This window comes from Flavobacterium arabinosi (genome assembly GCF_048158725.1).
Classification (GTDB): domain Bacteria; phylum Bacteroidota; class Bacteroidia; order Flavobacteriales; family Flavobacteriaceae; genus Flavobacterium; species Flavobacterium arabinosi.
In genome coordinates, this window is sequence record NZ_JBLNKX010000003.1 from 1 (window position 1) to 57,671 (window position 57,671).

Below are 57,671 nucleotides of genomic sequence, written 5' to 3' on the forward strand. Positions count from 1 at the left end.
AACAAATTAAAATGAGAACCTATAAAATAAAAAACAGTAGTAAACTGTTGCTTACTACTGTTTAAAAATTGTATTTTTATTTTTATTAATCCTGTATCACTATTTCAGGACTAGACATGTTTTAATAAAAAATCCCATCTCGTTTAAATGAGATGGGATTTTTATTTTTACTTAAACAGCGGTTGCAGCTATAGTTAATGGGATTTGATTTTTCAATAAATCTTCAAAGGTTTCATGTGCACGTATTAAATGCCCTTCACCTTTTAACCACAATACCTCTGCGGGCTTGTATCTTGAATTGTAATTTGATGCCATAGAGAAACAATAGGCTCCCGCATTTCTAAAACATAAAATATCGCCTTCTTTTATTTCGGTGATTCTTCTATTATTAGCGAAAGTATCTGTTTCACAGATATATCCAACTACAGAATAAAAACGTTCTTTCCCTTTTGGGTGTGATATGTTTTCAATATGATGCTGAGAACCATAAAACATAGGTCTTATTAAGTGATTAAAACCACTGTCTATTCCTGCAAAAACAGTTGATGTCGTTTGTTTTACCACATTAACTTTGGCTAAAAAGAAACCAGCTTCACTTACTAAAAATTTTCCTGGTTCAAATATTAATGTCAGTTCCTTACCGTATTCCGCACAAAAAGCATTGAATCTTTTTGAAAGTTTCTTTCCTAATTCTTCAATGTCGGTTTCGATATCATCCTTTTTGTAGGGTACTTTAAATCCGCTTCCAAAGTCTAAAAATTCAAGATTTTTGAAGTTTTTTGCCGCATCAAATAAGATCTCTGCTGCATATAAAAACACTTCGATATCAAGAATATCGGAGCCAGTATGCATGTGAATACCTACAATATTCATTTTGGTATTTTCAACAATACGAACCAAATGTGGTAACTGGTGAACAGAAATACCAAATTTACTATCAATATGTCCAACAGATATATTAGCATTTCCACCCGCCATTACGTGAGGATTGATGCGAATACATACAGGAACATTAGGGTATTTTGTACCGAATTGTTCCAGTATAGATAAGTTATCTATGTTGATTTGTACTCCCATAGCAGAAACTTCTTCAATTTCTTCAAGGGATACTCCATTGGGTGTATAAAATATTTTTTCAGGGTCATATCCTGCATGAAGTCCTAACAATACTTCTTGAATAGATACAGTGTCTAAACCAGATCCCATTTCTCTAAGTAATTGAAGTATGGCCACATTTGAAAGGGCCTTCATTGCATAATTAATGCGCAACTTATCTACTTTTGAAAAAGCTTTTGTTAATCTGTTGTATTGAGATTGTATTTTTTCAGCGTCATAAACATATATCGGACTACCGAATTGTTCTGCTAATTGTAATAAGTCTTTTCCTTGCATTTTGATTCTATTTTTAGGCAAATTTATTATTCTTTATCAATACAAACAAATAAAAATAAAGGTTTTAACAAAATATAACAAAATGTTATTTTTGTAACATTTAATGTCATTTATTTGTTTTTTATAACTTTTATAAACTAAAAATCCCTTGATAAAAATATTTATCAAGGGATTTTGTAAAATTACTTTTTATTATAAATTAGGTAAATCTCCGTTACCTTTCGTTGGTAAATTGGTGAAACCCATTAAATAATTATCTACTTCTCTAGCAGCTTCACGACCTTCAGATATTGCCCAAACAATTAGGGATTGTCCTCTTCTCATGTCACCAGCAGTAAATATATGAGGAACATTTGTTTGATAATTATTTGCTTTGTAGTTACTTCTAAAATCTACTTCCAATCCTAATTGATCACTTAATGTTTTTTCAGGACCTGTAAATCCAAGTGCTAATAAAGCTAAATCACATGGCCAGATTTTTTCAGATCCTTCTTTTTCTATCAATTCTGGTCTTTGTCCAGGTGTCATTTTCCAAGCTACTTCAACGGTTTTCAATCCAGTTAATTCACCTTTTTCATTAGAAATGAATTCTTTGGTATTGATTAACCAGTTTCTGTCACAACCTTCTTCATGAGAAGATGAAGTTTTTAATTGTAACGGCCAAAATGGCCAAGGAGTGGTTTCACTTCTTCCAACTGGTGGTTTTGGTAAAATCTCAAAATTAGTAACCGATTTTGCACCATGTCTATTTGAAGTTCCAACACAATCCGATCCAGTATCTCCACCACCAATAACGATAACATCTTTACCAGTAGCTTTGATTTGATCCGGAATTGATTCTCCGTATAACACTTTAGTTTGTTGTGTTAAAAAGTCCATAGCTTGAATAACTCCTTTACTTTCAATTCCTTTTGTAGGTAAGCTTCTTCTTTCAGTTGCACCACCACATAATACGATTGAATCAAAAGAATTTAATTCTTCAATACTGAAATTTACACCAACGTTTACATTGATTTTAAATACAATTCCTTCAGCTTCAAGAATAGCCACACGTCTGTCGATAATTCCTTTTTCTAATTTGAAATTTGGAATTCCGTAACGTAATAAACCACCAATTGCATTGTCTCTTTCAAAAACGGTAACGGTATGTCCAGCACGATTTAATTGTTGTGCAGCCGCTAAACCAGCAGGACCAGAGCCTATTACAGCTGCCGTTTTGCCTGTTCTTGTCGCTGGAATTTGTGGTTTTATCCATCCTTCTGCGAAACCTCTTTCGACAATATTTTTTTCAATATTTTCAATAGCTACCGGTTCACTGATTATACCCAAAACACATGATTTTTCACATGGAGCAGGACATAATCTTCCTGTGAATTCAGGAAAATTGTTTGTTGATTGCAAAATCTCCAATGCACTTTCCCATTCCTCTTGATGCACCATGTCATTGAAATCAGGAATCAAATTTCCTAACGGACAAGCACTATGGCAAAAAGGAATTCCACAATCCATACATCTTGAACCTTGCTCTTTTATTTTATCTTTTTCTAACGGAATTGTAAACTCATTATAGTTTGATACACGTTCTACAACAGCTATATTATTTTCGTCAGTTCTATTATATTCTTTAAATCCACCTATCTTACCCATGACTATGCTATTAGTTCTTCTATTTGCTTTTCTTCTGCTAATCTTTTCAATGCTTTCTTGTAATCTGTTGGCATCACTTTAATAAAGTGTTTTTGTTGATTTTTCCAATCTTCCAAAATTCTTTTTGCCAAAGGACTATTGGTGTACATAGAATGATTTTTAATTAAACGTCTCAGTTTTGTTATGTCCTCTTCTTCTAATGTTTCAAAAGCAACCATTTCCATATTACATAAAGTAGCATCGAATTTTTTATTTGGATCAAAAACATAAGCAATACCACCACTCATACCTGCAGCAAAATTTCTTCCAGTTTTTCCTAGAACTACTACAGTTCCACCAGTCATATATTCGCATCCATGATCTCCAATTCCTTCAACAACTGCTGTTGCTCCAGAATTTCTAACACAAAAACGTTCTCCAGCCATACCGTTGATATAGGCTTCCCCAGTAATTGCTCCGTAAAGTGCAACGTTACCAATGATGATATTTTCTTCGGGCTTGAATGTTGCAGTAGGAGGGACTTTGATAATTAATTTACCACCGGAAAGTCCTTTTCCTAAATAATCATTACAGTTTCCATGAATTTTGAATGACAAACCATTTGTTGCAAAAGCACCAAAACTTTGTCCGGCAGAACCTTCAAAATCAACTAATATAGTGTCTTCAGGTAAACCTTGTTCTCCATATATTTTTGAAATCTCATTACTTAATATTGCACCTACAGAACGATCTGTATTTTTGATATCAAAAGTAACTCTTGTTTTTTCTTTTCTATAAATAGAAGGAATAGCAGCTTTTATAATTTGAAAATCAAGTACATTATCTAAAGCATGATCTTGTGTAGTCGTATTGTGATTTGGAACTACTTTAGCTTTTTCTGGTTTATATAAAATAGTAGATAAATCTAATCCACTAGCTTTGTAATGTTTGATGGCTTTGTTGACATTCAATTTTTGAGATTGTCCCACCATTTCTTTAAGTGTTCTAAAACCTAATTGTGCCATGATTTCTCTCAACTCCTCAGCAATAAAATACATGAAGTTAATGATATGTTCCGGAGTTCCTTTGAAATTTTTTCTCAATTCAGGATCTTGCGTTGCGATACCAACGGGACAAGTATTCAAGTGACAAGCTCTCATCATGATACAACCAGACGCTACTAACGGTGCTGTTGCAAAACCAAATTCTTCAGCTCCAAGTAAAGCAGCAATAGCTACATCACGTCCTGTTTTTAATTGTCCGTCACATTCTAAAACTACACGACTTCTTAAATCATTTAAGATTAAAGTTTGTTGTGCTTCGGCAAGTCCAAGTTCCCAAGGAATACCTGTATGTTGTAGTGAAGTTAATGGTGCAGCACCGGTTCCTCCATCGTATCCTGAAATCAAAATCACATCGGCTTTTGCTTTAGCAACACCTGCGGCAATTGTTCCAACACCAACTTCAGAAACTAACTTAACGTTAATACGTGCTTCACGATTGGCATTTTTTAAATCAAAAATCAATTGAGATAAATCTTCAATAGAGTAAATATCGTGATGTGGCGGAGGTGAAATTAGTCCAACATAAGGCGTTGAATTTCTCACAGCGGCAATCCAAGGCACTACTTTTTCTCCAGGTAATTGTCCACCTTCTCCAGGTTTTGCACCTTGAGCCATTTTTATTTGAATCTCTTTGGCACTTGTCAAATAGTTAATAGATACACCAAATCTTCCTGAAGCGACTTGTTTAATAGCGCTATTTCTAGAATCACCATTTAAGTCTTTTTGGAAACGTTTTGAATCTTCTCCACCTTCTCCAGAATTACTTTTTCCTCCAATTCTATTCATGGCAATTGCCAAGTTTTCATGAGCTTCCTGACTGATTGATCCATAAGACATGGCACCAGTTTTGAATTTTTTTACAATTTCGGTCCAAGGCTCTACTTCGTCAATAGAAATTGGGTCCAAATTATTAAATTCAAATAAACCTCTAATAGTCATTAGGTTTTTACTTTGGTCATTCACCATATTGGAATATTCCTTATAACTTTCTGGGCTATTTAATCGTACAGCCTGTTGTAATTTAGAAATTGTTGTTGGGTTGAACATGTGTTTTTCACCAGTTCTTCTCCATCTGTAGACACCTCCAATTTCAAGCGGCAATAAATTGGCTACTTTTGAATTTGGGAAAGCTTTTTGATATCTTTTTTTGATTTCTTTTTCTACTTCATTTAATCCAATTCCTTCAATTCTAGAAGGTGTGTAAGGGAAATATTTAGAAGTGAATGTTTTATTTAATCCTAAAATTTCAAAAATTTGGGCCGCTCTATATGAATGTAAAGTAGAGATACCAATTTTGTTCATGATTTTAAGAATTCCTTTTGCTATCGCTTTGTTATAATTTTTGATAGCATAATCCGCTTTTATACCAGTAATAAAACCTTGGTTAACTTGATCATGAATGATTTCATTTACCATATAAGGATTTATTGCACTTGCACCATAACCAAATAATAATGCAAAATGATGCGGTTCGCGTGGTTCAGCAGATTCAATTATGATTCCAAATTTTGAACGAACTTGTAGAATATTTAGTGAATGATGAATGTATGAACAAGCCAATAACATTGGTATTGGAGCCATTTTTTCGCTTACACCCCTGTCAGAAATGATCACGATATTACATCCTTCTGAAACAGCTTTAAATGTAGCTTTAACTGCTCTCTCCAAAGCGCGTTCCAATCCATTTACTCCTTTTTCGATATCGTACAAAGTAGAAATAGTAACCGATTTGAAATCATCATGATCGATATTTCTTATTTTATCTAAATCCTCATTTGAAATAACTGGATTTTGGATTTTTAGTTTCTTGCAATGTTTTGGAACAATATCAAAGATATTATAATCTCCACCAATTGCTAAACTGATATCAGTAATGATTTCTTCACGAATACCATCCAATGGTGGGTTGGTAACCTGAGCAAATAATTGTTTGAAATAGTTGTATAATAATTGTGGTTGATCTGATAAAACCGCTAATGGGGTATCATTACCCATAGAACTTAAGGCTTCGTTACCTTGAGCTCCCATTGGGTTTATGATTGTTTTTAAATCCTCAATTGTGTAACCAAATAAACGTTGTCTTGTTTCAAAGTCTATTTTTTCGGTTGGGATTGGATTATTAGTATAAGGAATTTGAGCTAATTGCAATAAATTCTCATCTAACCATTTTTTGTATGGACGCTTGGTAACTACTGAATTTTTTATCTCATCATCTTCGATGATTCTACCCTCGTTCATGTCAACCAAAAACATTTTTCCTGGCTCTAAACGACCATGTTGCACTACATCTTCCGGTTTGATATCAAGAACACCAATTTCTGAAGACATAATTACGAAACCACTTTTTGTAAGTGTATAACGAGAAGGTCTCAAACCATTTCTATCCAATAAGGCACCGATAACGTTACCATCTGTAAAAGGTATAGAAGCTGGACCATCCCAAGGTTCCATGATACAAGCATTATATTCGTAAAATGCTTTTTTGTCTTCCGACATGGTTTGGTGTTTTTCCCAAGCTTCAGGAACCACCATCATCATTGCTTCAGGTAAAGAGCGTCCAGTCATCAATAACAATTCGACAACCATATCCATAGAAGCTGAATCCGATTTTCCTTCTAATATAATAGGGAATAATTTTTTTAAATCATCACCAAATACATCACTTTGCATCAATTCTTCACGAGCACGCATTCTGCTAATGTTACCACGAAGGGTATTGATTTCTCCATTATGACACATGTATCTAAATGGTTGTGCTAATTCCCATGAAGGAAACGTATTTGTTGAAAAGCGTTGGTGAACCAAAGCTAATCTGGTAACTAAATCAGTATCAGATAAATCAGTATAATAACGGCTAATGTCTTCTGGCATCAACAACCCTTTATATATAATGGTAGTTGTTGAAAAACTAGAGAAATAGAACATATGACTTTCTGAAGTTCTTGAATTTCTTATAGTATGTTCTGCAATTTTTCTTGCAGCAAACATTTTGGCGTTAAATTGTTGTTCTGTAAGGTCCAATCCATTTTTACTAACAAATACTTGTTTTACAGTTGGTTCTTTTTCAGCCGCAATTTGTCCTAAATTAGAAATATCTACAGGAACATCTCTCCACCCTAGAATTTCTAAATTTTGATTGCGTATAGAATCCTCAAAAGTTGTTTTACAAAAAGCTACTTGGTTTATACTTTTAGGCATAAAAACCATTCCTACTGCATATTGTCTCGCTTCAGGGATTTCAAAATCACATACTTTCTTGAAAAATATATGAGGGATGTCAAATAAAATTCCTGCTCCATCTCCGGTTCTTCCATCCGCACTAACAGCTCCACGATGCTCTAACTTTATTAAGATATCTAGTGCTTTATGGATAATATCATTAGACTTAATTCCATTCAAATTACAAATAAATCCTGCGCCACAATTATCATGTTCAAATTCGGGCAAATAAAGGCCTTGTTCTTTAACTTTCATGCTTAATATTTTTTTTACAAAATTAAAGATTTAGTAACATATAATGAGTGTAAAAGCCAAATTGAATGTATTTTTACAGTAATAGTAGAAAAAGGTACGATAAATCACAATAATTGTATTTAAATACAGTTCAATTGATTTTTCTATAAAAAGAAAACCGATTAAAAGGACTTATGTCAATTATTTTGAAAGAATTATTTTACTGAAGATTTTTGTTTTAGAATTATAACAAAATGTTTGTTATTTTTTATATTTTTTGCGTCGACCAATGATTAGCTAGAAATATACAAATTTAGGCGCTACATTTAATAAAAAAAAATAGCAGTTAAGTTTAATTTTGCTATTTTTGTGCCACTTTTATTCTGAAATAAATTCAGAATCCAGACAAATTCTATATTATGAACATACACGAATATCAAGGAAAAGAGATTTTAGCTAGCTACGGAGTTCGCATTCAACGCGGAATCGTTGCTAATAGTCCAGTAGAAGCCGTTGCTGCTGCAAAACAATTAACTACCGAAACCGGTACAAGTTGGTACGTAGTAAAAGCCCAAGTTCATGCAGGTGGACGTGGTAAAGGTGGTGGAGTTAAGCTTGCCAAAAACTTACAACAAGTAGAAGAAATTGCAACACAAATCATTGGAATGCAATTGGTAACACCTCAAACTTCTGCTGAAGGTAAAAAAGTACATAAAGTTTTAATCGCTGAAGATGTTTATTATCCTGGTGAAAGTGAAACTTCTGAGTTTTATGTTTCTGTTTTATTGAATAGAGCTACAGGTCGTAACATGATTATGTATTCTACAGAAGGTGGAATGGATATTGAAGAAGTTGCGGAACACACACCACATTTAATTTTTACCGAAGAAATTGATCCTTCTGTTGGATTACAAGGTTTTCAAGCAAGAAGAATTGCTTTTAACTTAGGTCTTTCTGGAAATGCGTTCAAAGAAATGGTGAAATTCATCGATTCTTTATACAATGCTTATATTGGATCTGATGCTTCGATGTTTGAAATCAACCCGGTTTTAAAAACATCTGATAATAAAATCATGGCTGTTGACGCTAAAGTAAATATCGATGATAATGCTTTATACAGACAAAAGAAATATGCTGATATGCGTGACGTTCGTGAGGAAAACCCAATCGAAGTTGAAGCAAAAGAAGTAGGTTTAAACTATGTAGATCTTGACGGTACAGTAGGATGTATGGTGAACGGAGCTGGTTTAGCTATGGCAACTATGGATTTAATCAAGTATGCTGGTTTTGAGCCTGCTAACTTCCTTGACGTAGGTGGAACTGCTGATGCAAAACGTGTTGAAACGGCTTTCCGTATTATCTTAAAAGATCAAAACGTAAAAGCAATTTTAATTAATATTTTTGGTGGAATTGTTCGTTGTGACCGTGTGGCACAAGGAGTTGTTGATGCTTACAAAAATATGGGAGATGCAATTAAAGTACCAATCATTGTTCGTTTACAAGGTACAAATGCAGCTATTGCAAAAGAATTAATCGATAATTCAGGAATGCCAATTTTATCTGCTGTTGAATTTCAAGAAGCAGCTGACCAAGTAAAAGCGGCTCTTTCTTAATTTAGAAAATAATTATATATTAAAAAAATCCTGAGTGAAAGCTCAGGATTTTTTTATGCAGTATACTTTACGGATAATACTATAAATGGAATTTTTTATGTTATAAGCGAAACGATTTTAGTTATAAATTAAAATTATCAAAAGAGTTCAATTATGTGTGTAGTATCGAATATCTTTACATTGTACTAGTTTAATTATTCCTAGTTTATATTAATCTGTTAAGAAATGAAACTTCATATACAAAATAATTTTATAAGCGAGTTGCCTGCTGACCCAAGTGAAATCAATGCGCCAAGACAGGTAGAGCAAGCTTTTTATTCGTATGTATTGCCCAAAATACCTTCAAATCCTTCACTAATTCATGCTTCAAATGAGGTGGCAAATGCTATTGGTCTTTCTCCTGAAGATATACTTTCTCCTGATTTTCTAAATACTTTTTCAGGAAGCACCGTTTATCCAGAAACAAAACCATTTGCATTGTGTTATGCTGGGCATCAATTTGGGAATTGGGCTGGGCAATTAGGAGACGGTCGTGCCATCAATTTAACCGAAGTTGTTCATGGCAACGAAACGTATACTTTGCAGTTAAAAGGCGCAGGGCCTACACCATATTCCCGAACAGCGGATGGTTTTGCAGTTTTACGATCTTCCATTCGAGAGTATTTGTGCGCAGAGGCAATGCATTATTTGGGTGTTCCAACAACACGTTCGCTTTCGCTAATGCTTTCTGGCGATCAAGTATTGCGTGATGTTTTGTATAATGGAAATCCTGCCTTCGAAAAAGGTGCAATCGTTTGTAGAGTGGCTCCTTCTTTTATTCGTTTTGGTAGCTTCGAATTATTTTCTTCTCGTAAAGACTATATTAATCTCAAATTATTAGCTGATTTTACTATCAAACATCATTTCCCTCATATTCAGGGAGAAGGTGTCGGGAAATATCTAGACTTTTTTCATGAAGTTACCCAAACTACATTGAACATGATTGTGCATTGGCAACGCGTTGGTTTTGTTCATGGAGTTATGAATACCGATAATATGTCTATTCACGGCATCACTATTGATTACGGCCCTTACGGTTGGTTGGAAGATTACAACTCTAACTGGACTCCCAATACAACTGATAGACAGCATAAAAGATACCGTTTTGGCAATCAACCTGAAATTGCGCTGTGGAATTTGTATCAATTGGCTAACGCTTTGTATCCTTTGATTCAGGATGCTAAACCTCTTGAAACTATTTTGGATGCTTTTAGTCTTGATTACGAAAAAGAGTATTTGAATATGATGCAAAATAAACTCGGTTTCCAAATCAAAAAAGAAACTGACGCAATTTTAATTGAAAGTTTAACTCAACTGCTTCAATTGGTAGAAACCGATATGACTATTTTCTTTAGAAATCTAGGTAATGTTACTAAAGATGATACAGCAACAACAGCTTTCAATACAATAAAAGATGCTTTCTACAACGAAAAGGATTTGAATGAAACTATCTTGAAAGATTGGCACGAATGGTTTGAGAATTACAAAACTCGAATCAATGAAGAAATACTCTCGGATTCTGAAAGAAAAGAGCAAATGAATAGCATAAATCCAAAATATGTATTGCGAAATTATATGGCGCAATTGTGTATTGAAGATGCAGATAAGGGAAATTATTCTTTGCTAAATGAACTATTTGAAATGCTTAAAAAACCCTATGATGAACAGTCTAATTTTCAAAAATGGTTTACCAAAAGACCGGATTGGGCTAGAGATAAAGTGGGGTGTTCTATGTTAAGCTGTAGTTCTTAAAGTTTTTTTTGATGAGACACTTTTAAAGATACAAAAAAAATCCTGAACTCTCGTTCAGGATTTTTTAGTATAATTTAGTAGAAGCAAACAAATCTGCACTACTTATGATTTTTTATTCTTTCCGAAATTAAATTTCACTTTCTCCACTATTTGAACTTTTGGAGCTCCTTTTGAAAATTGTTTTTTGAACGGTTTCTTAGCTGCAGGCTTCGATTTTGAAGGACTTTCATCACCTCTTGATTTATCTTCGTCTCGTGGCTTTGCTTTAAATTCAGGTCTTTCTAAAGCTCCTTCTTTTACAGGAATTTGAGCTTTGTGTTTAGCTAAAACATCGTTTGGGTTTTTTGGATTTTCTTTCGTTCCACGCAAGTGAATTACTAAAGCATTTAAGAAATTACGCAGCACTTGGTCGCCACATTCCATATAATTCTCATGTTTTTCATCACGGAAAAAAGCACCCAATTCTGATTTAGTGATTCTAAAATCTACTAATTCTAATATTTCAACTATTTGATCGTCACGCAACATTAAAGCTACGCGAAGTTTTTTAAAGATATCGTTGTTTGTCATCATATTCTAATTTTTTACAAAGGTACGGTTAAAAAGCAATTGCACCACAATTTTAGATTTAGAATTGGTTTTGGTTCAGAATGTGAATTATTTTATCCAAATCTTCTTTTTTGTGATTGGCAGTAATTACAATTCGATTTAAATCCTTGGTGTCCGTTGGGTATTTAAAATTGGTTACTATGATTTTGTTCGCAGTGAAAATTTCATTTATTCCTTCGATTTCAGGATAAATTAAGGGATAATCTGGATCAAAATGAACTGCTCTATTTTTAATCAAATGAGCTTCTATGTATTTTAAATTGTCATTTAATTTTTGATGCTGTTGCAAATAGATTGATGACGCATCAGCCATAGTTTGTACAAATGCCGCATTCATTCCGGCACTGGAAACAAAAGTATCGTGAACTGCCATCTGATTAATAAATTCAGAATCACTAGCAATTACGCCTCCTGTTAATCCGAAAGCTTTACCTAAAGAGGACAGCATGATTTTTCTTTTAATATTGGGAAGATCAATATTCGAAAAAATCCCGCAACCATTAGTACCCAAAATCCCAAGCGAATGCGATTCGTCTACAGCCAAAGTAATTTCTTTATTAGACGGAATTAAATTTAGAATAGAAAGATCGATTGGTTCTACATGAAAAGAAGGGACAGCATCAGTTAGAATCGTAATTTTTTCAGTTGCGTTATCCAGCAAACGAGGATTTAATCCCTTTCCAATAAAAAAAGGAAGACTATTTACCGCTTTGATGGCAGTATGCGTATCCGGAAAATGAAAAAAGCAATCGGTTTCAGGAGTTAATACCTCTATGACTAATTTCCCCGCCAACATGCCGGATGAAACGGTAAGAGTTGCATCTGCTTTGATGTAATTGGCTAAAAAACGCTCTCCATTTTCATAAGCTGTCAGTTGAATGTTGGCGCTTCTGGAACTTCCGTAAGCCGTTCCCCATTGTAAAATATTTTTGATGAGCAGCTTTTGGAATTCAGGATGCATTGGTAAACCCAAATAGGCTGTTCCGCCAAAATACAAATAATCTTCATTGTCGATTTCTATTATTCGATCTGGAAATTGGTTGACCGTCATTTAAAATTAAATTAAAGTTACACCCGTACCATTTAAGTCTGAATAGCTTATTTTTCCAAAATCTATGGTTACACCAGTTGCAATATCTTCTGCCAAAAGCAATGCGCCGTCCATATCTACATAATCCAATTGTGGCAATAAATGTGCAATCGCAGATATTCCTACAGTTGATTCTGTCATGCAACCCACCATCGTTTTTAAACCTAATTTCTTGGCTTCCTCTATCATCCGTCTTCCGGGAGTTAATCCGCCACATTTTACTAATTTGACATTTACGCCATGAAAATGATGGTGACATTTGGCCACATCTTCTTCGATAATACAACTTTCGTCAGCAATTATTGGTAAAACAGAATATTTGAAAACTTCCTTGTGTCCTTCCCAATTGTCTGCTTTCATGGGTTGTTCCAAAAATTCTACCCCCAGTTTTTTTAACTCGACTGCATTGTTGATAGTTTCTTCCACTCCCCAACCACAATTGGCATCGATTCTAAAGATTGCATCGGTGTGTTTTCGTAGCTCTTTTACAATGGCAATATCTTCTTTGGTTCCCAATTTTATTTTATAAATTGGCCAAGGCAATTCTTTCATTTTAGCAACCATTTTTTCTATGGAAGCAATGCCAATAGTATAATCGGTCAATGGATTTTTATCGATGTTGTAATTCCATAACTCGTACAATTTCTTTCCTTTTTTACGAGTATACAAATCAGTATATGCCATATCCAAAGCGCACAAAGCAAACATATCGTCTTTTAAATATGGATGGATTTTTGCCCAAAATTCTTCCGGTGTTTCATTTGTTGTAGTTTCAATTAATGAGCTAATTTTTTCTAAATCCTGCATCATCATTGGAACAGTTGTCTTGTAATATGGATTAGATGTCGCTTCGCCAAAACCTGAAAATCCTTCACTTTTTAATGCTACAATCAATGAAGGCTGAAAGTCAATCGATTCTCTTGAAATCGTAAAGGTGTGTTTTAATTTAAGGTTGTATTCTCTTAAGATTAGTTCCATTTGAATCTGATTTAGTACTTAAAATTAATGTATTTATCTTTTAAATTAATAACCGAGCCATAAAACTGCTGTCACAAAACCATCGCGCCATAACTTTTCATTGTGTTGTCCTCCTTTTACGATTTTCTTTTCATTCAAATTTAAGCAATAACATCTTTTAGTATTTATTAGATATTCCATTTTATTGAGGTCGCTAACCATAGAATCATCATCACCTTCTTTATCTCCACAAAGAAAATAATATTTCGTTTTTTGCTTTTTATTTTTTTCTTCTAATTCAAAAATTTCTTTGCGGTTAATCCAAAAAGCGGGCGAAAAAACGCCTGCTTTACCAAATACTTCAGGATATTTTAAAGTTGCGTAAAAGGAAGTCAAACCACCCAAAGAGCTTCCCATGATAGTGGTGTGTTTTTTCTCCCGTTTTGTTCTGTAGGTTTTATCAATTTGTGGCTTCAACGTTTTTACGATGAATTCTAAATAATCAGTTGCTTTTCCGCCACCATATTTTTCGTTTTTAAAAGGAGTTAATTCGTCTAAACGTTTGTCATTTCCATGTTCGATTCCTATAACTATAACTTGTGCATTGAGACTGTCCAGCTTTTCATCGACATTCCATTCTCCGCTAAAGGAAGTTTTAGCATCAAATAGATTTTGTGCATCGTGCATGTATATCACGGAATATTTCTTTTTTGAAGCTAAGTAATTTTTAGGTAGATATACCCAGATTTTCTTTGCCGTTTTAAGTTGTGGTGCCTCTATAGTAAACGTAGAAACTTGTTTTGATGCGGTGCTTTGTTGAGCGAAATTTTTTACTGTCGTGAAAAGTATTATAATAAGAATTAACTTAAACTGTTGAATCATTACTGGTGTTTTGTGTTTTTATTTAAAAAAATCAATATTTTAGCTAAAAATAATAATTTCATGGATACTTACGAGGAAAAAAGAAGCTTACTTTTAGAGATGATTGCTTTTTCTACTGTTGACGGACAATTGCATAAGAGAGAATACGATTTTTTGTTTATTGTTGCCAATGAATTAAACATAGTAAAAGGAGGATTCAATGATTTGTTTCATCAAGAATTACCACAACTGCCTATTAAATCGGATTTTCAACGCATTCAACAATTTTATAGACTGGCTTTGTTAATGCACAGCGATGGAGTTTTGCATAAAAAAGAAACTATCGCTATTCAACAAATAGCAATTGAGATGGGACTTAATCCAGAGGCAACAAAACGTATTCTTAAATTAATGAAGGAAGCACCTAATGTAATTATTGATGGTGAAGTTTTATTGAATATTTTTCAGGAACAACAGAATTAAGTTAATTGTCCTTGCAACGCTTTTATTTCATCGCGTAATTTTGCGGCCTGCATAAAGTCCAATTCCTTTGCCGCTTTTTCCATTGATTTGCGTTTTTCGCGTATGCGTTTTTCTATTTCTGTTTTTGATAAATATTCTGTAATTGGTTCGGCTGCAGTTGAAAGAGTATAACCTAATTCATAATCTGCTAAAGGATTTTTGGTAAAGGCGCTCTCGATTTTTTTATTTAAAGCTTGAGGAACCAAATTATTTACAGTATTGTAATTAATTTGTTTTGTTCTGCGATAATTGGTTTCGTCAATGGTTTTTTGCATGCTTGCTGTAATTTTATCAGCGTACATAATTGCTTTTCCGTTCAGGTTTCTTGCTGCACGACCTATTGTTTGCGTAAGCGAACGATGGCTTCGTAAAAAGCCTTCTTTGTCTGCATCTAAAATTGCCACTAGAGAAACTTCTGGTAAATCCAAACCTTCACGAAGTAAATTCACACCAATTAATACATCAAAAATTCCTTTGCGTAAATCTTGCATGATTTCTATTCGTTCCAATGTATCTACTTCTGAGTGAATATAACGACAACGAATATTGACTTTGGTTAAGTACTTGGCCAATTCTTCCGCCATTCTTTTAGTTAAAGTAGTCACTAAAACACGTTCGTCAATTTCGGCTCGAACCTGAATTTCTTCAATTAAATCATCAATTTGGTTTAAACTTGGTCGGATTTCAATAATTGGATCCAATAATCCTGTCGGACGAATTACCTGTTCCACAACGACACCTTCAGTTTTTTGCAATTCATAATCGGCTGGTGTTGCCGAAACATAAATCACCTGGTTTTGCATCGCTTCGAATTCTTCAAACTTCAAAGGACGATTGTCCATCGCTGCTGGAAGTCGGAAACCATATTCCACTAAATTTTCTTTTCGGCTTCTGTCTCCGCCATACATGGCACTCACTTGAGAAAGTGTCACGTGACTTTCGTCCACCACCATCAAATAATCTTTAGGGAAATAATCCAATAAACAAAAAGGTCTTGTTCCTGGTAAACGACCATCCAGATAACGAGAATAATTTTCAATTCCGGAGCAATAACCGAGTTCGCGAATCATCTCCAAATCAAAATTGGTACGTTCTTCCAATCGTTTTGCTTCGAGAGGTTTTCCTATTTCCTTGAAATAATCGACTTGTTTAACCAAATCCTGTTGGATTTCCCAAATTGCGCCTTGCAAAACATCTGGCGAAGTCACAAACATATTGGCTGGATAAATAGTCAGTTTATCAAATTTTTCAATGACTTTAGAATTCTTTGTGTCGAAACTTTCAATTTCTTCGATTTCATCACCAAAGAAATGAACTCGATATGCCTCATCTGCATAACTTGGATAAACATCTACTGTATCTCCTTTTATTCTGAAACTCCCGGGATTAAAATCGGCTTCAGTTCTGGAATATAAACTTTGCACCAGTTGATGCAGTAATTTGGTTCGAGAGATTATTTGTCCTTTCTCAATTGGAATCAAATTTTTCTGAAATTCTATCGGATTTCCGATACCGTACAAACAAGAAACCGATGCAACTACCAAAATATCTCTTCGTCCGGAAAGCAACGAAGCAGTGGTTGACATTCGCATTTTTTCCAGTTCTTCATTGATAGATAAATCTTTTTCGATGAAAACGCCGGTTACGGGCATAAACGCTTCGGGCTGGTAATAATCGTAATAAGAAACGAAATATTCCACGGCATTATTCGGGAAGAATTGTTTGAATTCCGAATACAATTGTGCTGCCAAAGTTTTATTATGTGCCAAAACTAATGTTGGTCTTTGCACTTCCTGAATCACATTGGCCACGGTAAATGTTTTTCCAGATCCGGTAACTCCTAATAAAGTTTGGAATTTATCACCATCAATAATCCCTTGAGTCAATTTTTCAATCGCTTGAGGTTGGTCGCCCTTAGGCTGGTAATCAGATACTACTTGGAAATTCATTTAAAACAAGGACAAAGGTTAAGTGAAACAAAGGTACAAAGTTTGAATTCTTTTTTTACCTAAGTTTAAGCCAAAAAAAAGCCATCAACAAAAAGTTGATGGCTTTCCATAATATAAAATGTTTTTCTAGAAGCTGAAGCTTAATCTGGCAAAAACAAAACGACCGTTTTGACCAAATTGAGATGTGTTTCTTGAATATACAAATTGATTTGCATTAGACAAATCGATTGAATTGTTTGAAGATGTGGTTGTTGAATAAATAACAGCTCCATTAGCATCAACTCCGGATGCTCTTTTTGCAATTGTTTGAGGTCCTAAATTGAAAGTTGGATAAATATCAAAAATGTTATTTGCTCCTACAACAATTTTTGTTGCATTAGTAATTTTAAATCCTACAGACAAATCAGTAATGATTTTCGCTGCCCATTCCGGATGTTCGTTTTCAACTGCTTGATTATTTACAACAATAGCATTGATAGTTCCATCATTATTTGCATCAGCAATGTTCGGGTCTGTTACTTTACCAAAATAAACGTTTCTCAAGAAGAAATCGAATTTTTTGTAAGAAAGTGAATTCGTTAAATTAGCTTTAACTCTTGGCACTGCTTCTTGAAGATAAATTCTGGAGGATTCAGAATAGTATTTGTTTATCTGTCCTGCTGCTTCTAGTATTGGAGATGCATGTATGTCACCTACTTTTTTGGTATTAGAAATGGTACCGGATAAATCAGTTTTTAAAGATAGCCCTTCACCAAAACTTGTTTTATGACTAATTACTACATCAATTCCTTTTGATTCCGTGTCAATTGCATTCGCAAAGAAAGTTGCTGCAGTTGCTCCTGCAGCATCAAAGTAAGGTTTTGTAACAGCATTAGAAGTAAATTGATCGGTAAGTACTACTCTGTCATCAATTTTCACAACATAGGCATCAGCAGTTAAAGTAATATTAGCAGCTGGTATTTTTGCTGTAAATCCAATACTGGCACTTTTAGATTCTTCTTGTTTTAATGTTGGAATTCCCAAAGCCTTTGCCACTGGAGAGTCATTACTGAACGTTCCAACTTCAAATGGCACACCACCTACGAATTGTGTAGCAGTTGAATTAAAGTAGATTTGGTGTAACGATGGTGCTCTAAATCCAGTTGAAACGGCGCCACGCAAATTGATGTTATCTGTTAGTTTATAACGAGATGCAATTTTGAAATTAGTTGTATTTCCAAAATCAGAATAATTCTCAAAGCGAACTGCTCCGTTAACTAACCATTTGTCCGTAAGATCTAATTCTAAATCAGTATAAACGGCCACACTGTTACGGTCTTTGTCAATTGCATTTGCCGGTCTAAAACCTGGAAATACTTGCGAACCATTTGGTCTTGCTGAACCAAAAAAGTCAGTAACTTTAATGTTTGCAGGAGTTGTTGCCGTAACTACACCTCCGTTGATATCATATAAATTATATGATTCTGGCTGACCTGCTGTGATAGCAAAGTTTTCATGACGATACTCAGCACCAAAAGCAACGTTCAGCCCTTTAAGGACATCAAATTTTCTGTTTATGTCAAAATTTGTTGTGTTTTGTGCGAAAGCCAAACCACCAGCATCAAATTCAGTTGGAGAAATTTCCCTTAAAGAGGCATTTACTGTATTTTCAACACCATAATCAAAAGCATTTCTTCCAAAAGTGTTACTTAAGTCAAAATTCCAATTTTCGAATATAAGACCTCTAAGACCTGCGGCAACTGAGACGTCGTTGATGGTAGAATGTATTTCCGGTAAAAATCCGTTTGGATACAATCCGGTGTATGATCTGGCTTGATTAGGTCTTCTGTAGAAACCTGCAGCTTCACCATCTCTATAACTCGTTCCACCAAAAGCATACGCTTCCAATTTATCATTGATTGGATAAGCAGCGTTCAAAAAGAATTGTGCGCTTTTCAAAGAAGATTGTCCCACTCTCATATTGAAATCTTTTCTTTCAAGACTTCTATACGCTAATTCTCCTGCTGTAGCATCAAAGTTTAATGCGGTTTGCATTTGAGAAATATTTAGGGCACCTGTTATAGCAGTTTGTTGGGCCGTTGTAAAATAACCTACTTGTGGAGCATACTGTTTTATTGTGGTAAGTATTTGTGTAGTATTTGGAGTATTATTTATGTTTCCAAAAAGGGCATTAATGTTTGTTCCAGCTTCAGCTGCTCTTTGTTCAACCGCATTATAGGCATTGAATAAAGTTCCTGTAACATCCTTTGCTCTGCTCGTGGCATCTCTAAGTTGAAAACTCGCGGTTGCATTAATAAAGCTTTTCTCTTTACCAAGACCAGTTCCGTAGTTTAAGTCTAATTGGTAATTACCACCATCAATACCACCATCATGATCATTAGCACCTTTTGAAAGATTTCCTCCTCCAAAAAGGGCAACATCTAATTTATTGGTATTTTTCTTTACATTAATATTGATTACACCTGCAATAGCATCAGAACCATATTGTGCGGAAGCTCCATCTCTTAATACTTCGATTTTTTCGATGGCAAAAGCTGGAATTGCATTTAAATCTGTCCCTACAGATCCTCTTCCCGGTGATCCATTAATATTTACTAAAGAGGAAGTATGTCTTCTTTTTCCGTTAACCAATACCAATACTTGATCTGGTCCTAAACCTCTTAATTGTGCAGGGTCAATGTGATCCGTTCCATCAGCTACTGTTGTAGTGTTTGATGTAAACGATGGAGCAACCATGTTTAAAATTTGGTTTAAGTTAACTTGTGGACCTTGTGAAGCAATGTCTTTCATAGAAATCACATCAATAGGCACTGCAGATTCTGTTACCGTTCTGGTAGGATTACGAGAACCTATCACAACAACATCTTGAAGTGTTTCTCCACTTCCAGTTAAAGTAACGTTTAATGTAGTTCCTGTTACAGTTACGGATTTAGTTTCCAATCCAACATAAGAAAATTGCAAAACGTCTCCAATTTCAGCACTAATAGTATAGTTTCCATCGATATCAGTTGTTGTACCTTTTGTAGTTCCTTTTACAAGAATAGTTACGCCAGGTAAAGATTCTCCTTTTTCATCAACTACACGGCCTTTAATGATTTCGGCAATTGTATTTTGATTTAAAGTTGAGAAAACTTCTCCATTCATACCCACTTTTTGGATTTCTTCCTTTTGTAAAACAATTTGGTTGCTTACTTCAGTATAATTAATTTTAAGTGGTTTCAAAATACGGGTAAGTACACTTGATAATGCCTCATTATTAGCATAAACACTCACTTTTTGATTCAATTGTGTCATTCTCGAATTGTACGAAAATTTCACATGTGCCAATTTCTCAAGTTTAGTCAGCGCAGTATCTAAGTTCAAATCGGTCACGGTAATAGTTACCTTTGTGTCCAGCTTTTTTTGACCTCTGATATTATTCGCTATTGTTACACTTGAAAAGACAAGGGCTAAAACAAATTGAAATAAGGTTATTTTCATAATTCGAATTAGTAGTCGTTGTTTAAAGACGGTTTTTTTCATAGTTTTGGTCTGTTTTTATTAATATTCGTTAGTTAGGGTATTGGTAGAATACAGCAATTACTCTTTACAGAGAGCTAATTGATTTTGTTCAAGGCGTCGAGAATGTTACAGCATTTTCGGCGCTTTTTTTATTGTATACTTTAATTCATAGGCAAGATAATGTTAGTTACATCCATCTGATATAATTATAATTTGGTTACCATTCATTTCATAACTTGTATTGTTTCCAAGGCTTTTACAAATAATTTTAAGCTTTTCAGGCAAAGGCTGATCCGTTAAAGATGTTGTTAGATAGCAATCTTTTAATTTAGTTTGAGGAAAATCAATTTTTACCAAATAAGCTTGCTCAATAGTTTTGAAAATTTGTGCAACCGGAATATCTGTAAATTCAAATCCCAATTGTTCGATACTACTCGTGGAATGACTTAAAGATTCATCTTGGGTTATATCGGTAATTTTATTAAAAATTAAATTTTTACGCACGAATCGTAAGGCTTGATTGGGTAATAATACAATCAATTCGTCTTTTGCGGTTGTAATTATCTTATTTGATCTTACCTTAACTTTACCGGTACGAACGACCACCTCTATATTTGGTTGATTAGCGTATGCTTTTATTTTAAAACTGGTTCCAACTACTTTAGTTACAATTTCATTAGCAAAGACAAAAAATGGTTTCTGAGGATTTTTACTGATTTCAAAAAAACCTTCTCCAGATAAGTAAACCTTTCTCTCATTACCCACAAATATTTTTGGATAACTCAACTTGCTATTGGGTTGTAATAATACGGAACTACCATCTGATAATGTTATTATTTGAGGTTTATCGGAATTATTCGTTTGCTCAACCAAACCTTCATCATTTTCATTAATCAGTTCATTGTAGGTAAGTGTCAAATTTTTAGTGCCGAAATGTTGATTATAAAACCAGCCGGATAAAAGACCTATAACTAAAATAGCTGCTACTCTTTTAAACCATTGGTTTTTCCAAAGTTTTAGAACTGGTTGGGCTATTGCGTTTTTATTTTCTTCTTTTGTTTCAATTTTCATCCAAGTAGCTTCTAATGCGTTTTGAACGGCCTCAGAAGATAATCCACTATCAGGAGCTTTCATTGCTAACAGCCATAAACGGGCCTCTTCTACCAATTTGGCACGACTGGAGTTTTCTAAAGTCCAGTCTTCCCATTCTTGTTGGTCGTCTTTGAAACACACCCATAAATGGAATGATTCATCGGCTAAAAAGTCTTCTATTTCAGTATAATTGTTACGGTGCTGCATCACAAAAAGGTTACAATTATATAGAGGACAGTTTTTTTACTGGATACTCATTAAATTCTAATTTTTTTTGATTTTATTTTTTGAAACTTAAAAGACAGTTGAAAATAGTAATAAAATAAGGGAAATACTTCCTTTCCAATCTTTGCGCAAGCACAATAAAGCACGATGTAAAAGATTGTTTGCTGATTGATAATTGATATCAAGCGTATGTGCTATTTGGTCTACAGTAAGTTCCTGGTTGTAGCGAAGATACAAGGCTTCTTTTTGACGAGAAGGCAAATTATTAATTAATTGATTGAGGCGTGAGACTTTGTCAGCAGTTATTTCATCGGCAATGAGATGATGCTCTATGGAAAAATCAAATAAAAATTTAATTGAATCTATAGAAGTACTGACGCGGAAAATACGATCACGTTCTTGTAATCGTGTAATACGTTTACGAACACTGGATAATAAGTATGCTTTTACTACAACTGAATCATTTAGTTTATTTCTATAAACCCAAATATCTGTAAAAACATCTTGTACGCAATCTTGCACTTTTTCAGGAAATGGAATAAATGAATTTCCATAACGAACTAAATGGGAATAATGTTTTTTAAAAAGTATTGAAAAAGCTTTTTCATCCCCCTTTTTTAGATTGCTCCAAAGTGTGGAGTCATCTTGTGTTTCGGTATGTAGTAGTTGCCTTTTCACAATTTAGTTTGGATTAGTTCATTTTTTTAATGCGAAATAACATTTGAATTGCAATAAAAAAGGATAATAAAAAGGTGCTTTTTTCTTCCTTTTGAATGTTTCTTCATTTATAAATGAATGATTTTTTGCTAATAATTTGATGAATTGTAAAAGAATATCTTTTTTATTATTTAAGATTTCCTTAGCAAACTTACGTAAAACTATGTTAAAATTTATTTTTAAGCATAAAAATATAAAGAAATTCGATTTTTCGTGAATATTTATATATTTTTTTTTGAAAACAATTTTTTTAGAACTTTTATTATTGATTTAATAATAGAAGCTTTTATTTATGGTTCATTTAAATAAATATTTTTTGTGGGTAACTAAAAACAACATACCAATAGGTCATTAGTATTATCGTTTGGAATGATTTAAAAGTATTTATAAGTGTGTATTTAATTCTAAAATTTCCAAGCTTTTTGTTGTGTTTCGCTTAAAAAGGTCCACGCTATAATTCGGCTTGTTTTTTGGCCTTGAGCCATGTCAATTGTTTTTACTTCCGCAGCGCTAACTTTGTTTAAGGTTTTATAAAGACTGGAAAGATTTTCTTTTTTTGAAACCAAAGTTGTGAACCACAAACATTGCATAGGGTATTTAGCACTTTCGTAAATCATTTGGGTTACGAAACCTAATTCGCCTCCTTCGCACCATAACTCAGTGTTTTGTCCACCAAAATTCAACACTGGATTTTTAGTTCGGGTATTTTCTAGATTATTAATTTTTCTTATAGAAGATTTTGTAGCCTCTTCTTTTGAATTATGAAAGGGAGGATTACAAATAGTAAAAGTAAATTTGTCTTCGGGTGTAATTATATTTTTAAAAATAAAGCGCGCTTCTGTTTGTTGTTGTAAACTAATTGCATCAATTAATTTTGGATTCGACTCGATAATTTTACTACAATTTTCAATTGCTTTTAAATCTATATCAGTTCCAACAAAACTCCATCCGTAAGCAGAATTACCAATTATGGGATAAATACAATTGGCACCAATACCAATATCTAAACCTTGAACCGTTTCACCTTCCGGGATGATTCCGTTGTTACTGGACGCTAATAAATCAGCTATATAATGAATGTAATCAGCTCTTCCGGGAATGGGCGGGCAAAGGTAGTTTTTAGGAATGTCCCAATCCTGTATGTCGTAATGAGTTATTAGTAAGGCTTTGTTTAATGATTTTACCGCTTCGGGATTACTGAAATCAATAGTTTCTATATTGTGCTCATTAACAGCGACAAAATTATTTAATTCAGGACAATTTTTAATTAATTGTTCAAAATCATATCCAAACCTATCCAGATTTCTCGGATGCAAATTGGTTTTTTCGGTAATCGTTTGTTGTTTTATTTTTTCCATTTCGGCGCAAAGATAGTCAATCTCTTTCTGTCAAATTATAAGTTGAGATTATAAATCGTTTTTTCAGCATTAATCAGTGCATTCCATCAATAATAAATCGCCTTCACTGTGTTCAATTGTGACTATGCCGTCTTTGATGACGTGATTGCTGCTTCCAGTTCTATAGCCTATAGTCAGGCTGTCATCTTTTAAAGGATAAAATAAATTATCAGAATGAATTCCGGTCACATGTCCAATGGGTATTAGCGAAATGGGTGTATTAGCGGTGTACCATTTTTCGAATTTGTTGGGCAATAAAAATATTTTTGAATGGTCGTCTAAAATCACAATTTTCAATAGATTTCTATATCGAACTATATTGGTAAGATTGGTAATAGTATGATCGGCTCTTCTTCCTGTTGCCCAAACGACATTTACAGCTGGAATTTTTCGGTGAATTAAATAATCAAAAGCTTTTTCTAAGTCGGTTTTATTTTGGTCTGGTGCATGGATAATCTCAATTGGATACTGCGAAGTTTGGTATTGCTCCGGATCGAATCCTCTGTCAAAATCCCCTAAAAGGACATCCACTTTTATGTCTAATTGCATGACTCTTTCCATGGCCGAATCTAATACAATTACCAGAGGGGACCATTCTAACAATTGTCCTAATAATTCTGGATTGCAGGATGCACCATTGGCAATTATTAAAGCCGGTTCTTGGTCGTCGCGAACGATGTGATGTGAGGACATGAAGATTTTTGATTTAGGAATTTTGAATTTAGATTTCAGATTCTAAATTTGTTGTAAATGTATGAAAAATCTAAAATCTAAAATCGTTAATCTGCAAGCTAAAATCAATAGCTCAGATTACACTATACTTTTTTTTATTGCTATCTGGATTGGCTCCTAATTACTTAATTGTATAATTTTTAATATCAACTTCGCTAAGTGAAAAATAACCCAATGGATAATTTATTGAATTTGTGGTATTGATGATGTTTCCCCTTACCGTTGCAGGAGGGGATTGGAATGGACCTCCACCGTTATTGCCTGCGATGCTTACTAAAACGATCATGTAATTGTAATAGGATTTTGAAATTCCGTAATGACTGACTTCTATAACGTCTCCCGATTTTAAATCATCCTTTTGGGAAATGCTAAAAAATTTATTTCCATCAAAGAACTCATCTTGATCCACGTAAAAATTAGATTTGACCTCATTGGAATAGGTGTATCGGTACAAATAATAATTATGTTCGTTGGCTGGATCCGTGTAATACGATTTGATTTCTTTATTTTTCCCGGTAAAACCTCCTTCGTTATTTTGAATAATTTCAGTTATTGGTGCCACTGATTTTAATGTTTCGGAGGCTTTGTATGTTGCGCCTTCACTAATAACAGTTAAGGTGTAGGATTGATTAATGACTGGGATAAAATTATTGCAAACATATTCTCCTTTGGTAGCTGATTCGGTAAAATGAAATGTAGTATTAGCACTGTTAGTAATGAAAATAGTGGCTCCCGAAACTGTTGGAATTTCGGTGCCGAAATAATCGCTGGTTGTGGTTAGTTTAATTTTTTGCTGGTTTCCATCTGTTCCTTTTTTCCAATTTATGGAAGCTTCAATAACTAGTTTTGGCGGTGCGGTATTTAGATCTATTGGAACCACATCTTGGCAACTATTTAAAAAAAGTGCTGCTATAATTCCTAAAAAAAATATTATTTTTCTCATAATCATTAAAATTTGAAGTTATAACTAACAGCAGGAACCACTCCAAAGATGGAAGTTTTTACAGCCTCATTAGTACCGGTATCTATATTTTGTCTAAAGTTGATTGAAGCGGCATTTTTTCGGTTATACAAATTGTAAATGCTAAAAACCCATTCTCCTTTCCAGTTTCGGTCGGTATTTTTACGTGGCGTCAATGTTGCTGCAATGTCAAGATGATGATAAGCGGGAAGTCGGTTTTCGTTTCTTAAACCATAACTGGGAACGGTTACTCCCAGGTATTCGTATTGTCCATTTGGATACGTTACAGGTTGTCCGGTTTGCAATGCGAAATTAGCTCCAAAAGACCACTTTTCGTTTAAATTATAGGAACTGGTAATGGCGATATTGTGTAATTTATAATAAACAGAATTGTACCAATTTCCGTTGTTGATTCCTGTTTCTATTGATGTCCTTCCTGGTGTTTGTTGTTCGGATTTAGATAAAGTATAGGAAATCCAACCGCTTAATTTACCTTCGTTTTTACGGAACATAATTTCTAAGCCGTAGGATCTTAATTGACCGTTTAAAATTATTTGCTCGATTGCTTTATTCGCAATTAAATCAGCACCGTCAATATAATCCAATCTATTTTTTACTTTTTTATAATAGGTTTCTACTTCTAAAGAATAGACTCCTTCTTTAAAATTTTTAAAATATCCTAGAGCCACTTGATCCGCAATTTGGGGTTTTGTAAAATTGTCACTTGGTGTCCAGACATCAAGCGGAGTAGGAGAGGAGGTATTGGAAATCAATTGTAAATATTGTACCATTCTGTTGTAGCTGGCTTTTACAGATTGTTCATCGTTGATTTGATAGGCCAAAGAAAAACGGGGTTCCAAATTATTGAAGCTTTCAATTGCTTTATTTTTAGCATAAAATTTAGTTTCTATGGGAGTGGCTTTTTCATAAATCTGTAAATCAGGATTGAAGGTTACAGGATTGTTATCGGCATAAATATTTACAGTAGATTGTCCTAAACGGTAAAACATGCTGTAACGAAGCCCATAAGAAAGAGAGATTTTATTCGAAATTTCCTGATCCGCATTCATATATAAGGCGGGTTCGAATGCGTATTTTTTATCCAATTGATCAAAATTAATTCCAGAATTTAAATCAGAAGGTCTGATGGTTCCCGGATTAAAATCGTAGTAAATAGTACTTACGCCATAATTCAATTTGAATTTGTCGGAAATGTAATTCTTGAAATCGTATTTAATATTATAATTCTTGATACCAGAGTCCCATTTGAAACCTACAAAATCCAAATCCAATCCGTAATAATAGTCACTATAGATTAACGATAAATTCGAAAATAATTTATCCGAAAATAAATGATTCCAACGTAAGTTTAAAGTGGAGTTTCCGTAAATATTAGTAAAGCTTTTGTTGAGGCTAAAAACGTCTCTTCCAAAATATCCTGACAAATATAAATTGTTATTGGGGTTCAATTTATAACTCAACTTTGTATTCAAATCATAAAAATAAGCGGAGTTGTTTTTTTGATCTTTGGATAGTTTCAAGAATAAATGAGCGTACGAACTTCGACCGCCAATTAGGAAAGAACCTTTATCTTTTACTAATGGTCCTTCGGCCAAAATTCTACTGGAGATTAATCCAATTCCTCCATTGACATGAAATCCCTTACTGTTGCCATCTTTTTGATAAATGTCCAAAACCGAAGAAGCTCTTCCTCCAAAACGAGCCGGAATTCCTCCCTTGTATAACTTTAAATCCTTTATCGCATCAGGATTAAAAACCGAGAAAAAACCAAAAACATGAGAGGAGTTAAAGATGGTTGCTTCGTCCAACAGAATTAAATTTTGGTCTGCACCGCCGCCGCGAACATTAAATCCGGATGCACCTTCGCCAGCATTAGTAACTCCGGGAAGTAATAAAATAGATTTGAGAACATCCACTTCACCAAGTACAACCGGCATTTTCTTAATAGCCGAAATAGAGAGTTTATTGACGCTCATCTCCGGTTTTCGAATATCAGTTTTTGTTTTAGTATCAGTAATGACCACTTCTTTCAAAAGGGTTTCGTTACTTATTAATTTAAAATTGTTTTTTATGTTTTTTTCTAAATTTAGCGATTCCTCAATGGTTTGATATCCTAAATAGGTGATTTGAACAGTGTAATTTCCCTTTGGTACAGTAATAGAGTAAAAGCCATATTCATTGGTAGTTACACCAGTTTTTAATTCTAGGATGATAATGTTTACGCCAATCAAAGTTTCATTGCTGTTGACATCAATAATAGTTCCGCTGAGTGTGAATTTTTGTTTCGACTGTTCGCTAAAGCTCGTGTTTTGAGAAAAAGAAGAAAGAGAAGATAATAATACAACAAGAAATGGAATAATTTTCTTTATAATCATTGTTTAAATTTTCTAAATGAAGAAATGCAAATTTCACTAAACAGAATATTAATTGGGCTATAACAATTGTTAAGGTATTGCTAAGATAAAAAAAAGACGACTGTTTCCAGTCGTCTTTTTTACTATGTAAAATTACTTTATTAAGCGATTTTTGAAGGAACAGCAATTCTGTCTAAAATAGTATTAAACGTTTCGCTAGGACGCATTGCTTTTTCAGTCAATTTAGGATTTGGTTGGTAATGACCACCAATAGCTTGAGGTTTGCCTTGTGCTCCAATTAATTCTGCATTGATTTTAGCTTCATTTGCTGCAAAAGCTGATGCAATAGGAGTAAAGATAGTTTTCAATTCCTCGTTTTTATCTTGTGCAGCTAATGCTTCTGCCCAATACATTGCTAAGTAAAAATGAGAACCACGGTTGTCAATTTCTCCAAGTTTACGAGCTGGGGATTTATCATTTGCCAAGAATTTTTCAGTAGCTACATCAAGAGTTTCAGCTAAAATAATGGCTTTAGAATTATTTAAAGTTTGACCTAAATGCTCCAATGAAGCACCTAAAGCCAAAAATTCACCTAGAGAATCCCAACGTAAATAACCTTCTTGTGTAAATTGCTCGACATGTTTTGGAGCTGATCCACCTGCACCAGTTTCAAACAAACCACCACCATTCATCAATGGAACGATAGATAACATTTTAGCTGATGTTCCTACTTCCAAAATAGGGAATAAGTCAGTTAAATAATCACGTAATACGTTTCCTGTTACAGAAATAGTATCTAGTCCTTTGATGATTCTTTCTAATGTGAAATCAGTTGCTGCAATAGGGTTAAGGATGCGAATGTCTAAAGCTGTAGTGTCGTAATCTTTTAAATATTTTGTTACTTTTGAGATTAACTCTCTATCATGCGCTCTGTTTTCGTCTAACCAAAAAACGGCTGGAGTATTTGATAAACGAGCTCTGTTTACGGCTAATTTTACCCAGTCTTGAATAGGGGCATCTTTTGCCTGACACATTCTGAAAATATCTTTTGCTTCAACGGCTTGTTCCATTAAAATGGTTCCATTAGTAGCTACAACACGAACAACGCCGTCTGCACTCATTTGGAATGTTTTGTCATGAGAACCGTACTCCTCCGCTTTTTGTGCCATCAAACCTACGTTTGGAACACTTCCCATAGTTGTTGGGTCGAAAGCACCATGTTTTTTACAAAAATCAATAGTCGCAGTATAAATTCCTGCATAACATCTGTCTGGGATAATGGCTATAGTATCTTGTTGTTTTCCTTCCTTGTTATACATTTGTCCCGAAGTACGAATCATTGCCGGCATAGATGCATCAACAATTACATCCGAAGGAACGTGAAGGTTGGTAATTCCTTTTTCAGAGTTCACCATGGCCAATGCGGGTCCATTTTCGATTGCTTGGTTTATTGCAGCTTCCACTTCAGCCTGCATCGGGTGTCCTGCAATTTTTGCGTAAACATCACCTAAGCCATTTCTTGTATCAATATTCAATTCATTAAATAAAGCAGCATATTTTTCGAATACGTCTTTGAAATAAACTTCTACTATCGCTCCAAAAATAATTGGATCAGAAACTTTCATCATAGTAGCTTTCAAGTGAACTGAAAGTAAAACGTTTTGTTCTTTAGCTGCTGTAATTGTTTTAGCTACAAACTTTTTTAAAGCGTTCAGGTTCATTACCGAACTGTCGATTATTTCACCTACTTTTAGCGGAGTGCTTGCTTTCAAAACAGTAGTTGAGCCATCTTTAGCAACGAATTCGATTTTTACATCAGTGGCGTCAGCAACAGTAAGTGATTTTTCACTTCCGTAAAAATCACCACTTTCCATAGAAGCTACCTGTGTTTTTGAGTCAGAAGTCCAAGCTCCCATTGAATGTGGGTTTGCTTTAGCGTAATTTTTAACGGCTTTAGGAGCTCTACGGTCAGAGTTACCTTCACGTAAAACTGGATTTACGGCAGAACCTAAAATTTTAGAATATTTAGCTTTGATTGTTGTCTCTGCTTCGTTTTGTGGTTCTTCAGGGAAGTCTGGCAAATTATAACCATGTGATTGTAATTCAGCAATTGCCGCTTTTAGTTGAGGAACAGATGCCGAAACATTTGGTAATTTTATAATGTTTGCTTCTGGAGTTGTTGCTAATTGTCCAAGTTCTAATAAAGCATCTCCTGTTTTTTGATCTTCAGTTAAAAACTCTGGAAAGTTTGCTAAAATTCTTGCAGCTAAAGAAATGTCTCTAGTTTCAATTTCAATATCAGAAGTTGATGTAAATGCTTGTACAATAGGTAGAAATGAATAGGTGGCCAACAAAGGCGCTTCATCAGTAAGGGTGTAAAAAATTTTTGATTTCTGTGTCATTTTTGTATTTTTATAATCGAATCACGGTTAAATGTAGCTTAAATAAGGTGTTTCACTTGAAATAAGGCGGACAAATATATGAAAATCAGATGTAATAGAAGGCGCATTTTATATAGAAAAACACGAATTTTCAGATTACTAACTAGTTATTCTGAATTTGTTAGTTTTATAAACCCTTAAATCCTAAATTAGGAATTTATAAGGGGGAAAATTAGCAAAAAAAAAGTCCCAACATTGTTGGGACTTTTTTATAGTAAAGAGACAGTTGACTATCTTCTTTTGTCTTTAATTTTAGCTTTTTTACCAGTAAGTTCTCTGAAGTAGAAAATTCTAGCTCTACGAACTGCACCTTTTTTGTTGATTTCAACTTTTTGTAAAGCTGGTAAGTTTACTGGGAAGATACGCTCCACTCCAATAGCACCTGACATTTTACGAATAGTAAAAGTTTCTGTGTTACCAGAACCTCTTCTTTGAATAACAACTCCTTTAAAAAACTGTGTTCTAGTTTTTTCACCCTCTCTAATTTCGTAGTAAACTGTGATAGTATCACCAGCTCCAAAAACAGGGAAATCTTTTCTAGCTACTAATTCGTCTTGAACGAATTTCATTAAATCTGCCATGATAATTTTAATTATGGTTTTTATTAAATCAACATTCACGGATCTCGCCAGAGGTTAATCTAATGTGGGCGCAAAAGTAAAAAAATATTTTGAATTATGAATTATAAATTTTGAATTATTTGCATCCTTATACTGAGGTATTTAGGATTTAAAATGCACTATTAAAATAATTTTTATTCTTCCAGTAAATCCGGTCTTCTATTCTTAGTATGTTCATACGCCATGTCTTCTCTCCATTTATCTATTTTGGCAAAATTTCCACTTGTCAAAACATCAGGAACTTTCCATCCTTTATAATCAGCAGGGCGTGTGTAAATAGGCCCTGACAATAATCCATCCTGAAAACTATCCGTCAATGCTGAGGTTTCATCACTTAAAACACCAGGAATCAATCGGATTAAAGCATCCGATAAAACCAAAGCGCCCAGTTCGCCACCACTTAAAACATAATCACCAATCGAGATTTCCTTTGTGATAAAATGGTCGCGCACGCGTTGATCTACACCTTTATAATGTCCGCAAAGGATAATAATATTCTCGTACATCGACATGGTATTAGCCATTTTCTGGTTCAGGGTTTCCCCGTCTGGCGACATATAAATGATTTCGTCATAGGTTCTCTCGCTTTTCAAATGCGTAATACAAGCATCAATAGGCTGCACTGTCATCACCATTCCGGCACCGCCGCCATAAGAGTAGTCATCCACACTTTTTTGTCGATTAGTGGTGTAATCCCGTAAATTATGAAAATGGACTTCCACCAGCCCTTTATCGATGGCACGTTTCATAATCGAAGCTTCAAACGGACTTCGCAATAATTCGGGGAGAACAGTTACAATATCAATACGCATAATTTCTTTTCTAAGTTTATTTCATCAGTTCGCCTTTCTGGCTCGGGTCAAAGCGCAAAGGTACAAAGTTTTTCTATGCTGAACTTGTTTCAGTATCAGGAGCTATTTCCAGCTTTTCGTTGCAATCTTTTTATCAGCCGAAAAGGCTGATAAAAAGGATTTTCACTGCAAACGAAGTTCACTGAACTCTTATGAAGATAGAAATTAAGTGAAGTAATCTGGGCTAGGGTTTTGTGGAATTGGGAGGTTTTAAAGAAGATATTATGTTTGAATAGTTTCTAAATTAGATTACTGTTTAATCCCCAAACTTTCAAATAACTAAATCAACGAATCCTCTAATTCCCTTTTTAAAATTAATTTCGTAAATTTGCCCTTCAATAAAAATTATACAAAAATGGAAAATGGAATATATGCTAAATTCAACACCACAAGAGGTGCTATTTTAGTAAAACTAGAACACGAATTAACACCAGGAACAGTTGGGAACTTCGTAGGATTGGCAGAAGGAAACTTAGAAAATAAAGTAAAACCACAAGGAGTTAAATTTTATGACGGATTAAAATTCCACAGAGTAATTCCTGATTTCATGATTCAAGGTGGTTGTCCACAAGGAACAGGAACTGGAGATCCAGGGTATAAATTTGATGATGAATTTCATCCAAGTTTGAAACACAATCGTCCGGGAGTTTTGGCTATGGCTAACTCAGGACCTGGAACGAATGGTTCTCAGTTTTACATTACACACATTCCAACAGAATGGTTGGATAACAAACATACTGTTTTTGGACATGTGATAGAAGGTCAGGATGTTGTTGATGCGGTACAGCAAGGGGATGTTTTGGAATCTTTAGAAATTATCAGAGAAGGAGAAGAAGCTAAAAATTGGAATGCAATTGAAGCTTTTATCACTTTCAAAGGTTCAAGAAACAAACGTGATGCAACTTTAAAAGCAGATGCTGAGGCAGCGATGGAAAAACTAGCAGCTGGTTTTGAAAAAACAGAAAGCGGTTTGCGTTACCAATTCATCCAAAGAGGTGAAGGTAAAAAAGCAGAAAATGGAAAAACAGTTTCGGTACATTATACAGGACAACTTCCAGACGGTAAAGTTTTCGACAGTTCATATCCTCGTAAAAAACCAATCGAATTTCCATTAGGAAAAGGAAACGTTATTGAAGGTTGGGATGAAGGAATTGCCTTGTTGCGCGTAGGTGACAAAGCACGTTTTGTGATTCCAGCTCATTTAGGGTACGGATCTCGTGGAGCTGGAGGAGCAATTCCACCAAATGCTACATTGATTTTTGACGTAGAATTAATGGACGTAAAATAGTCTAATTCAGATTGCTGGTTTCAGTTATCAGATAAAATTAAAAAAACCCAAAAACGAAAGTTTTTGGGTTTTTTTATGGAATAATATAGACTCCAAGTTATTTCTAATTTAGATTTCTGAATTTAAAAATTCAAGTAAATCCTTGTTTAATTTATCTTTTTCAATATAAAATAAACCATGTGGAGCTCCTTCGTAAACAATAAATTTATTATCAGGTATTAGCTTTGTCGCTATTTCAGAAGTGATTTCAATAGGGACGGTTTTGTCCTCATCGCCATGAATAATTAATGTGGGCACATTTACCGAAGCCATTTCTCTGCGAAAATCGGTTGTGGAAAATGATTTTGCACATTCTAAAGTAGCGCGTGGTGACGCAAAAGAACACAGCATTCTATAATAATCCAGTAAAGGCGTACTTATCGGTTTACTGATAAAGCTCACTCCGAAAAATGTTTTCCCAAAACTATCCAGAAAACCAATTCGGTCGTCTTTAATTTGTTCCGCCATACCATCGTATTTTTCTTGTGGAACACCATTTGGATTAGAATCTGTTTTTAGTTGGAATGGAGTTACGGAAGATATTAATACCGCTTTTGAAACTCCTTTTCCAGCATGACGACTAAAATAACGTACGACTTCACCACCTCCCATAGAAAATCCAACAAGCGTAACCTCCTTTAAATCTAATTGATCAATAATAGCTTTTAAATCATCTGCCAAAGTATCATAATCGTAGCCATTCCATGGTTGTGAGGATTTTCCAAAACCACGTCGGTCATAAGCAATAACTCTAAAATTATTTTGAACTAAAGTATCAATTTGATACTCCCACATTTCATTAGATAGTGGCCAGCCATGAATAAGAATTACGGGTTTTCCTTGGCCATAATCTTTTACATATAGTTTTACATTTGGTGCTGTTACAATGTATTTATCTGTCGACATATTCGATTCAGAAAAAATATCTTCACTAAGTGATTCGCTTCTGTTAATTTGATTCGTTTCCATAACATTTACTGTTTTCAAGATGAATTTAGTATTTCTAATATTGTAAAATTAGATGTATTTTACAAAAATGGTATTATAGAATTTCTGTAAATAGTTGTAACTTTTTTGTTTTTGGGATAAATAAAAAAAGTATTCTATTGAAAATCAGTATGTTTTTTATATAATTGGAATTATTTCCATTTTATATTACAGCCTATACTGGGTTTTTGATTGGGATTAATTATCCGATTGTAAATGATGCCATCAATCGCTCCACGCAAATCGTTACCACTAAGCGGAATTCCATTTCCAGGTCGGCTGTCGTCTAACTGACCGTGATATACTAATTTATTTTGGTTGTCAAACAAGAAAAAATCGGGTGTACAAGCAGCATCGTATGATTTAGCGACTTCTTGTGTTTCATCATATAAATAAGGGAATTCCATTTTGTTTTCGAAGGCGAATTCGGTCATCAATTCCGGGGCATCTTCTGGATATTTTGAGACATCATTACTGGAAATGGCAATAACACCCATTCCCTGAACGCGATAATCATTAGCAATCATAACAATTTCTTCAATTACATGGCGCACAAACGGGCAATGATTACAGATGAATAGTACCAAAGTTCCTTTTTCGCCTTTTAAATCTGAAAAAGAAAACCATTCGTTTGAATTGGTATCTTTCAAATAAAATTCTGGAGCAACGGTTCCAAGTGATATCATTTTTGAAGCAGTTTTTGACATTGAAGTTTTTCTCGTTTAAAATTTAAGGTTTAAAGTTAAGAAAAAAGGATTGTGTTTTAAATTTAATATGCTATTTTAGATTATAAAATAGTTGGTTTATAACTTTAAACTTAAATAAAAATGATGCTAAGTTGGTCTGAATTTGAAAGAGTAGATATGCGAGTGGGAACTATTCTGGAAGTAAATGATTTTCCCGAAGCTAGAAAACCAGCTTATCAATTAACAATAGATTTTGGTCCAGAAATTGGAATCAGAAAAACTTCCGCACAAATCACCCAACGATATCAAAAAGAAGATTTGCTCAACCGACAGATTGTTGCCGTGGTCAATTTTCCTAAGAAACAAATTGGAAAATTCATGAGTGAATGTCTAGTTCTAGGTGCAGTAGGAGATGAGGGAGATGTGATTTTATTGGCTCCTGATTTTAAAATTGAAAATGGATTGCGAATTGGGTAAAAATTTAGTTGTTAATTTTATCTATTAACTGTTGTAATATCAATTGTCCCTCTTCCCAAAATTCGAGATTTGATTCCGAATTCACATGTCCTTTTTGACCAATATTTATAAAATCGCTTCCCCACATTTCAGCAAAATATTCTGCTCTTTGTGACGAAATATAGGGGTCATTTTCACTTGTAACTACTATTGAAGGAAAGAGCAATTTAGACAATGGCATTGGTGAAAAGTTCCAAATTTTTTCTGGTGTATGTTCGGGAGAATCTACATCGGCGGGTGCAACCAGTAATGTGCCTATTATGTTAGGATTGCTATTGGCGGAAGTCCAATGCATCACTAAAGAAACCGCAAGACTGTGTGCAACCAAAATTGTTGGAGAATCTAATTTCAGTATTGCTTCATTGAGTCTTTCAAGCCATTCTTCTCGAATAGGTTCATCCCAATTGTCCTGAACTACCTTAGTGGCATTTTTATATTTTTTGAGCCAATAGCTTTGCCAATGGTCTTCTCCGGAATCACCCAGTCCTGGGATAATTAATAATTTTATTTCCATTCTAAAATATTTAACTAGTATAAATTCGTCTACAAATATAAAAAGTGTTTAGAAGAATTATTTTGGAATAAAAATATATAATTTAAATCGAAATAAAAAAGACAACGATTATTTCTAATAGTTATATTATAGGTGGATATAAAAAAAGTCCAAAAAATCATTAAGATTTTGGACTTTTTCGTTTTATAAGTAGGCAATTAATAATTAAATATCATCAAATTCTATATCAGTAAAAGTTGATGTTTGTGGTAGGATTTCATCATTATCTGTTTTGTCAGATGCGTATTCTTTTTTGAAATCTTTTTGGTGTCTTTCAGAGATTACTTCTTCGCCCTTGTGGTTCAAAACGTAGGAAGTCATTTCGCCAAGAATTTCTGCAAAAGCAGCAAAGTCTTCTTTGTATAAATAAATCTTGTGTTTCTTAAAATGAAACGATCCGTCTTCTTCGGTGAATTTTTTACTTTCGGTAATCGTTATGTAATAATCATCAGCTTTTGTAGCTCTTACATCAAAGAAATAGGTTCTTCTTCCAGCACGTAAAACTTTAGAAAATATCTCTTCTTTTTCTAACATGTCATTTTCTCTCATAATCCTTTCTGTCAATTTTTTTATTTAATAGCAATCAAAAATCATAAAAATTTATTTATTATACAACAATTATAGTAATTCTTTTTCTGAAAGTTGTTTTAAATATAAGGATGCATAATATCCTTGCTGATTTATCAATTGATTATGAGAACCTTGTTGAATAATTTTTCCGTCTTCAAGAATGATAATATTATCGGCATTTTTAGCTGATGAAACCCTATGACTGACAATTATCGTGGTTTTGTCCTTGCAGATTTCATATAAGTTATTCAGAATAGCTTCTTCAGTTTCTGTGTCAACTGCCGACAAACAGTCATCAAAAAGTAAAATAGCCGGGTTTTTAATAATGGCTCGCGCTATAGAAACACGTTGTTTTTGTCCGCCTGAAAGAGTGATTCCCCGTTCGCCCAGAATGGTGTCGTACTGTTTGTTGAAACCAATAATGTTGTCGTGTACTACCGCATTTTTTGCGGCAGTTTCTACTTCCTCATCAGTTGCATTTTCTTTGCCAAACTTAATATTGTTTTTGATGCTATCCGAGAACAAAAAGGCATCTTGCGGAACAATTCCAATACTGTTCCTTAAATCATACAGGTTCAAAGTGCTTATTTCATTTCCATCAACAATTATTCTTCCGTCGGTAACTTCGTATAATCGGGAAATCAAAGAGGAAATAGTCGATTTTCCAGATCCTGTTTTTCCAAGAATCGCCAACGTTTCTCCTTTTTTTACTTTAAAGGAAACATTCTTTAATGCTTCAATATTCGTGTCTTCATAAGTGTAGCTGACATTTTCGAATGAGATACTACCTTCAATAATAGATTTATTAGGGTTTTTATTTTTTATTTCCGGTTCGATTTTCAGGAATTCATTAAGACGTTTTTGCGAAGCTTCGGCCTCTTGAACCATAGATGAAACCCATCCTAATGAAGCGACTGGCCAAGTTAGCATGTTGACATACAAAATGAATTCTGCGATGGTTCCAATGCTTTTAATAGTTCCATTAATATACATAAGTCCACCAAAATAGATTACAACTAAGTTACTTATTCCTATCAGTGCTAACATTAGAGGGCCGAATAAGGATTGCACTTTTGCCAAATCCAAACTCTTGCTTTTACTTTCATTTGCCAAATCGACCATATTGTTTTGATGTTGGGCTTCTAATGAATACGCTTTAATCACTCGGATTCCAGAAAATATTTCTTGTGAAAAACTGGAAACTTTAGACAGATATTGCTGGAAAATAGTACTTCTTTTATTGATTTCCGAACTTAATTTGAAGATACAATACGATAAAACCGGTAAAGGAAGAATGGTGTACAATGTCAATCGTGGCGATACATTATACATATAACCAATTACAATTGCAAAACGGATAACCGTATTTATCGTATACATTACGGCAGGTCCTACGTACATTCTTACTTTGGAAACATCCTCACTGATACGGTTCATCAAATCACCGGTTCGGTTTTGTTTGTAGAAATTTTGCGACAAGTTTTCATATTGTCTAAAAACTTCATTTTTTAAGTCAAACTCAATATGTCTTGACATCACAATAAGGGTTTGTCTCATCAAAAAAGTAAGGAAACCAGCAATAATGGTGGTGGCAATGATCAATAAAATATTATGTATAAGTTCTTCTCTATAAGTTGAAATGATAATTTGAGAAGTTCTTTCTTGTTTTGAAAGCTTATCAAATGCTTCAATGGCTTTAAATGATTTACTGATCAATTTTGGTGTAAACAAAGAAAATATTTGTGCGATAATTGTAAATAAAATACCAAGGGAAAAGCTGTATTTATATTTGATAAAATATTTATTTAAATAGCGTAATTCTTTCATTTTTTTAAGATATTCTGTGTTGAAAAAGTTTTATTTTTTGATTAATAATCAGTTTTTGACATTACTAAAAATTAATTATTTGTTGTTTGTTATTATGAAATTGATAATTTAACGAATGAATATTAGGATATGTTTATTTTTTATGTAAATTTGATTTGTCTTTTTGACGAATTCGTAATTTATCACTATAAAAATCAATACTTATGAATGCAGCTTTCACAACTGGAAAGGAACTTCAAAAAATGGATCCCGTTTTTGGTCAATTGTCATTTGATAATCACGAGCAAATTGTATTTTGCAACGACAAAGATACAGGTTTAAAAGCAATTATTGGTATTCATAATTCGGTTATGGGGCCTGCTTTAGGTGGTACACGAATGTATAATTATGCGAATGAATGGGAAGCGCTAAACGATGTATTGCGACTTTCTCGTGGCATGACTTACAAGGCTGCTATCACGGGATTGAATATTGGTGGGGGTAAAGCTGTTATCATTGGCGATGCCAAAACCCAAAAAACACCTGAATTGATGCGTAAGTTTGGGGAATTTGTTCATTCTCTAAGCGGAAGATACATTACTGCCGAAGATGTAGGAATGGAAACGAGGGATATGGATATTGTAAGAGATGTTACGCCTTATGTTACAGGGATTTCTGAAGAAAGAGGTGGGTCTGGAAATCCATCTCCTGTGACTGCTTATGGCGTATACTTAGGGATGAAAGCAGCTGCAAAACATCAATTTGGTACAGATGTTTTGGATGGTAAAAAAGTATTGGTACAAGGAATTGGTCATGTTGGAGAAACTTTGGTGGATTATTTGACTAAAGAGGGAGCACTAGTAACGATCACTGACATTAATGAAGAAAGATTGTATGAAGTAGGAGCAAAGTACAATGCAAAAATATTTACAGGCGATGATTTATATAGTGCCGATGTTGATATTTATGCGCCTTGTGCCATGGGAGCAACTATAAATGATGCAACAGTACATAAAATTAAAGCGAAAGTAATTGCTGGTGCGGCTAACAATCAACTAGCAAATGAGAATATTCACGGAGCAATTTTGCAGCAACGAGGAATTCTTTACGCACCGGATTTCTTGATCAATGCTGGTGGAATTATCAATGTTTATGCTGAATTAGCCCATTATGACAAAGCTGAAATCATGCGTAAAACAGAAAATATTTATAATACCACATTGGAAATTATTGATTTTGCTATTGCAAATAAGATGACCACGCACCATGCAGCTTTGACGATTGCCCAAAATAGAATAGATCAAAGAAAGATAGAAAACAGTAATAAGTAGTTTTAGTTTTTAATATTCAGTCGCAGAATTCAGTCACAGTCTTCGGGTTTAACCCGAAACTGCGACTGAATTCTGCGACTGTTTTCTTATAGGACAATCTAAATTAGAACCAAAAGCTTTTTTTGCTGTTTTAATTTTATTTTAAAAAATGAAATTCTTATTTTTGCAGACTAATTAATAAAAGTTCTTACAAGGTGGTAAATAGAAGACACATACGCGTTAAAGTAATGCAATCCATTTATGCGATGCATCAAAGCGGTTCAGATAATTTAGAGAAGGAAGAAAAATTCCTTTTTTACAGTATCGACAATATTCAAGATTTATACCTTATAATGCTTTCTTCGCTGATTGAAATTTGTAAAACAGAAACTATCTTTTTACATAAATCAAGTCTGAAACATCTTGCTACTCCTGAGGAGCGTAAACCCAACGAAAAATTCATCAAAAATCAAATTTTTCAAATTCTTTCCGAAAATAATTCACTAAGTATTGCTCTGGAAAACCGTAAAATCAATAATTGGACTTTAAATGACGATTATATTTTATTGCTTCTTAACGATATAAAGGCCAGTAAATTGTATGAAAATTACATGAGTAATTCTATCAATACATTTGAAGAAGACAGGCAATTTATCGTTGATTTATTCATGGAAGTGATTGTTCCCAATGAAAAATTGTACGAATATTTAGAGGATGATAAATTGACTTGGGTGGATGATATTCCATTAGTGAATACACACATCATCAAGCAATTGAAAGTTATCAAATCTGGTGAGGATGATAATTTCAGAGTTCCAAAATTATACAAAGACAACGAGGATAAAGACTTTGTTAAGGATTTGTTCCGAAAAACAGTTTTAAACGAAAAGGAATTAGCCAAAGAATATGTTGATAAAACTCCTAACTGGGATAGCGATAGAATTGCTGAGATTGACACCATTATTCTTAAAATGGCAATTTGTGAATTTTTGAAATTTCCTTCTATTCCTGTGAAAGTTACTTTAAACGAATATTTAGAAGTTGCCAAAGAATATTCTACACCAAAAAGTAGTATTTTTATCAACGGAATTTTAGATAATTTAGTAAAAGAGCTTGAGGCCAGTAAAAAAATTATTAAAGCCGGTCGTGGTTTAATGTAATATTTATAAATAAAAAAAGAGAATTAAAATTATGGGACAATTAACTCAATTTGCGCCGTTTCTATTAATGTTTGTGGTAATCTATTTCTTTATGATCAGACCACAACAAAAAAAGGCTAAAAGCGAAAAAGAATTTGAAAGCACTTTGAAAGTAGGAGACAAAATCATTACTAAAAGTGGTCTTCACGGAAAAGTTTCTGAGTTAGCTGATACAACTGTTGTTATTGAAACGATGTCAGGAAAACTAAAAATGGAGCGTTCCGCAATTTCTATGGAAATGAGTGCTACTCTGAATAAAAAGTAATTTCACTTTAATGAATTAAAAAAGTCCCAACCGATTAGTATTCGGATTGGGACTTTTTTTTAATAAAAAATAACAGAATTATTTTTTATTCTTTTTATTCTTCTTTGCTTTTTTAGATTTTGCTTTGGCTTTTTTAGCTTTTATCTTTGCTTTGACTTTCGCTTTTTTAGCTTTATCTTTTTTGGCTTTTTTTGCCTTTTTGGCTTTTGCTTTCGCTTTTTGTTTTGCTTTTTCTTTTGCGTCAGCTTTTTTAGCCTTTTTCTTGTCTTTATCTTTCATTTTTACTTTCTTTTTAGTTTCGTTTTTACTTTTTTTCTTATTTGAAACGTCAATGTCATCCTCTGGATTAATGGTGTAAATTTCTATAGTTTCCGTTATGATTTCTTCAATTACCGGTTCTATAATTTCAACTGGATCTTCCGAAGGTTTGGTTACTTTAGTTTTTCTAGCGCTAACTGGCTTATCAATTTCAGGTTTTTCGGGAGATACTGGGGCAGTTTCCGCTTCTTTCTTTTGTATCATAATTTAAAGTATTAGTATTATTTTATACAATTAAACCAAATAGTTGTTCTGGTGTTAATAAATTATTAAGTGATTGTAAGTAAATATAGTGATTTAATACACTGGTCAATGTTAAGTTTTTCAGAATGGTTGGTATAATTCATTCTGATTTGCAACAAATAGTAATCAAGGAAGGAAGTTTAAATTGGGTATGGTTTCTTTTTCAAAAGATTTAAGAAGATGTTTTGAAAATGAATCTTAGGTGGAGATTGTGATGAGGTTGAATAAAAAAATCCCAATTCTGATGCTTCAGAAATGGGATTTGATTTTATCGGTATTTGTCATTTAAACCAATGTTTTCTACTATCATTGGTTTTATTTTTTCAATTCGGGAACGTTTGGTTTCTTCTCTTTTTGCAGTTTCAATATATTCTAAAAATTCTTTTTGTTTGTAAGGAGAGAATTTTAGAAAAGCTTCCGCTAAATCGGTATCAGCATCTAATTCCTTTTGAAAAAGTTCAGAAATTATACTTTTTCCTTTTTCAGGTTTGAAATTTTTTCCTTGCTTTTCATTTTCTATAGCTTCATGAATATAATGTAAAACTGCCTTTTCATCGACTTCATCTTTGGATGAAAACCGCCATTGTCGCAAAGATTTAGTAACTCCTTCTTGCGCATTAACTAAAACGTATTTTTCATCTTTCAGGAAAACGCCATTAAAAAACCAAATCGTAAAATAGTTTTTGAATCCTCCAATTCCAAGCACATTCTTACCATTTAGGACATAAACACAACCGGCCCATTTCGTGGTTTCGATGAGTTCCGTTTGAGCAATAATTGATTTCAGAAATTCTAATTCTTCTGACCAACTATTGTTTTTATCCCAAATGTGTGTATTGGTTTTTAGTGGTTCCAATTATTTTTTATTTTTAGCTATTTCTTCCGTTTTAGTGAAATCACCTCCTGCGGTTAATTCGGCAATTTTTACAATTACGTTAACTGCTTTTTGCATACTTTCTACAGGAACATATTCGTATTTTCCGTGGAAATTATGCCCACCGGCAAAAATATTTGGACAAGGCAATCCTTTATAGGATAATTGAGAACCATCTGTTCCGCCACGAATAGCTTTTATAAGTGGTTTTATATCCAATTCTCTCATCGCCTTTTCTGCAATATCCACAATATGTTTTACAGGTAAAACCTTTTCTTTCATGTTGTAATATTGATCTTTTATCTCAGTAATAACGATGTTTTCACCAAATTGTTTCGCAAATTTCTTGTTGATTTTTCGAGTGATTTTCTCAATTAATTCTTTGCGTTTTTCAAATTTTTTCTTGTTATGATCCCGAATGATAAGTTCCAATACTGTTTCTTCGATGCTTCCCGTTAAATGATGCACATGAAAAAATCCCTCGTAGCCTCTGGTTTCTTGAGGTGTTTCTTCTTTTGGTAATTCATTTATAAAATCGTTGGCGATCAACATGGAGTTAATCATTTTACCTTTTGCATAACCGGGATGAACGCTTTTTCCTTTGAAAATAATTTTGGCACCAGCCGCATTAAAATTTTCATATTCCAGTTCGCCTACTTGGCTGCCATCCATAGTGTATGCCCATTCAGCTCCAAATTTCTCCACATCAAAATGGTGCGCACCACGACCAATTTCTTCATCCGGTGTAAAGCCAACTCTTATTTTTCCATGTTTGATATCTGGATTTTGTATTAGGAATTCCATTGCGGTGACAATTTCAGTAATACCTGCTTTATCATCAGCTCCTAATAATGTTGTTCCGTCAGTAGTAATCAAAGTTTGCCCTTTATAAAGCAACAAATCTTTAAAATAGCTAGGTGATAATACAATGTTTTTATCGGCATTTAAGATAATATCTTTGCCATCATAATTAGGGACAATTTGGGGTTTCACGTTTGCTCCGCTAAAATCAGGAGAAGTGTCAAAGTGAGAAATAAACCCGATAGTAGGCACTTCATGATCTACATTACTTGGCAAAGTAGCCATGATGTAAGCTTTATCATCAATTGTCACGTCTTGCATTCCAATAGCTTTCAATTCCTCCACCAGTTTATGGGCTAAATTCCATTGTTTTTCAGTGCTTGGCGTAGTTTCTGAGTTGGGATCAGATTCGGTATCTATAGTTACATAACCAATGAAACGGTCAATAATTTTTTGCATGTTATTTTGTTTGTTTTATGCAAATATAATCATTTTTTCAGGAGCTTTTTTTTAAGAAATCTGTTGCTCAGATTTCATTTGTAGCAGTGGACTACGTTTATAAGAAAATGGAAAAAAGAGAATGTTTCATTGTGAAACAGGGTTATAAGTATGAAAAAACCACCCGAAGGTGGTTGGAATTAATCTCTGATCTTATTTAGTTTTTTATTGTCTTTGTCAAGATCTTCCTGAAGCTTATTAATTTTAATCTGCTGTTTACTAAGTTTTATTTTTTCTTTTTCAATTGCGGTAGAAGTAAGTTTCCCTCTGGATTTTTTCTTTTCAAATTTTTCAGTTCGCTTTAGCAAATCCTTTTTAGCATTGGAAAGCTTGTTTTTGGTTTTGCTTACTGATTTTTCGCCCGAAAGGATTTTGTTTTGTTTTTTACTAAAGTCTTTCTTCTCTTTTTCAAAATCTTTTTGTTCTCGCTCTCTTTTTTTAACTTCTTTCGCTGCTTTTTTCTCTTCTCTGATTTTGTCCTTTGCCGCTTTTTGATCCCTGGTGTTTTGCTCAGCAGTTACAACCACTGTAGTGTTTGTCGTAAGTACAGTAGCAACAGTTAAGGAGTCTTTGCTCATTGGTGTTACTGTGCTTGTGGTTTCAGCCGTTAACGGCGGCAGGCTGCTTGCTGACTCGATTTTCGTTTCTTGTGCAAAAAACAATTTAGAACAGGAAAGTAATAGGATGGTAAAGATTAATTTCATTTTCATAAGGCTACTTGTCTGGATTCAATTTTAAAAATCGAATAATTTCTTACAAGGTAAGCTGTTTCCTTTCAAAAAAAAGCTCTTTTTATGTTAAATCGATGGTGTAAGGTTTGGGGGCAATAGCATGCCGAGGCAGCAACATTATGATGCGATAACTAAAGTTTTTGATTTTTAAGGCGATGCTATTGATGAAGCCATTTTTTAAAAGCTGTCTAGCTTTTATTTTAGTGCATTTTTTTTCATTTCTTGTAGCATTGTGATAATTACATCTAATTTTTCAACCTCTAGTTTATTCAACTTTATTGTCAAAGCTTCTATTTCCAGTTTTGCTTCTACATTCGTTTGGTAATCCGCTTGTGCCTGAACTCTGTCTCTATCATTTTGTCTGTTTTGTGACATCATAATAATAGGTGCCGCATAAGCTGCTTGTGTTGAAAAAAGAAGATTCAGTAAAATAAAAGGATATACGTCCCAGTGATACATAAACCCAATCACATTTAATGCCATCCAAAGCACCACCAAAATCGTTTGAACAATAATGAATTTCCAAGAACCCATTCCTTTAGCTACGGAGTCTGCTAAACGGCTGCCAATGCTTAATGTTTCAATGTGTTTTTGATGCCAGTTTTTTTTGTGATTAATCATATGGATAGAATTTAGTTTAATTTAACTGAAATAAATTTCGAGTAAATATATGTAATTTAACGGATGTAAATATTCTTATAAGTCTTCAGTTTTTTAGTTTAATAAAAAATACGAATAAGAGGTCATTTAAAACAAGCTATAGTTTTAAAAATAAGATGATTAGTATTGGTTTTGTGATTGAATAAAAGATTAAGTGGTGATTGTGTAATTAATCATTGTTTCCAATAAATGAAAATGATTGGTAAAATTATTTTCCAAATATTTAATTATTGAAGAGATAGTTCTATTTTTGCACCACCAACACAATAACCATGTATAAATTACTTATTCGTCCGATACTTTTTTGTTTTGATCCAGAAAAAGTTCATTACTTTACTTTCTCATTGATTCGTTTCTTGTCTAAAATTCCAGGATTTTCATTTATTTTTAAATCGCTTTACGAAGTAAGTGATCCAAGATTAGAAACCGAAGTTTTTGGATTAAAATTTAAAAACCCGGTAGGTTTAGCTGCTGGTTTCGATAAAGATGCCAAGTTGTATAAAGAATTATCTAATTTTGGTTTTGGTTTTATCGAAATAGGGACTCTTACTCCAAAAGGACAAGAAGGAAACCCTAAAAAACGTTTGTTCCGTCTTAAAGAAGATAGCGCGATTATCAACAGAATGGGGTTTAATAATGGCGGTGTTCAGGAAGCGGTAGAACGATTAAAAAGCAATAAAGATGTTTTAATCGGTGGAAATATTGGAAAAAATAAACTAACGCCAAACGAAGAAGCAACTTCAGATTACGAAATTTGTTTTGATGCGTTGTATGATTATGTGGATTATTTTGTGGTAAATGTTAGTTCGCCAAATACGCCAAATCTCCGCGCTTTACAAGACAAGGAGCCATTGACACAATTGTTACAAACACTGCAAAATAAGAATTTGGCTAAGCCAAAGCAAAAGCCAATTCTATTAAAAATCGCTCCGGATTTAACCGATGAGCAATTACTGGACATTATAGCTATTATCAAAGAAACAAAAATCGCAGGAGTTATTGCTACTAATACCACCATTTCAAGAGAAGGATTACAATCCGAAAACAAAACAGAAATGGGTGGATTGTCAGGAATACCATTGACAAAACGTTCTACTGAAGTGATCCGATTTTTATCAGAAAAAAGCAATAAAGCCTTCCCTATTATTGGAGTTGGAGGAATCCATTCTGCTGACGATGCTTTAGAAAAACTGGAGGCAGGAGCGTGTTTAGTGCAATTATACACCGGGTTTATTTATGAAGGGCCAGCTTTAGTAAAAGCAATAAACAAGAAAATTTTAGAGAGGTTGCAATAATCCGAATGCTACTAAAAGACCTGTCACTATTGCGATTCCAAAACTCAATAGCGTTCCAATAAGAACATATTCAGTAAGTTTCCTGTCTTTTGCTTCTTTGAGGTCCCCAAATCGGAAAATAGATTTTGCAGCCAATAGAAAACCTATGGCTTCAAAATGATTTGTGATGATAAAACAAAAAACGAATAATCTTTCCAATATTCCAATGTAATTCCCGGCATTAGATAATGATTCATCATTTTTTTTATTTTCGGGAGTCCAAATTGAAATGATATTCTTTATGATAATTGATGTGGGTTTTGTCAATAGAATTAGTCCAGTCGCAAATATCCAAAATTGATTGTCAAATGCGTTGAAATCGATACACTCCTTCTTATAAAGTAATGTGATCCCTATTAGAACAAGAATATGCATGGTTTGATCAATTATAAACCAAATACGTTTTGTTTTCTTTTTCTGAAATCTTAGTTTTAAGTAATCTATTCCTCCATGCGTTGTTGCCAATACAATCGCAAACCAAATAAAAGCGATTTCGCCAACAAAAAGGCACGCTAAAAGTCCATGTAAAAGTGTATGAAGATAAAGGAAAATACTTTTGTGCTTTTTATCCTCTTTGTTTAGCACCCATGAAGTAGGCTGCAATACAAAATCACCAAGCAAATGTGCTAGAAGTAGTTTTATAAAAAGAATCATACGGTACTGTTTTTTATTTTTTTTCTGAAATGATTCTCTAATTCTAGTGCCAAATCAAATTGTGCTCGTTTTCTTCTTCTGCTTACAGCAGCTTGATTTATACCTAGTTTAATTCCAATTTCTTCTTGTGAAAGAGATTCATTTTCTATAGCTATCAGAACAAATTCCGCCGATTGGACCAGCCAATTATCCATAAAGGTTAGCCCTAAACGAAGCATTAGATTTATTTCAGTGTCAAAATCAGAATTGCCGGAATTAATGGCTAAGGTAGTTTTTTGCTTTTTTAAAGTTTCAAAAAGTTGGCCAGAACGGATAAAAGCACTCCCGTTACTTTCGGAAATTTTTTTTGCTTTATACGTTTTATCTCCAAAACCAATACTCATTCTCGCATCAAGTTTCAGCGTTTTTAGATAGGCCTTAATTTGTAAAGCGGTGAGTAGTGCTTCCTCGGGATTTGTAACTTCAAGCTGAAATTCGTCACCGCGATAAATTTCCCATTCACCCGGGTTTTTACCTTTGGTGTTTAATAATTTTTTCAAGCCTTCAATCCAAATTTTAGAAGGCAGTTTTCTTGAATTGACAATGTCACCAGTTATTATACTTATCATATTTCAAATATAATTAAAAAATCAAGTCCCTTTTTAAAAATTAAATATTGATTTATTACCAAATAACGTAATAATATTTTATATTACCAAATTATGTAATAATTTTAATTATTACCAAAATATGTAATAATATTAGTTTACTGAAATTTAAAAATCATAATTTAAAAATCATAATTGTTTTTCTATCTTTGGATTTCTATGGAGCCAATAAAAATTATAGAATGTCCACGCGATGCCATGCAAGGTATTAAACAATTTATTCCCACAGAACGAAAGGTATCTTACCTACAGTCTTTATTACGCGTTGGATTTGACACCATAGATTTTGGGAGTTTTGTTTCACCAAAAGCGATTCCACAAATGCAGGATACTGCCGAAGTTCTGGCACAACTTGATTTGTCTCAAACCAGAAGCAAACTTCTTGCGATTATTGCCAATACACAAGGTGCATCTCTAGCTTCAGTTCACCCTGAAATACACTATTTAGGTTTCCCTTTTTCGATTTCTGAGAATTTTCAAATGCGAAATACGCACAAAACAATAGCAGAATCTTTAATCACGTTACAAGAAATTCTGGAAATTGCCGATAAAAGTAGTAAAGAAGTGGTAGCCTATCTTTCGATGGGTTTTGGTAATCCCTATGGTGATCCTTGGAGTACAGAAATAGTAGGGGAGTGGACTCAAAAATTATATGATATGGGAGTGAAGATTCTTTCGCTTTCGGATACGGTAGGTAGTTCAACACCGGATGTAATCTCTTATTTATTTTCGAATTTAATTCCAAAATATCCCGAAATAGAGTTTGGGGCCCATCTTCATACTACGCCTGATAAATGGTTTGAGAAAATTGATTCCGCTTACAAAGCGGGTTGTCGACGATTTGATGGTGCTATTCAAGGTTTTGGCGGATGCCCAATGGCAACAGATAATTTAACAGGAAATATGCCCACGGAGAAATTATTGTCTTATTTCACTTCGCAAAAGGAAAATACAAATACAAGTCCTATGAGTTTTGAAAGCGCTTATAATGAGGCTTCTAAATTATTTGGAGAATTTCATTAGAAAAAAGAAGTATTTTAGATTTTATAATATTGAGAAATAATAATAATAAGAACTTTGATGCGTTCGGAGTTTAGTAATAATGAGATTGATTTTAATAAATAAACAGAATGAAACTACTGGGTTTTAATAGGATTTTAGGAATACTAATTCTGATACTATTTTCCGCTGCATGTACAAGTGATCTTGACTTTAATCAGGTCAATGATTTGAAATTAGAACCTGTTTTTATTTCAAATTTGGCTTATTTTGATGTTCCGGCAAATCAATTTGTGCCTAATGGTGTAGAACAACCTATAATTGCTGACACACCAACTATTGATATTTTTAATGATGCTTTTTTTAAAGACAATTTAGCAAAAGCCGAATTCTTTTTTGAAATCAATAATACGATAAAGAGAGCCTATACGTTAGATTTAGTCTATCTGGACAGAAATAATCAGGCTCTTTATTCCACTAATTTTGCTATACCCGCTTATACTGGTGTTGAAAATTTGGTCACCAAAACTGATGTGTTTGCAAATGCTAAACTTGATTTGTTGAAAAGAACTACTAAAATTGCTTTCATTCTCAAGATGCTTCCTGGTCCGATATTAAATGAGAGCAGCACAGGGAGTTTAAAATTACGTTCAAGTGTAACCGCTTATTTAGTTGTAGAATGAAAAAAATAATCTTGCTTTTTGTTCTATTTATATCGGTTGAATGCGTTTCTCAAAACAAACAAATTTTATATAATTTCACCTCTGTTCCTCAGTCTTTAATGACTAATCCGGGTTCTGATGTTAAGTATAAACTGTATTTTGGAATTCCGTTATTGTCGGGTATTTCTGCAAATATAGGCTCCAGCGGTTTTTCGGCCTATGATTTATTTGCAAATGACGGCGTTGATTTTAATGTAAAATTGCGAAATGTAGTATTCTCAACTACCAGAAGGGATAAAGCTGCAATAAATGAGCAAATAGAATTATTCAATGGTGGTTTCAAAATTGGGGATTGGCAAAACAAAGCATATATTTCTTTTGGAATGTATCACGAATTTGATTTTCTGAGTTATATGCCTAAAGATTTAGCCATACTTGCTTTGGACGGAAATAGAGATTATTTAGGAAAAGTGTTTGATTTAAGTGATTTGAATGTAAAGGCTGAAATGCTTTCGGTTCTCCATATTGGATATCATAAAAATATAAATGAGAACTTAATTGTTGGGGTTCGAGGAAAAATTTATTCCAGTGCTTTTAATGTCACTTCGACTAAAAACGCGGGATATATTTATACGATTCCTTCTAATAATGGAATTTACGAACAAGTTATTTCTTCGGATTTAGAACTCAATACTTCAGGGCTTTCAAAATATATTGATGAGGATTATTCAGGAGATGCGGTAAAAGATATTTCTAAAAAAGCTTTTTTTGGAGGTGATTTAGGACTTGGTTTCGATGCTGGACTTACGTATTACCCGAAAAAAAATATCCAGTTTACGGCAAGTATTGTTGACGTTGGATTTATAAAACATTCTAAGGATGTAGAGAGTTTTACACTTAAAGGGTATTATAAATATGATGGGATAACTCCAAAATTTACAAGCGGAGGTTCGGTAGGGAATGTATATCAGGAATTTAAAGATGCTATTCCATTAGATACATTATATGTCAAATATACTACTTGGCGTCCCGCGAAGTTTAATTCCTCTATTCAGTATTCATTTGATGATTCAAGAAGTGAAGACTGTAATTGTAGTGGCACTGATTTCGCATATAAAAATGCTGTGGGCGCTCAATTATTTGTTATGTCAAGTCCAAGAACTCCTTTTATGGCTTTTACGACCTATTACAGAAGGAATATTCTCGATAATTTACAAATGAAAGCGACCTATACTTTAGATTCCTATTCTTATAAAAATATTGGCTTGGGATTGTCCGCACAATTTGGAAAACTCAATTTATATGTTTTGGCTGATAATCTTTTAGAATATCATGACTTGTCAAAAGCCAATAGTCTTTCTTTTCAATTTGGACTTAATGTTATTTTTAAGGATCATGAAGGGTTTTTTAAAGAAGAAAAATAGATTAATATCATATTACCTTTTGTGTTGACGGAGTTTTACGTGTGATTTTTTCTTTTAAACCATTTGTAAATTTCTATCCAAAGTACCGAAACAAATCCCACTAAAATACTTAAACCTATCTGAAAACCAGAAACTCTTTCGAACTGAAAAAAATGAGCAAGTAGAGGAACAAACAGTAATAGAGCCGTGATTAGAATAGTTACTCCAATTATTATTAGGACTAAATTATTTTTATATCTGATAGTGGTAACTAGTGAATAATAAAAGGAACGGTTGGTAAGTGTCAGTAAAATATTTGAAGTAATTAATGTGAGGAAAACGGTAGTTCTCGTCACACTTTCGGAACAATTATCTACCACACAATAACGGTAGACAAATAAAAGTCCCATTGTGATTATTAGACCTTGAATAATACTAATGGCAATCTCTTTAAGGTTGAAAAAAGTATTGGTAAAAGGTCTTGGTTTGAGTAACATCAAATTGCGCTCCATTGGTTCATTTTCATAAATGATAGAACAGGTTGGTCCCATGATTATCTCCAGAAAAATGACATGAACCGGCGAAAAAATATTTGGGTAAATCCATCCTAAAGCCAAAGGAATAAGGACAATCATGATGATTGGGATATGTATAGAAATAATGTATTGTATGGCTTTTTTTAGATTATTATATATTTTTCTACCCATAGCAATGGCATCAATCATTTTAGAAAAATCATCCTCTATAAGGATAAGATTGGCTGCTTGTTTGGCAATTTCAGTTCCTTTCTTACCCATTGCAACCCCTATATGTGCTGATTTTAAAGCGGGTCCGTCATTTACGCCATCACCAGTCATGGCTACAATTTGATTGTTGTCTTTCAGTGCTTTTATGATTTTGAGTTTGGCCTCAGGAAACATTCTTGTGAAGATGGCAGTTTCCATCACTTTTTCTTTCAAAGTGGCATCGTCCATTGCCATTAATTCGTCTCCGTTTATTGTTTTTTCTGAGTTTTGAAAACCAATTTGTTTAGCGATTGTGGCTGTGGTCTCCGCATTATCACCTGTAACTATTTTTACTTGAATGCCAGCCTTGTAAAATGTTTCAAAAACCGCTTTTATGTTTTCTTTTGGGGGATCATAAAAAGCGACTAAACCTTTGAACTCAAAAGGAAATTCTTGTTGTGTTTTTGGATAATCTGTTCCTGAAAATTCAACAACGCCTACACCTAGAACGCGAAATCCTTCTTTAGCCATAGTTGTCATTGCAGCAAGGATTTGTTGTGTTTCTTTTTCGGATAAATTAGAGCATGCAATTAATGCTTCCGGGGCACCTTTGGCAGCAATAATTCTGGTTCCGTTTTGGTTTTCAAAAACATGCGTCATCATAGGAGGTTTCCCATTCAATGGATATTCATGTATTAATCTGAAATTAGGGCGTTCATCGGTAATTTCTAATTTTGAATACGCTTCATGTAAAGCAATTTCCATTGCGTCAAACGGTATAGGTTCACTAGCCCACATAGAGAGCGTTAATAATTCTCGCTCGTCATTATTTAGTAGTTCTTTTGGATTTGAAATTTCATTCGACGAAAAAGTATACCATTGTGCCAGACTCATTTTATTTTCGGTAATGGTTCCTGTTTTATCGGTACAAATTACTGTGGCACTGCCTAAGGTTTCAACCGTTTTTGTCTGTTTTGCAATAATCCCCATATTCATCAATCGCCAGGCACCAAGCGCCATAAAGGTGGTGAAAGCAACTGGGATTTCTTCAGGAATAATACTCATCGCTAAGGTTAATGCTTTCAACAGACTGTCTAAAATATCTTTGGAATTATAATAATTAATAAGCCAAACAATGGCAAAAATGACTAACCCAATGAGGGACATTTTTTTTACAAAATTCCCAATTTGTAATTGCAAAGGTGTTTTTTCTTCAATAATTGTTTCCAGACTTTTACCTATTTTGCCCAACTTGGTTTTGTTGCCAATAGCTGCTACTTCACAAATTGCTAAACCGCTGGTGACAATTGTTCCCAGGAATACCTGATTATTTTCTGAAGCTTCATTTTTAAAAACTGCGAGCGATTCACCTGTAAGTATGGACTCATTTATGGAAAAATCATTGGATTGAATGATGATTCCGTCTGCGGGTATAAAAGTGCCTTCTTCTGTTTGAATAAAATCACCTAATACAATTTCCTCGCTTGGTATTTCAATAATTTCGCTATTGCGAATAACTTTGCTTTTGGGCTGAGATAATTTCTTTAGGGCTTCAATGGCGTTTCTGCTTTTCGATTCTTGATAGAGCGAAATGGTTGAAACCAATAGAATTGCTACAGCCATGAAAATTCCATTGCCGAAATCTCCGGTAATGAAATAGATGCTGGTTGCAGTCAGAAGCAACAAAAACATAGGCTCTTTAACCATTTCGATTAAAGAAGTGAAGAAATTATTTTTATCTTGATGGGTTATGGAATTAGAACCGTACTTTTCTCTTGATTGCAAGACTTCAATATCTGAAAGTCCTTTTAATTGCTGTTTAGTTTCTGTCATTGAAAAAGAATAAATCAAATTTATAGATAATAAACAAGTGGGAAAAAGCATCTAATTTAGATGCTTCAAATTGCAATTTAATCAATTTATTATAATAGGTAGTGTTTTTTTGCTTAAGATTGTGTATATTTGCACGCAATTTAACTACAACTACAAATTGCAATGATCGCACACAATTCTAAGATTATCGGTGAAGGATTAACTTACGATGATGTACTATTAGTTCCCAACTACTCAAATGTTCTTCCACGCGAAGTGAGTATCCAATCAAAATTTTCAAGAAATATAACACTTAACGTTCCTATTGTATCTGCAGCTATGGATACCGTTACCGAAAGCGCAATGGCAATTGCTATGGCACAAGAGGGAGGGATTGGTGTTTTACATAAAAACATGACTATAGAGCAACAAGCTGCGAAAGTTCGTAAAGTAAAAAGAGCTGAGTCTGGAATGATTATAGATCCAGTGACTTTACCATTGACTTCGACAGTAGCCGATGCTAAAAATGCGATGAAAGAATACGGAATTGGAGGTATTCCTATTGTCGATGAAAATAAAATATTAAAAGGTATTGTTACCAATAGAGATTTACGTTTCGAAAAAAACAATGCCAGACCTATCATTGAGGTAATGACAAGTGAAAACTTGGTAACAGTTGCCGAAGGTACTTCTCTTGAACAAGCCGAAGTAGTTTTGCAAGGGTATAAAATCGAAAAACTTCCAGTAGTAAATGCGGATTATAAATTAGTAGGTTTAATTACGTTTAGAGATATTACCAAGTTGACTCAAAAACCAAATGCAAACAAAGACAAATACGGACGTTTACGTGTTGCGGCTGCATTAGGTGTTACTGCAGATGCTGTTGAAAGAGCGACTGCTTTGGTAAATGCCGGAGTAGACGCAGTTATAATCGATACTGCTCACGGACATACAAAAGGAGTAGTAGATGTATTAAAATTAGTTAAAGCTAAATTCCCTGACTTAGACGTTATTGTTGGTAATATTGCCACTCCTGAAGCAGCCAAATATCTTGTTGAAAATGGCGCTGATGGTGTGAAAGTAGGAATAGGACCTGGTTCTATTTGTACTACTCGTATTGTTGCGGGTGTTGGTTTCCCACAATTTTCTGCAGTACTTGAAGTTGCTGCAGCGATTAAAGGTACCGGAGTTCCCGTAATTGCTGATGGTGGAATTCGTTACACAGGTGATATTCCTAAAGCGATTGCTGCAGGTGCTGACTGTGTGATGTTAGGTTCGTTACTAGCAGGAACAATGGAGTCTCCTGGAGAAACTATTATTTTCGAAGGTAGAAAATTCAAATCATACCGGGGAATGGGTTCTGTTGAAGCGATGCAGGAAGGGTCTAAAGATCGTTATTTCCAAGATGTGGAAGATGATGTTAAGAAACTGGTACCGGAAGGAATCGTAGGACGTGTGCCTTATAAAGGAGAATTGAATGAAAGTATGCAACAATTCATTGGTGGTCTTCGTGCCGGAATGGGATATTGTGGCTCAAAAGATATTCCAACTTTGCAAGATACGGGGCGTTTTGTTCGTATCACTTCAAGTGGAATCAATGAAAGCCATCCTCATAATGTAACGATTACTAAAGAAGCCCCGAATTATTCCAGATAGGTTTCAGATAAAATGTTAAGTAAAAAGGCATAAGATTTAGTTCTTATGCCTTTTTTTATGTCTAATGATGAACAAGTTAGTTCGTGATTTAGTCTCCTTCTCCTTTAGAGAGTCCCGAAGCTTCGGGAGGGGAGAGGATTTCTAATTATGAACCAAATCCGCTAATAATTTCTTATCACCCACAATCCAAAGAATATCATTTTTTTCAAGAATAATATTGGATTCCGGATTGAGAATTCGGGTTCCTTTTTTTTCTATTCCTACGATCAGTCCACTAGTTTTTTCTCGTAATTCTGATTGACGAATACTTTTTCCTATGAAAGCTTCGTTTTTCAATTCTATCTGACGCAATACGATTTCAGTTTCGGTTAGCGTATCCGGAACATCTATTTCATGCTGGTCTAAATACGATTTAAATGCTGCCACCTGAGAATCTGTTCCTATCACACATATTTCATCTCCAGGAAATAACCGTTCATTCTTATTGGGAATATTAATCATAATATCACCTCTCTTGATAAAAGCAATATTTATTCCTATTTGCTCTCTAATTTTCAATTCTTCCAATGTTTTTCCTGCAATATTGGACTCATTTGCAATATCGAAAAAAGTCATGTGACCGTCCCAAGGGGATAAATCGCTTCGGCTTCTTTTGGCTTTTGTCATTTCTCGGGCATTTAGGTTTTTTAAGAAATGACTTTCGATTTTATGGTATTGTGCATTTAATCTTTTTTGAAAAATAAAATAAACACCTAAAGCTACAATTAATGTTAAAAAAGCAACAATTGGAGAGAAGAAAATATTTAGTAAAAAGCCAATGAAAAATATAGTAAGTAGCAATCTGAAAAGAAACATCATAACAATCGGCCCACGATATTTTCGTTCTTCCAGCAAAATTGCTACTTCATTTACAGCAACACGGCGCAATGAAAGCGCCCATAAAAAAGGAGAAAGTACCACCAAAGTAATTAATGCGCCTAATGCTTTGCCAAATTTAAAATCAGTAACCAACGGTAATAGATATTTTGACGAAAGTAAAATGGCTGCAAATATAATTACGGAATAAACAACGACTTGAAGGATATAAGCGTTTATTACAATTTGCCAATTGCTGACTGATTTAATGGCTTGGGCATTTGCGCTGTAACGTTCAATCCTTTTAATCCATCTTCTAGGTAATTTTTTAGATAAATATTCTGAAAATGGAGTAGACATTTTTATCATAAATGGTGTGGTAAATGTTGTTACCGCCGAAACCGCCACCACTATAGGATACAAGAAAGAACTTGTTACATTCAGTGTCATTCCTAATGTTGCAATGATAAAAGAAAATTCACCAATTTGTGACAAACTCATTCCTGTTTGCACCGATTGTTTTAAAGGTTGCCCAGAAAGTAATGCTCCGATTGTTGAACTTATCGATTGACCAAAAATGGTAACGATTGTCAAAATCATTACAGGAATTGCATGTGCATATAATGTTTGCGGATTGATTAACATCCCTACTGATACGAAAAAAATTGCGCCAAATAAATCCTTAACAGGCTTCACTAAATGTTCAATATGTTCGGCTTGGGTCGTTTCGGCAATGATTGAACCCATGATAAATGCACCAAGAGCTGGTGAAAAACCAACATCTGCTGCCAGAATTACCATCATCAAACAAAGGGCGAGTGAAATGATAAGCAACATTTCATCTGATAGTAAATGCTTCGCTCTTTTGAGTAATGTTGGAATAAAAAAGATGCCCCCAACAAACCATATCGTTAAGAAAAAAACCAATTTTAAAACAGATAAAAACAATTCACTACCCGAAAATTGTTGGCTCACAGCAACAGTAGAAAGTAAAACCATCATCAAAATGGCAATAATATCCTGAACGATAAGTGAACCGATTACTATGCCGGCAAATTTCTGTGCTTTTACGCCTAATTCATCAAAGGTTTTGAGAATGATTGTCGTTGATGAAATCGAAAGAATAACACCTAAAAAGATACTATCCATTTTCGACCAATCCATCCATTGGCCTACGATAAAACCAATTAATACCATCGTGAAAATTTGAGTAATCGCCGTAATAGAAGCTGTTCCGCCTACTTTCATCAATTTCTTAAAACTGAATTCCAGTCCCAAACTGAATAATAAAAAGATTACCCCAATTTCTGCCCAAACCTCTACACTTTTAATATCATTCACCGATGGGAAAAAATCAAAATGATTCCCTGCCAAAAATCCAGCAATCAAATAACCCAAAACGAGCGGTTGCCTGATTTTTTTAAACAATAAAACAGCAACTCCTGCTGTCATGAGAATTAGCCCCAAATCGCTTATTAATGGCTTCAAGTGATGTGATGCTTCCGCTACTGCTGCTATTGTACTCATAGGTTTTTATTTTTAGAGGCTCTCCAGCCTTGCGTTTCAATCTCGAAGTTTTGGAACCAGTCCATAATCTTTTTTTGAGGCTTTTAGCAGTTGTCTGGGCTATTTTGCCAGAAGCATTTGTGTTTTTTATAAAATTAATACATTTCACTGTTGGAATGAAATGATATCTTATTTTAAATTGTTTAAGTCAGATAAACTATAAAAGGTCATGTTA

At 33.9% G+C, this 57,671-nt stretch carries 46 protein-coding genes (1 of these 46 running past the window's edge); 13 read left to right on the forward strand and 33 right to left on the reverse strand.

From position 1 onward, the window contains the following. Positions 1-171 precede the first annotated feature (171 nt). The 3 genes from lysA to gltB form a co-directional block, all read right to left on the reverse strand. Positions 172-1,392: a diaminopimelate decarboxylase gene (gene lysA / locus ACM55K_RS06840; protein ID WP_416849489.1), complete on the reverse strand. Its 1,221-nt coding sequence runs from the start codon at positions 1,390-1,392 to the stop codon at positions 172-174. 192 nt (positions 1,393-1,584) lie between these two features. After that, a complete protein-coding gene (locus ACM55K_RS06845; protein WP_416849490.1) occupies positions 1,585-3,039 on the reverse strand; it encodes a glutamate synthase subunit beta in 1,455 nt (484 codons plus the stop codon). Positions 3,040-3,041: 2 nt separating this feature from the next. Then, complete coding sequence (gltB, locus tag ACM55K_RS06850; protein WP_416849491.1) at positions 3,042-7,556, reverse strand: glutamate synthase large subunit; 4,515 nt, start codon at positions 7,554-7,556, stop codon at positions 3,042-3,044. Between the two features lie 398 nt (positions 7,557-7,954). Between gltB and sucC the strand changes: the two genes are divergently transcribed. Further along, positions 7,955-9,148 (forward strand): ADP-forming succinate--CoA ligase subunit beta, encoded by a 1,194-nt coding sequence (gene sucC / locus ACM55K_RS06855; RefSeq protein WP_416849492.1) that lies wholly within the window; start codon positions 7,955-7,957, stop codon positions 9,146-9,148. 225 nt (positions 9,149-9,373) lie between these two features. Beyond that, on the forward strand, positions 9,374-10,939 hold the full coding sequence (locus tag ACM55K_RS06860) for a protein adenylyltransferase SelO (protein WP_416849493.1): 1,566 nt from the start codon (positions 9,374-9,376) through the stop codon (positions 10,937-10,939). 102 nt (positions 10,940-11,041) lie between these two features. Here ACM55K_RS06860 and ACM55K_RS06865 read toward each other — a convergent pair whose 3' ends face one another. The 4 genes from ACM55K_RS06865 to ACM55K_RS06880 are packed head-to-tail and all read right to left on the reverse strand — an operon-like array spanning position 11,042 to position 14,477. Continuing rightward, positions 11,042-11,509, reverse strand: a complete 468-nt coding sequence (locus ACM55K_RS06865; protein ID WP_416849929.1) for a DUF1456 family protein — start codon at positions 11,507-11,509, stop codon at positions 11,042-11,044. Between the two features lie 58 nt (positions 11,510-11,567). Then, positions 11,568-12,599 (reverse strand): aminotransferase class I/II-fold pyridoxal phosphate-dependent enzyme, encoded by a 1,032-nt coding sequence (locus ACM55K_RS06870; protein ID WP_416849494.1) that lies wholly within the window; start codon positions 12,597-12,599, stop codon positions 11,568-11,570. A 6-nt stretch (positions 12,600-12,605) separates the two neighbouring features. Then, a complete protein-coding gene (locus ACM55K_RS06875) occupies positions 12,606-13,616 on the reverse strand; it encodes a dipeptide epimerase (RefSeq protein WP_416849495.1) in 1,011 nt (336 codons plus the stop codon). Positions 13,617-13,661: 45 nt separating this feature from the next. Further along, the gene (locus ACM55K_RS06880; protein ID WP_416849496.1) at positions 13,662-14,477 is read right to left on the reverse strand and encodes an alpha/beta hydrolase; all 816 of its coding nucleotides are present in this window, start codon (positions 14,475-14,477) and stop codon (positions 13,662-13,664) included. Positions 14,478-14,537: 60 nt separating this feature from the next. Here ACM55K_RS06880 and ACM55K_RS06885 point away from each other — a divergent pair, with 60 nt between their 5' ends. Further along, positions 14,538-14,939: an excinuclease ABC subunit B gene (locus tag ACM55K_RS06885; RefSeq protein WP_416849497.1), complete on the forward strand. Its 402-nt coding sequence runs from the start codon at positions 14,538-14,540 to the stop codon at positions 14,937-14,939. On the opposite strand, the gene uvrB is transcribed toward ACM55K_RS06885, so the two are convergent. From uvrB to trmD, 11 genes are all read right to left on the reverse strand, one after another. Continuing rightward, the gene (gene uvrB, locus ACM55K_RS06890; RefSeq protein WP_416849498.1) at positions 14,936-16,927 is read right to left on the reverse strand and encodes an excinuclease ABC subunit UvrB; all 1,992 of its coding nucleotides are present in this window, start codon (positions 16,925-16,927) and stop codon (positions 14,936-14,938) included. The two genes, ACM55K_RS06885 and uvrB, sit on opposite strands and share 4 nt — an antisense overlap. Before the next feature lie 126 nt (positions 16,928-17,053). After that, complete coding sequence (locus ACM55K_RS06895; protein ID WP_416849930.1) at positions 17,054-20,071, reverse strand: TonB-dependent receptor; 3,018 nt, start codon at positions 20,069-20,071, stop codon at positions 17,054-17,056. Between the two features lie 540 nt (positions 20,072-20,611). Further along, positions 20,612-21,727: a FecR family protein gene (locus ACM55K_RS06900; protein ID WP_416849499.1), complete on the reverse strand. Its 1,116-nt coding sequence runs from the start codon at positions 21,725-21,727 to the stop codon at positions 20,612-20,614. An 87-nt stretch (positions 21,728-21,814) separates the two neighbouring features. Next, a complete protein-coding gene (locus ACM55K_RS06905; RefSeq protein ID WP_416849500.1) occupies positions 21,815-22,423 on the reverse strand; it encodes an RNA polymerase sigma factor in 609 nt (202 codons plus the stop codon). A 443-nt stretch (positions 22,424-22,866) separates the two neighbouring features. Then, complete coding sequence (rlmF, locus tag ACM55K_RS06910) at positions 22,867-23,820, reverse strand: 23S rRNA (adenine(1618)-N(6))-methyltransferase RlmF (RefSeq protein ID WP_416849501.1); 954 nt, start codon at positions 23,818-23,820, stop codon at positions 22,867-22,869. Positions 23,821-23,889: 69 nt separating this feature from the next. After that, entirely contained in the window at positions 23,890-24,552 is a 663-nt protein-coding gene (locus tag ACM55K_RS06915; RefSeq protein WP_416849502.1) for a thiamine diphosphokinase, read from the reverse strand. Positions 24,553-24,712: 160 nt separating this feature from the next. Next, positions 24,713-25,534: a DUF4249 domain-containing protein gene (locus tag ACM55K_RS06920; RefSeq protein ID WP_416849503.1), complete on the reverse strand. Its 822-nt coding sequence runs from the start codon at positions 25,532-25,534 to the stop codon at positions 24,713-24,715. Positions 25,535-25,539: 5 nt separating this feature from the next. Then, positions 25,540-27,948, reverse strand: a complete 2,409-nt coding sequence (locus tag ACM55K_RS06925; protein WP_416849504.1) for a TonB-dependent receptor — start codon at positions 27,946-27,948, stop codon at positions 25,540-25,542. A gap of 140 nt (positions 27,949-28,088) precedes the next feature. Beyond that, positions 28,089-30,329, reverse strand: coding sequence for an NADP-dependent isocitrate dehydrogenase (locus ACM55K_RS06930; protein ID WP_416849505.1), 2,241 nt, complete (start codon positions 30,327-30,329; stop codon positions 28,089-28,091). A gap of 269 nt (positions 30,330-30,598) precedes the next feature. Further along, entirely contained in the window at positions 30,599-30,949 is a 351-nt protein-coding gene (gene rplS, locus ACM55K_RS06935; protein WP_416843693.1) for a 50S ribosomal protein L19, read from the reverse strand. A gap of 173 nt (positions 30,950-31,122) precedes the next feature. Then, positions 31,123-31,800, reverse strand: coding sequence for a tRNA (guanosine(37)-N1)-methyltransferase TrmD (gene trmD / locus ACM55K_RS06940; RefSeq protein WP_416849506.1), 678 nt, complete (start codon positions 31,798-31,800; stop codon positions 31,123-31,125). Between the two features lie 394 nt (positions 31,801-32,194). On the opposite strand from trmD, the gene ACM55K_RS06945 reads away from it, so the two are divergent. Further along, positions 32,195-33,127: a peptidylprolyl isomerase gene (locus ACM55K_RS06945; protein ID WP_416849507.1), complete on the forward strand. Its 933-nt coding sequence runs from the start codon at positions 32,195-32,197 to the stop codon at positions 33,125-33,127. Between the two features lie 108 nt (positions 33,128-33,235). Here ACM55K_RS06945 and ACM55K_RS06950 read toward each other — a convergent pair whose 3' ends face one another. Both ACM55K_RS06950 and ACM55K_RS06955 read right to left on the reverse strand, forming a co-directional pair. Then, positions 33,236-34,135 (reverse strand): alpha/beta fold hydrolase, encoded by a 900-nt coding sequence (locus ACM55K_RS06950; protein ID WP_416849508.1) that lies wholly within the window; start codon positions 34,133-34,135, stop codon positions 33,236-33,238. 170 nt (positions 34,136-34,305) lie between these two features. Next, a complete protein-coding gene (locus tag ACM55K_RS06955) occupies positions 34,306-34,860 on the reverse strand; it encodes a thioredoxin family protein (protein ID WP_416849509.1) in 555 nt (184 codons plus the stop codon). A gap of 120 nt (positions 34,861-34,980) precedes the next feature. Here ACM55K_RS06955 and ACM55K_RS06960 point away from each other — a divergent pair, with 120 nt between their 5' ends. After that, on the forward strand, positions 34,981-35,316 hold the full coding sequence (locus tag ACM55K_RS06960) for a tRNA-binding protein (protein WP_416849510.1): 336 nt from the start codon (positions 34,981-34,983) through the stop codon (positions 35,314-35,316). Between the two features lie 4 nt (positions 35,317-35,320). Here the strand turns inward: ACM55K_RS06960 and ACM55K_RS06965 are convergent, their stop codons facing one another. The 3 genes from ACM55K_RS06965 to ACM55K_RS06975 all read right to left on the reverse strand — a co-directional run bounded on the left by ACM55K_RS06965 (position 35,321) and on the right by ACM55K_RS06975 (position 38,305). Beyond that, entirely contained in the window at positions 35,321-35,869 is a 549-nt protein-coding gene (locus tag ACM55K_RS06965; RefSeq protein ID WP_416849511.1) for an RBBP9/YdeN family alpha/beta hydrolase, read from the reverse strand. 204 nt (positions 35,870-36,073) lie between these two features. Further along, positions 36,074-36,457 (reverse strand): PUR family DNA/RNA-binding protein, encoded by a 384-nt coding sequence (locus ACM55K_RS06970; RefSeq protein WP_416849512.1) that lies wholly within the window; start codon positions 36,455-36,457, stop codon positions 36,074-36,076. 69 nt (positions 36,458-36,526) lie between these two features. Next, entirely contained in the window at positions 36,527-38,305 is a 1,779-nt protein-coding gene (locus ACM55K_RS06975) for an ABC transporter ATP-binding protein (RefSeq protein ID WP_416849513.1), read from the reverse strand. Between the two features lie 203 nt (positions 38,306-38,508). On the opposite strand from ACM55K_RS06975, the gene ACM55K_RS06980 reads away from it, so the two are divergent. From ACM55K_RS06980 to yajC, 3 genes are all read left to right on the forward strand, one after another. Further along, positions 38,509-39,615 (forward strand): Glu/Leu/Phe/Val family dehydrogenase, encoded by a 1,107-nt coding sequence (locus ACM55K_RS06980; protein ID WP_416849514.1) that lies wholly within the window; start codon positions 38,509-38,511, stop codon positions 39,613-39,615. Positions 39,616-39,842: 227 nt separating this feature from the next. Continuing rightward, entirely contained in the window at positions 39,843-40,754 is a 912-nt protein-coding gene (nusB, locus tag ACM55K_RS06985; protein WP_416849931.1) for a transcription antitermination factor NusB, read from the forward strand. Positions 40,755-40,785: 31 nt separating this feature from the next. Beyond that, positions 40,786-41,058, forward strand: coding sequence for a preprotein translocase subunit YajC (gene yajC, locus ACM55K_RS06990; protein ID WP_416849515.1), 273 nt, complete (start codon positions 40,786-40,788; stop codon positions 41,056-41,058). A 78-nt stretch (positions 41,059-41,136) separates the two neighbouring features. On the opposite strand, the gene ACM55K_RS06995 is transcribed toward yajC, so the two are convergent. The 5 genes from ACM55K_RS06995 to ACM55K_RS07015 all read right to left on the reverse strand — a co-directional run bounded on the left by ACM55K_RS06995 (position 41,137) and on the right by ACM55K_RS07015 (position 45,144). Beyond that, entirely contained in the window at positions 41,137-41,580 is a 444-nt protein-coding gene (locus ACM55K_RS06995) for a hypothetical protein (RefSeq protein WP_416849516.1), read from the reverse strand. Between the two features lie 307 nt (positions 41,581-41,887). After that, positions 41,888-42,475, reverse strand: coding sequence for a YdeI/OmpD-associated family protein (locus ACM55K_RS07000; protein WP_416849517.1), 588 nt, complete (start codon positions 42,473-42,475; stop codon positions 41,888-41,890). Continuing rightward, complete coding sequence (pepT, locus tag ACM55K_RS07005) at positions 42,476-43,753, reverse strand: peptidase T (protein WP_416849518.1); 1,278 nt, start codon at positions 43,751-43,753, stop codon at positions 42,476-42,478. Between the two features lie 179 nt (positions 43,754-43,932). Then, positions 43,933-44,502, reverse strand: coding sequence for a hypothetical protein (locus ACM55K_RS07010; RefSeq protein ID WP_416849519.1), 570 nt, complete (start codon positions 44,500-44,502; stop codon positions 43,933-43,935). 216 nt (positions 44,503-44,718) lie between these two features. Beyond that, positions 44,719-45,144: a DUF1003 domain-containing protein gene (locus ACM55K_RS07015; RefSeq protein ID WP_416849520.1), complete on the reverse strand. Its 426-nt coding sequence runs from the start codon at positions 45,142-45,144 to the stop codon at positions 44,719-44,721. Between the two features lie 311 nt (positions 45,145-45,455). On the opposite strand from ACM55K_RS07015, the gene ACM55K_RS07020 reads away from it, so the two are divergent. Then, positions 45,456-46,478 (forward strand): quinone-dependent dihydroorotate dehydrogenase, encoded by a 1,023-nt coding sequence (locus ACM55K_RS07020; RefSeq protein WP_416849521.1) that lies wholly within the window; start codon positions 45,456-45,458, stop codon positions 46,476-46,478. Here the strand turns inward: ACM55K_RS07020 and ACM55K_RS07025 are convergent. Together ACM55K_RS07025 and ACM55K_RS07030 are read right to left on the reverse strand one after the other, a co-directional pair. Further along, complete coding sequence (locus ACM55K_RS07025; protein ID WP_416849522.1) at positions 46,461-47,171, reverse strand: DUF3307 domain-containing protein; 711 nt, start codon at positions 47,169-47,171, stop codon at positions 46,461-46,463. The genes ACM55K_RS07020 and ACM55K_RS07025 overlap by 18 nt on opposite strands. Next, the gene (locus ACM55K_RS07030) at positions 47,168-47,779 is read right to left on the reverse strand and encodes a hypothetical protein (protein WP_416849523.1); all 612 of its coding nucleotides are present in this window, start codon (positions 47,777-47,779) and stop codon (positions 47,168-47,170) included. Before ACM55K_RS07030 ends, ACM55K_RS07025 begins: the two co-directional genes overlap by 4 nt. Positions 47,780-47,977: 198 nt before the next feature. Here ACM55K_RS07030 and ACM55K_RS07035 point away from each other — a divergent pair, with 198 nt between their 5' ends. From ACM55K_RS07035 to ACM55K_RS07045, 3 genes are all read left to right on the forward strand, one after another. Beyond that, positions 47,978-48,841, forward strand: coding sequence for a hydroxymethylglutaryl-CoA lyase (locus tag ACM55K_RS07035; RefSeq protein ID WP_416849524.1), 864 nt, complete (start codon positions 47,978-47,980; stop codon positions 48,839-48,841). Between the two features lie 107 nt (positions 48,842-48,948). Then, a complete protein-coding gene (locus tag ACM55K_RS07040) occupies positions 48,949-49,500 on the forward strand; it encodes a hypothetical protein (protein ID WP_416849525.1) in 552 nt (183 codons plus the stop codon). Beyond that, positions 49,497-50,903: a DUF5723 family protein gene (locus tag ACM55K_RS07045; RefSeq protein WP_416849526.1), complete on the forward strand. Its 1,407-nt coding sequence runs from the start codon at positions 49,497-49,499 to the stop codon at positions 50,901-50,903. The genes ACM55K_RS07040 and ACM55K_RS07045 overlap by 4 nt, the downstream gene beginning before the upstream one ends. 35 nt (positions 50,904-50,938) lie before the next feature. On the opposite strand, the gene ACM55K_RS07050 is transcribed toward ACM55K_RS07045, so the two are convergent. After that, complete coding sequence (locus ACM55K_RS07050; RefSeq protein WP_416849527.1) at positions 50,939-53,440, reverse strand: cation-translocating P-type ATPase; 2,502 nt, start codon at positions 53,438-53,440, stop codon at positions 50,939-50,941. A 162-nt stretch (positions 53,441-53,602) separates the two neighbouring features. Between ACM55K_RS07050 and guaB the strand changes: the two genes are divergently transcribed. Beyond that, positions 53,603-55,075 (forward strand): IMP dehydrogenase, encoded by a 1,473-nt coding sequence (guaB, locus tag ACM55K_RS07055; protein ID WP_416849528.1) that lies wholly within the window; start codon positions 53,603-53,605, stop codon positions 55,073-55,075. A 141-nt stretch (positions 55,076-55,216) separates the two neighbouring features. Here guaB and ACM55K_RS07060 read toward each other — a convergent pair whose 3' ends face one another. Together ACM55K_RS07060 and ACM55K_RS07065 are read right to left on the reverse strand one after the other, a co-directional pair. Beyond that, positions 55,217-57,457 carry a cation:proton antiporter domain-containing protein gene (locus ACM55K_RS07060; RefSeq protein ID WP_416849529.1) on the reverse strand — a complete coding sequence of 747 codons (2,241 nt, stop codon included), beginning with the start codon at positions 57,455-57,457 and terminating at the stop codon, positions 55,217-55,219. Between the two features lie 168 nt (positions 57,458-57,625). Next, on the reverse strand, positions 57,626-57,671 hold the 3' end of the coding sequence (locus ACM55K_RS07065) for a polysaccharide deacetylase family protein (protein WP_416849530.1). 740 nt of this gene lie beyond the right edge of the window; 46 of the gene's 786 nt are visible here — the last part of the coding sequence; the start codon falls outside the window, past its right edge; it ends in the stop codon at positions 57,626-57,628.

Coding starts and splice junctions, on each gene's coding strand:
- ACM55K_RS06915 (WP_416849502.1), bottom strand. CDS start 24,552: ATGTCCTCACATCACATCGTTCGCGACGACCAAGAACCGGCTTTAATA.
- pepT (WP_416849518.1), bottom strand. CDS start 43,753: ATGCAAAAAATTATTGACCGTTTCATTGGTTATGTAACTATAGATACC.
- ACM55K_RS06960 (WP_416849510.1), top strand. CDS start 34,981: ATGATGCTAAGTTGGTCTGAATTTGAAAGAGTAGATATGCGAGTGGGA.
- ACM55K_RS06980 (WP_416849514.1), top strand. CDS start 38,509: ATGAATGCAGCTTTCACAACTGGAAAGGAACTTCAAAAAATGGATCCC.
- ACM55K_RS07045 (WP_416849526.1), top strand. CDS start 49,497: ATGAAAAAAATAATCTTGCTTTTTGTTCTATTTATATCGGTTGAATGC.
- ACM55K_RS07040 (WP_416849525.1), top strand. CDS start 48,949: ATGAAACTACTGGGTTTTAATAGGATTTTAGGAATACTAATTCTGATA.
- trmD (WP_416849506.1), bottom strand. CDS start 31,800: ATGCGTATTGATATTGTAACTGTTCTCCCCGAATTATTGCGAAGTCCG.
- rlmF (WP_416849501.1), bottom strand. CDS start 23,820: ATGGAAAAAATAAAACAACAAACGATTACCGAAAAAACCAATTTGCAT.
- rplS (WP_416843693.1), bottom strand. CDS start 30,949: ATGGCAGATTTAATGAAATTCGTTCAAGACGAATTAGTAGCTAGAAAA.
- ACM55K_RS06955 (WP_416849509.1), bottom strand. CDS start 34,860: ATGTCAAAAACTGCTTCAAAAATGATATCACTTGGAACCGTTGCTCCA.
- ACM55K_RS07025 (WP_416849522.1), bottom strand. CDS start 47,171: ATGATTCTTTTTATAAAACTACTTCTAGCACATTTGCTTGGTGATTTT.
- ACM55K_RS07020 (WP_416849521.1), top strand. CDS start 45,456: ATGTATAAATTACTTATTCGTCCGATACTTTTTTGTTTTGATCCAGAA.
- ACM55K_RS06945 (WP_416849507.1), top strand. CDS start 32,195: ATGGAAAATGGAATATATGCTAAATTCAACACCACAAGAGGTGCTATT.
- ACM55K_RS06885 (WP_416849497.1), top strand. CDS start 14,538: ATGGATACTTACGAGGAAAAAAGAAGCTTACTTTTAGAGATGATTGCT.
- ACM55K_RS06875 (WP_416849495.1), bottom strand. CDS start 13,616: ATGGAACTAATCTTAAGAGAATACAACCTTAAATTAAAACACACCTTT.
- ACM55K_RS07035 (WP_416849524.1), top strand. CDS start 47,978: ATGGAGCCAATAAAAATTATAGAATGTCCACGCGATGCCATGCAAGGT.
- ACM55K_RS06975 (WP_416849513.1), bottom strand. CDS start 38,305: ATGAAAGAATTACGCTATTTAAATAAATATTTTATCAAATATAAATAC.
- ACM55K_RS06920 (WP_416849503.1), bottom strand. CDS start 25,534: ATGAGAAAAATAATATTTTTTTTAGGAATTATAGCAGCACTTTTTTTA.
- nusB (WP_416849931.1), top strand. CDS start 39,843: ATGCAATCCATTTATGCGATGCATCAAAGCGGTTCAGATAATTTAGAG.
- ACM55K_RS06860 (WP_416849493.1), top strand. CDS start 9,374: ATGAAACTTCATATACAAAATAATTTTATAAGCGAGTTGCCTGCTGAC.
- ACM55K_RS06965 (WP_416849511.1), bottom strand. CDS start 35,869: ATGGAAATAAAATTATTAATTATCCCAGGACTGGGTGATTCCGGAGAA.
- uvrB (WP_416849498.1), bottom strand. CDS start 16,927: ATGAATTTCCAAGTAGTATCTGATTACCAGCCTAAGGGCGACCAACCT.
- ACM55K_RS06995 (WP_416849516.1), bottom strand. CDS start 41,580: ATGATACAAAAGAAAGAAGCGGAAACTGCCCCAGTATCTCCCGAAAAA.
- ACM55K_RS06925 (WP_416849504.1), bottom strand. CDS start 27,948: ATGATTATAAAGAAAATTATTCCATTTCTTGTTGTATTATTATCTTCT.
- ACM55K_RS06930 (WP_416849505.1), bottom strand. CDS start 30,329: ATGACACAGAAATCAAAAATTTTTTACACCCTTACTGATGAAGCGCCT.
- lysA (WP_416849489.1), bottom strand. CDS start 1,392: ATGCAAGGAAAAGACTTATTACAATTAGCAGAACAATTCGGTAGTCCG.
- ACM55K_RS07050 (WP_416849527.1), bottom strand. CDS start 53,440: ATGACAGAAACTAAACAGCAATTAAAAGGACTTTCAGATATTGAAGTC.
- guaB (WP_416849528.1), top strand. CDS start 53,603: ATGATCGCACACAATTCTAAGATTATCGGTGAAGGATTAACTTACGAT.
- ACM55K_RS06845 (WP_416849490.1), bottom strand. CDS start 3,039: ATGGGTAAGATAGGTGGATTTAAAGAATATAATAGAACTGACGAAAAT.
- ACM55K_RS06900 (WP_416849499.1), bottom strand. CDS start 21,727: ATGCAGCACCGTAACAATTATACTGAAATAGAAGACTTTTTAGCCGAT.
- ACM55K_RS07060 (WP_416849529.1), bottom strand. CDS start 57,457: ATGAGTACAATAGCAGCAGTAGCGGAAGCATCACATCACTTGAAGCCA.
- ACM55K_RS07030 (WP_416849523.1), bottom strand. CDS start 47,779: ATGATAAGTATAATAACTGGTGACATTGTCAATTCAAGAAAACTGCCT.
- ACM55K_RS06865 (WP_416849929.1), bottom strand. CDS start 11,509: ATGACAAACAACGATATCTTTAAAAAACTTCGCGTAGCTTTAATGTTG.
- ACM55K_RS06895 (WP_416849930.1), bottom strand. CDS start 20,071: ATGAATGGAGAAGTTTTCTCAACTTTAAATCAAAATACAATTGCCGAA.
- yajC (WP_416849515.1), top strand. CDS start 40,786: ATGGGACAATTAACTCAATTTGCGCCGTTTCTATTAATGTTTGTGGTA.
- ACM55K_RS07010 (WP_416849519.1), bottom strand. CDS start 44,502: ATGAAAATGAAATTAATCTTTACCATCCTATTACTTTCCTGTTCTAAA.
- ACM55K_RS07015 (WP_416849520.1), bottom strand. CDS start 45,144: ATGATTAATCACAAAAAAAACTGGCATCAAAAACACATTGAAACATTA.
- ACM55K_RS06870 (WP_416849494.1), bottom strand. CDS start 12,599: ATGACGGTCAACCAATTTCCAGATCGAATAATAGAAATCGACAATGAA.
- ACM55K_RS06950 (WP_416849508.1), bottom strand. CDS start 34,135: ATGGAAACGAATCAAATTAACAGAAGCGAATCACTTAGTGAAGATATT.
- ACM55K_RS06880 (WP_416849496.1), bottom strand. CDS start 14,477: ATGATTCAACAGTTTAAGTTAATTCTTATTATAATACTTTTCACGACA.
- ACM55K_RS06970 (WP_416849512.1), bottom strand. CDS start 36,457: ATGAGAGAAAATGACATGTTAGAAAAAGAAGAGATATTTTCTAAAGTT.
- sucC (WP_416849492.1), top strand. CDS start 7,955: ATGAACATACACGAATATCAAGGAAAAGAGATTTTAGCTAGCTACGGA.
- gltB (WP_416849491.1), bottom strand. CDS start 7,556: ATGAAAGTTAAAGAACAAGGCCTTTATTTGCCCGAATTTGAACATGAT.